The sequence below is a fragment of the Cryobacterium shii genome, from assembly GCF_004402595.1.
Taxonomy (GTDB): Bacteria; Actinomycetota; Actinomycetes; order Actinomycetales; family Microbacteriaceae; genus Cryobacterium; species Cryobacterium shii.
On record NZ_SOFY01000010.1, the window covers coordinates 1 to 56988 of the forward strand.

Annotated in this window: 55 protein-coding genes and 2 pseudogenes (1 of these 57 only partly in view); 42 read left to right on the top strand and 15 right to left on the bottom strand. The window is 68.9% G+C overall.

The window, feature by feature from the left end:
- The 6 genes from E3O49_RS17280 to smc all read left to right on the top strand — a co-directional run.
- Positions 1-370: hypothetical protein (locus E3O49_RS17280; protein WP_198417460.1), on the top strand; the 370-nt coding region annotated here is incomplete at its 5' end.
- Between the two features lie 11 nt (positions 371-381).
- On the top strand, positions 382-954 hold the full coding sequence (locus E3O49_RS17285; protein ID WP_134365141.1) for a YceD family protein: 573 nt from the start codon (positions 382-384) through the stop codon (positions 952-954).
- Positions 955-956: 2 nt separating this feature from the next.
- Positions 957-1160 carry a 50S ribosomal protein L32 gene (rpmF, locus tag E3O49_RS17290; RefSeq protein WP_066596228.1) on the top strand — a complete coding sequence of 68 codons (204 nt, stop codon included), beginning with the start codon at positions 957-959 and terminating at the stop codon, positions 1158-1160.
- 123 nt (positions 1161-1283) lie between these two features.
- Positions 1284-1952: a ribonuclease III gene (rnc, locus tag E3O49_RS17295; protein WP_134365142.1), complete on the top strand. Its 669-nt coding sequence runs from the start codon at positions 1284-1286 to the stop codon at positions 1950-1952.
- Positions 1953-1975: 23 nt separating this feature from the next.
- Entirely contained in the window at positions 1976-2881 is a 906-nt protein-coding gene (mutM, locus tag E3O49_RS17300; protein ID WP_134365140.1) for a bifunctional DNA-formamidopyrimidine glycosylase/DNA-(apurinic or apyrimidinic site) lyase, read from the top strand.
- 506 nt (positions 2882-3387) lie between these two features.
- Positions 3388-7020: a chromosome segregation protein SMC gene (smc, locus tag E3O49_RS17305; protein WP_134450890.1), complete on the top strand. Its 3633-nt coding sequence runs from the start codon at positions 3388-3390 to the stop codon at positions 7018-7020.
- A gap of 78 nt (positions 7021-7098) precedes the next feature.
- On the opposite strand, the gene E3O49_RS17310 is transcribed toward smc, so the two are convergent.
- The 4 genes and pseudogenes from E3O49_RS17310 to E3O49_RS17325 form a co-directional block, all read right to left on the bottom strand.
- A complete protein-coding gene (locus E3O49_RS17310) occupies positions 7099-7479 on the bottom strand; it encodes a four-helix bundle copper-binding protein (protein WP_134368280.1) in 381 nt (126 codons plus the stop codon).
- Positions 7480-7537: 58 nt separating this feature from the next.
- A pseudogene (locus tag E3O49_RS17315) lies at positions 7538-8753 on the bottom strand (IS110 family RNA-guided transposase).
- 529 nt (positions 8754-9282) lie between these two features.
- On the bottom strand, positions 9283-9726 hold the full coding sequence (locus E3O49_RS17320; RefSeq protein WP_241975780.1) for a sirohydrochlorin chelatase: 444 nt from the start codon (positions 9724-9726) through the stop codon (positions 9283-9285).
- Positions 9723-10007, bottom strand: coding sequence for a sirohydrochlorin chelatase (locus tag E3O49_RS17325; protein WP_241975781.1), 285 nt, complete (start codon positions 10005-10007; stop codon positions 9723-9725). The genes E3O49_RS17320 and E3O49_RS17325 overlap by 4 nt, the downstream gene beginning before the upstream one ends.
- 87 nt (positions 10008-10094) lie before the next feature.
- Between E3O49_RS17325 and cyoE the strand changes: the two genes are divergently transcribed.
- Positions 10095-11045 carry a heme o synthase gene (gene cyoE, locus E3O49_RS17330; RefSeq protein ID WP_160140999.1) on the top strand — a complete coding sequence of 317 codons (951 nt, stop codon included), beginning with the start codon at positions 10095-10097 and terminating at the stop codon, positions 11043-11045.
- A 37-nt stretch (positions 11046-11082) separates the two neighbouring features.
- Here the strand turns inward: cyoE and E3O49_RS17335 are convergent, their stop codons facing one another.
- The gene (locus E3O49_RS17335; protein ID WP_134368278.1) at positions 11083-11217 is read right to left on the bottom strand and encodes an FAD-binding oxidoreductase; all 135 of its coding nucleotides are present in this window, start codon (positions 11215-11217) and stop codon (positions 11083-11085) included.
- Between the two features lie 803 nt (positions 11218-12020).
- A pseudogene (locus tag E3O49_RS18990) lies at positions 12021-12320 on the bottom strand (FAD-binding protein); the annotation flags it as partial.
- 284 nt (positions 12321-12604) lie between these two features.
- On the opposite strand from E3O49_RS18990, the gene ftsY reads away from it, so the two are divergent.
- From ftsY to E3O49_RS17360, 4 genes are all read left to right on the top strand, one after another.
- Positions 12605-13480, top strand: coding sequence for a signal recognition particle-docking protein FtsY (ftsY, locus tag E3O49_RS17345; RefSeq protein WP_134368277.1), 876 nt, complete (start codon positions 12605-12607; stop codon positions 13478-13480).
- Positions 13481-13487: 7 nt separating this feature from the next.
- Positions 13488-13991 carry a DUF2004 domain-containing protein gene (locus tag E3O49_RS17350; protein WP_134368276.1) on the top strand — a complete coding sequence of 168 codons (504 nt, stop codon included), beginning with the start codon at positions 13488-13490 and terminating at the stop codon, positions 13989-13991.
- 56 nt (positions 13992-14047) lie between these two features.
- On the top strand, positions 14048-15637 hold the full coding sequence (gene ffh, locus E3O49_RS17355; protein WP_134368275.1) for a signal recognition particle protein: 1590 nt from the start codon (positions 14048-14050) through the stop codon (positions 15635-15637).
- Between the two features lie 75 nt (positions 15638-15712).
- Complete coding sequence (locus E3O49_RS17360) at positions 15713-16525, top strand: LLM class F420-dependent oxidoreductase (RefSeq protein WP_134368274.1); 813 nt, start codon at positions 15713-15715, stop codon at positions 16523-16525.
- A 593-nt stretch (positions 16526-17118) separates the two neighbouring features.
- On the opposite strand, the gene E3O49_RS17365 is transcribed toward E3O49_RS17360, so the two are convergent.
- Positions 17119-18261, bottom strand: a complete 1143-nt coding sequence (locus E3O49_RS17365) for a glutamate--cysteine ligase (protein WP_134368273.1) — start codon at positions 18259-18261, stop codon at positions 17119-17121.
- A 274-nt stretch (positions 18262-18535) separates the two neighbouring features.
- Between E3O49_RS17365 and rpsP the strand changes: the two genes are divergently transcribed.
- The 11 genes from rpsP to E3O49_RS17420 all read left to right on the top strand — a co-directional run bounded on the left by rpsP (position 18536) and on the right by E3O49_RS17420 (position 26050).
- Positions 18536-18961 carry a 30S ribosomal protein S16 gene (gene rpsP, locus E3O49_RS17370; protein ID WP_134368272.1) on the top strand — a complete coding sequence of 142 codons (426 nt, stop codon included), beginning with the start codon at positions 18536-18538 and terminating at the stop codon, positions 18959-18961.
- A gap of 2 nt (positions 18962-18963) precedes the next feature.
- Positions 18964-19200 (top strand): RNA-binding protein, encoded by a 237-nt coding sequence (locus tag E3O49_RS17375; RefSeq protein ID WP_134368271.1) that lies wholly within the window; start codon positions 18964-18966, stop codon positions 19198-19200.
- Between the two features lie 22 nt (positions 19201-19222).
- Positions 19223-19894, top strand: a complete 672-nt coding sequence (rimM, locus tag E3O49_RS17380; RefSeq protein ID WP_134368270.1) for a ribosome maturation factor RimM — start codon at positions 19223-19225, stop codon at positions 19892-19894.
- 96 nt (positions 19895-19990) lie between these two features.
- Positions 19991-20833, top strand: a complete 843-nt coding sequence (locus E3O49_RS17385) for a formate/nitrite transporter family protein (protein ID WP_134368269.1) — start codon at positions 19991-19993, stop codon at positions 20831-20833.
- Positions 20834-20842: 9 nt separating this feature from the next.
- On the top strand, positions 20843-21541 hold the full coding sequence (gene trmD, locus E3O49_RS17390; protein WP_134368268.1) for a tRNA (guanosine(37)-N1)-methyltransferase TrmD: 699 nt from the start codon (positions 20843-20845) through the stop codon (positions 21539-21541).
- Between the two features lie 36 nt (positions 21542-21577).
- Positions 21578-22066: an MFS transporter gene (locus E3O49_RS17395; protein ID WP_134368267.1), complete on the top strand. Its 489-nt coding sequence runs from the start codon at positions 21578-21580 to the stop codon at positions 22064-22066.
- Positions 22067-22266: 200 nt separating this feature from the next.
- The gene (gene rplS / locus E3O49_RS17400; protein WP_134368266.1) at positions 22267-22611 is read left to right on the top strand and encodes a 50S ribosomal protein L19; all 345 of its coding nucleotides are present in this window, start codon (positions 22267-22269) and stop codon (positions 22609-22611) included.
- 82 nt (positions 22612-22693) lie between these two features.
- Entirely contained in the window at positions 22694-23440 is a 747-nt protein-coding gene (lepB, locus tag E3O49_RS17405) for a signal peptidase I (protein ID WP_134368265.1), read from the top strand.
- Between the two features lie 9 nt (positions 23441-23449).
- The gene (locus tag E3O49_RS17410) at positions 23450-24085 is read left to right on the top strand and encodes a ribonuclease HII (RefSeq protein ID WP_338144963.1); all 636 of its coding nucleotides are present in this window, start codon (positions 23450-23452) and stop codon (positions 24083-24085) included.
- 12 nt (positions 24086-24097) lie between these two features.
- Complete coding sequence (locus E3O49_RS17415) at positions 24098-24421, top strand: DUF2469 family protein (RefSeq protein WP_130176401.1); 324 nt, start codon at positions 24098-24100, stop codon at positions 24419-24421.
- A gap of 156 nt (positions 24422-24577) precedes the next feature.
- The gene (locus E3O49_RS17420) at positions 24578-26050 is read left to right on the top strand and encodes a glyceraldehyde-3-phosphate dehydrogenase (RefSeq protein WP_134368263.1); all 1473 of its coding nucleotides are present in this window, start codon (positions 24578-24580) and stop codon (positions 26048-26050) included.
- A gap of 27 nt (positions 26051-26077) precedes the next feature.
- Here the strand turns inward: E3O49_RS17420 and E3O49_RS17425 are convergent, their stop codons facing one another.
- Both E3O49_RS17425 and E3O49_RS17430 read right to left on the bottom strand, forming a co-directional pair.
- Positions 26078-26524 (bottom strand): nitroreductase family deazaflavin-dependent oxidoreductase, encoded by a 447-nt coding sequence (locus E3O49_RS17425; protein ID WP_134368262.1) that lies wholly within the window; start codon positions 26522-26524, stop codon positions 26078-26080.
- Positions 26525-26715: 191 nt separating this feature from the next.
- Positions 26716-27528, bottom strand: coding sequence for a metal-dependent hydrolase (locus E3O49_RS17430; protein WP_134368261.1), 813 nt, complete (start codon positions 27526-27528; stop codon positions 26716-26718).
- A gap of 145 nt (positions 27529-27673) precedes the next feature.
- Here E3O49_RS17430 and E3O49_RS17435 point away from each other — a divergent pair, with 145 nt between their 5' ends.
- From E3O49_RS17435 to E3O49_RS17470, 8 genes are all read left to right on the top strand, one after another.
- Positions 27674-28801, top strand: a complete 1128-nt coding sequence (locus E3O49_RS17435) for a dipeptidase (protein ID WP_134402391.1) — start codon at positions 27674-27676, stop codon at positions 28799-28801.
- Positions 28802-28859: 58 nt separating this feature from the next.
- A complete protein-coding gene (locus E3O49_RS17440; RefSeq protein ID WP_241975783.1) occupies positions 28860-29570 on the top strand; it encodes an SGNH/GDSL hydrolase family protein in 711 nt (236 codons plus the stop codon).
- 125 nt (positions 29571-29695) lie between these two features.
- A complete protein-coding gene (locus E3O49_RS17445) occupies positions 29696-30052 on the top strand; it encodes a YraN family protein (protein ID WP_134368260.1) in 357 nt (118 codons plus the stop codon).
- Complete coding sequence (locus E3O49_RS17450; protein ID WP_134368259.1) at positions 30052-31587, top strand: YifB family Mg chelatase-like AAA ATPase; 1536 nt, start codon at positions 30052-30054, stop codon at positions 31585-31587. Before E3O49_RS17445 ends, E3O49_RS17450 begins: the two co-directional genes overlap by 1 nt.
- Positions 31584-32945 (top strand): DNA-processing protein DprA, encoded by a 1362-nt coding sequence (locus tag E3O49_RS17455; RefSeq protein ID WP_241975784.1) that lies wholly within the window; start codon positions 31584-31586, stop codon positions 32943-32945. Before E3O49_RS17450 ends, E3O49_RS17455 begins: the two co-directional genes overlap by 4 nt.
- Positions 32946-32981: 36 nt before the next feature.
- The gene (locus E3O49_RS17460) at positions 32982-34130 is read left to right on the top strand and encodes an alcohol dehydrogenase catalytic domain-containing protein (protein WP_370261508.1); all 1149 of its coding nucleotides are present in this window, start codon (positions 32982-32984) and stop codon (positions 34128-34130) included.
- A gap of 44 nt (positions 34131-34174) precedes the next feature.
- Positions 34175-35083, top strand: coding sequence for a phosphodiesterase (locus E3O49_RS17465; protein ID WP_134450892.1), 909 nt, complete (start codon positions 34175-34177; stop codon positions 35081-35083).
- Complete coding sequence (locus E3O49_RS17470; protein ID WP_134402392.1) at positions 35074-36033, top strand: tyrosine recombinase XerC; 960 nt, start codon at positions 35074-35076, stop codon at positions 36031-36033. The genes E3O49_RS17465 and E3O49_RS17470 overlap by 10 nt, the downstream gene beginning before the upstream one ends.
- Positions 36034-36043: 10 nt before the next feature.
- Here the strand turns inward: E3O49_RS17470 and E3O49_RS17475 are convergent, their stop codons facing one another.
- Positions 36044-36553: a murein hydrolase activator EnvC family protein gene (locus E3O49_RS17475; protein ID WP_134434337.1), complete on the bottom strand. Its 510-nt coding sequence runs from the start codon at positions 36551-36553 to the stop codon at positions 36044-36046.
- Between the two features lie 330 nt (positions 36554-36883).
- Here E3O49_RS17475 and rpsB point away from each other — a divergent pair, with 330 nt between their 5' ends.
- The 9 genes from rpsB to E3O49_RS17520 all read left to right on the top strand — a co-directional run bounded on the left by rpsB (position 36884) and on the right by E3O49_RS17520 (position 43521).
- Positions 36884-37798 (top strand): 30S ribosomal protein S2, encoded by a 915-nt coding sequence (gene rpsB, locus E3O49_RS17480; RefSeq protein ID WP_134368256.1) that lies wholly within the window; start codon positions 36884-36886, stop codon positions 37796-37798.
- A gap of 11 nt (positions 37799-37809) precedes the next feature.
- Positions 37810-38637 carry a translation elongation factor Ts gene (tsf, locus tag E3O49_RS17485; protein ID WP_134402393.1) on the top strand — a complete coding sequence of 276 codons (828 nt, stop codon included), beginning with the start codon at positions 37810-37812 and terminating at the stop codon, positions 38635-38637.
- A 121-nt stretch (positions 38638-38758) separates the two neighbouring features.
- On the top strand, positions 38759-39475 hold the full coding sequence (pyrH, locus tag E3O49_RS17490) for a UMP kinase (protein ID WP_134402394.1): 717 nt from the start codon (positions 38759-38761) through the stop codon (positions 39473-39475).
- 31 nt (positions 39476-39506) lie between these two features.
- The gene (gene frr, locus E3O49_RS17495) at positions 39507-40061 is read left to right on the top strand and encodes a ribosome recycling factor (protein ID WP_134368253.1); all 555 of its coding nucleotides are present in this window, start codon (positions 39507-39509) and stop codon (positions 40059-40061) included.
- A 13-nt stretch (positions 40062-40074) separates the two neighbouring features.
- Positions 40075-41055 carry a phosphatidate cytidylyltransferase gene (locus tag E3O49_RS17500; RefSeq protein ID WP_174235663.1) on the top strand — a complete coding sequence of 327 codons (981 nt, stop codon included), beginning with the start codon at positions 40075-40077 and terminating at the stop codon, positions 41053-41055.
- A gap of 47 nt (positions 41056-41102) precedes the next feature.
- The gene (locus E3O49_RS17505) at positions 41103-41660 is read left to right on the top strand and encodes a DivIVA domain-containing protein (protein WP_134402395.1); all 558 of its coding nucleotides are present in this window, start codon (positions 41103-41105) and stop codon (positions 41658-41660) included.
- A gap of 66 nt (positions 41661-41726) precedes the next feature.
- On the top strand, positions 41727-42389 hold the full coding sequence (locus E3O49_RS17510) for an aggregation-promoting factor C-terminal-like domain-containing protein (protein ID WP_134368251.1): 663 nt from the start codon (positions 41727-41729) through the stop codon (positions 42387-42389).
- Between the two features lie 63 nt (positions 42390-42452).
- Positions 42453-42752, top strand: coding sequence for a hypothetical protein (locus E3O49_RS17515; RefSeq protein WP_134368250.1), 300 nt, complete (start codon positions 42453-42455; stop codon positions 42750-42752).
- A gap of 34 nt (positions 42753-42786) precedes the next feature.
- On the top strand, positions 42787-43521 hold the full coding sequence (locus E3O49_RS17520) for an alpha/beta hydrolase (RefSeq protein ID WP_134368249.1): 735 nt from the start codon (positions 42787-42789) through the stop codon (positions 43519-43521).
- 13 nt (positions 43522-43534) lie between these two features.
- Here E3O49_RS17520 and E3O49_RS17525 read toward each other — a convergent pair whose 3' ends face one another.
- Positions 43535-44584: an AI-2E family transporter gene (locus tag E3O49_RS17525; RefSeq protein ID WP_134368248.1), complete on the bottom strand. Its 1050-nt coding sequence runs from the start codon at positions 44582-44584 to the stop codon at positions 43535-43537.
- Positions 44585-44648: 64 nt separating this feature from the next.
- Positions 44649-46259, bottom strand: a complete 1611-nt coding sequence (locus E3O49_RS17530; protein ID WP_134450894.1) for a coiled-coil domain-containing protein — start codon at positions 46257-46259, stop codon at positions 44649-44651.
- A 251-nt stretch (positions 46260-46510) separates the two neighbouring features.
- Here E3O49_RS17530 and E3O49_RS17535 point away from each other — a divergent pair, with 251 nt between their 5' ends.
- Complete coding sequence (locus E3O49_RS17535) at positions 46511-48301, top strand: DUF8094 domain-containing protein (protein WP_134368246.1); 1791 nt, start codon at positions 46511-46513, stop codon at positions 48299-48301.
- Positions 48298-49266, top strand: a complete 969-nt coding sequence (locus E3O49_RS17540) for a tetratricopeptide repeat protein (protein WP_134368245.1) — start codon at positions 48298-48300, stop codon at positions 49264-49266. The genes E3O49_RS17535 and E3O49_RS17540 overlap by 4 nt, the downstream gene beginning before the upstream one ends.
- Positions 49267-49490: 224 nt before the next feature.
- Here E3O49_RS17540 and glgB read toward each other — a convergent pair whose 3' ends face one another.
- Both glgB and E3O49_RS17550 read right to left on the bottom strand, forming a co-directional pair.
- Positions 49491-51713 carry a 1,4-alpha-glucan branching protein GlgB gene (gene glgB / locus E3O49_RS17545; RefSeq protein WP_134406024.1) on the bottom strand — a complete coding sequence of 741 codons (2223 nt, stop codon included), beginning with the start codon at positions 51711-51713 and terminating at the stop codon, positions 49491-49493.
- Positions 51710-53707: a maltotransferase domain-containing protein gene (locus E3O49_RS17550; protein WP_134450896.1), complete on the bottom strand. Its 1998-nt coding sequence runs from the start codon at positions 53705-53707 to the stop codon at positions 51710-51712. Before E3O49_RS17550 ends, glgB begins: the two co-directional genes overlap by 4 nt.
- A 198-nt stretch (positions 53708-53905) precedes the next feature.
- On the opposite strand from E3O49_RS17550, the gene glgP reads away from it, so the two are divergent.
- Entirely contained in the window at positions 53906-56470 is a 2565-nt protein-coding gene (glgP, locus tag E3O49_RS17555; RefSeq protein WP_134368242.1) for an alpha-glucan family phosphorylase, read from the top strand.
- A 156-nt stretch (positions 56471-56626) separates the two neighbouring features.
- Here glgP and ybaK read toward each other — a convergent pair whose 3' ends face one another.
- Positions 56627-56988, bottom strand: partial view of a Cys-tRNA(Pro) deacylase gene (gene ybaK / locus E3O49_RS17560; protein WP_134368241.1) — the 3' portion only. The gene runs 133 nt beyond the window's last position; the window shows 362 of its 495 coding nt (coding positions 134-495); the start codon falls outside the window, past its right edge; its stop codon occupies positions 56627-56629.

The following is a 56988-nucleotide window of genomic DNA, read 5'->3' on the forward strand; positions in this document are numbered from 1 at the left end:
GGGGGAGCGACCGGGGGAGCCGTCGGGGGAGCCGCAGCGCGCGCCGCCCGGCGCGCCCGGCCCCGGGGCCGCCGCGGCCCTCGACCGGCTTCTCCTCGCCACGGAACGGGACCGGTTCTCGCGGGCGGGCACTGCCCCTCGCACTGAACCTCGCCCTGAACTTCGCACCGGCACCGGTGCGGGCGATGACCAGGCCGCGGAACGGGCAGCCACGCAGGCATCGGCGCTGGTCGGGGACCTCGACCTGGTCGGGCGCGCCGTCCACGAAGGGTCGGCCCGGGGCATCCGTCTGAGGTCGCGGCTGCTGCCCGCGTCGCTGTGGCGGCCCGCAGCCGGGCGACAACGCGAACACCCAGCCGCGAACGCGTAGAATGATTCCCCGTGACTAAGTTCAAGAAGACCCCGTACAAGGTCGATGTGCGAGACCTGATCAACCGCCCGGGAACCATGCACGAGCGCCACCTCGAAATCGCCGTCCCGGAAGACCTCGGCGAAAGCCTCGTGGCCGTGAAAGCCGGCTCGACCCTCGTCGCCAATCTGCGTCTCGAGACCCTGCACGAAGGCATTCTCGTCTCCGCCCAGGTGTCCGGAATCGCCGCCGGAGAGTGCGGCCGATGCCTGATCGACGTCGAGTTGCCGGTCCAAGTCGAGTTTCACGAGCTTTTCGCGTACTCTCTAGACGAAGCTTATGAAAGTGAAGTTCAAGATGACCACGTGGATCTTGAACCTCTGATCAGGGATGCGGTGGTTTTGTCACTGCCGTTCCAGCCGGTTTGCCGGCCGGATTGCCCAGGTCTCGACCCCGAGACCGGTGAACGGCTTGCCGAGGCCCCTGAATTCGTACCCGAAGAAAAGCGCGATCCCCGGTGGGCCGCGCTGATGGAATTCCAAGCTTCCGAAAGCAGCGGCACGGATGAAGACATCCAGGCTGAAACGGATAGAGAAGAGAAGTAGTCATGGCAGTCCCGAAGCGCAAGCAATCACGCTCCAACACCCGCTCACGTCGTTCCTGCTGGAAGGCCGAGGCTCCCACCCTGGTCAAGACCATGGAAAACGGCAAAGTCGTCTACAGCCTGCCGCACCGCGCCAAGGTCGTCACCGACGCCGCCGGCACGGCGCTGTTCATGGAATACAAGGGCCGCAAGGTCGCCGACGTTTAAGTCGGTTGTGCTCGATTCTCTGATGCCGCGCCGACGGATGCCGGGGGACCCCATTGCGGGTTCCGGCCCGTGGAGTCGCGGCATCAGTGTTCTCGGCGGTCACTCGTGAGCGTCGCTCCCGAGATGTCGGCCCTGCTGGCGACGCTCGGCGTGCAGATCGATCCGGAACTGCTGGAGCTGGCCCTGACCCACCGCTCGTACGCGTACGAGCACGGCGGCGTGCCCACGAACGAGCGCCTGGAATTCCTCGGCGACTCGATCCTGGGGCAGGCCGTGACGGTCATGCTCTACCGGGCGTACCCGCGGCTCGACGAGGGTGACCTCGCCAAGCGCCGGGCCAGCCTAGTGTCGAGCGTCGCCCTCGCGGGCATCGCGCGCGGGATCGGGCTGGGCGGCTACGTGCGGCTCGGCCGCGGCGAGATCCTCACCGGCGGCCGCGACAAGTCGTCGATCCTCGCCGACACCGTCGAGGCGCTGATCGGGGCGGTCTACCTCGATTCCGGCGGTGAGGTCGCGACCGCGTTCGTGCTGCGCCTGATCGAGCCGCTCCTGAACGACCCGGGACACTTCGGCGTCTCCATGGACCCGAAAACGAGCCTGCAGGAGGCCGCGGCGCGGCTGGGCTCCGGGGCTCCGGTCTACCTCATCTCCGAGAGCGGCCCGGACCACTCCAAGGTCTTCATCGCCACGGTCACCGTGGGCATCGTCACCGCCACCGGCGAAGGCACGAGCAAGAAGCACGCCGAGATGGCTGCCGCGCTCGACGCCTGGACCCGGCTCAGCACCCCCTGACGCCGGCCGGCTGAACCGCGCGCATGCCCGAACTGCCCGAGGTCGAGGTCGTCCGCGCCGGCGTCGAACCGGCCGTCACCGGAGCGGTGATCGCCGGCGTCGAGGTCTTCGAGGACCGCTCGCTGCGCCGTCACGACCGCGCCCTGGGCCCCTTCGGCGAGCTGCTGCAGGGCCACCGTGTCCTCGCCGCCGTGCGCCGGGGCAAGTTCCTCTGGCTGCCGCTGGATACCGGGCGGGCACTGGTCGTGCACCTGGGCATGAGCGGCCAGGTGCTGCTGCGCAGCCCGGGCACGGATGCCGACGCGCAGCTTCGCATCCGTCTCGCCCTCGATCACCCGGACCACGGCGAGATCTGGCTCAACTTCGTCGACCAGCGCATCTTCGGGAGCATGGCCGTCGACACCATGGCGCCCACCAGGGACGGACTGCCCGCCGGCTTCTCCGGCCGGGCCGGCGGAGCGTGGTCGGGGCTGATCCCCTCGCAGGTCGCGCACATCGCCCGCGACCCGCTCGACGTCTCCTTCTCCGCTTCGTCGTTCCTGGCGGCCCTGGCCCGTAAGAAGACGGGCATCAAGCGAGCGCTGCTCGACCAGACCCTGATCAGCGGGATCGGCAACATCTACGCTGACGAGGCCCTCTTCGCCGCCCGCCTCCACTACGAGCAGCCGGCCGCGTCGCTCTCGCCGGCGAAGGCCCGCGTTTTGCTGGCCGCCGTGCGCAGCATCCTGAACCGCGCCCTCGCCGAGGGCGGCACCAGCTTCGACGCTCAGTACGTGAACGTGAACGGCCAGTCCGGGTACTTCTCGCACAGCCTGTCCGTCTACGGCCGGCAGGGAAAACCCTGCCCGGTCTGTGGCACCCCGCTCGTGCGCGAGCAGTTCATGAACCGCTCGTCGCACCTCTGCCCCCGCTGCCAGCGCCTGCGCTAAAGCCCGCCGCCCTAGAACTCTCCGCCCTAGACCCCGCTGCCCTAGAACCAATTCGACGGAGATTTTGCTCCCCACATGCCCAAAACGCCCGTTTCAGCCCAGATCGGGCAGAATCTCCGTCGAATTCGTTAGGGGCGGGGCCGCGCGTGACCGGGCGTCCCGGCGCCAGTCTCCCCAGCGACCACTGGCACGAAGCCGATCGCCTCGTTGACCGTGAGCAAGTGCCGGCTCTCCCCGGCCCTCTGAACCAATTCGACGGAGATTTTGCTCCAACGGGGCCCAAAACATCCGTTTCAGCCCAGATCGGGCAAAATCTCCGTCGAATTCGTTAGGGACCGCGCCTAACGGGGCGGGCGGGGTGAGTCCGGTACCGTGGGACAGGGCGGCGGTCGCGGTTGGCAAAGCGGGCGGAGCCTGTGGCTGGCAGAGCTCGCTGCAGTTGGCCGAGAAGGCCGCGGCCGGCAGCACGCGCAACGGAGCCTCGAGCGAAACGGAAAGGGTGGGCCGTGTATCTGAAGAGCCTCACCCTCAAGGGGTTCAAGTCCTTCGCCCACCCGACCACGTTCGCGTTCGAACCGGGCGTGACCTGCGTGGTCGGCCCCAACGGCTCCGGCAAGTCCAACGTCGTCGACGCGCTCGCCTGGGTGATGGGCGAGCAGGGCGCGAAAACGCTCCGCGGCGGCAAGATGGAAGACGTGATCTTCGCCGGCACGTCCACCAAGGGTCCGCTCGGGCGGGCGGCCGTGACGCTGACCATCGACAACACGGATGGTGCGCTGCCGATCGATTACACCGAGGTCACCATCTCCCGCACCCTGTTCCGCAACGGGGCCAGCGAGTACGCGATCAACGGGCAGACCTGCCGGCTGCTCGACGTGCAGGAACTGCTCAGCGACTCCGGCCTCGGCCGCGAGATGCACGTGATCGTCGGGCAGGGCCAGCTGGACGCCGTGCTGCGCGCCAGCCCGGAGGACCGGCGCGGGTTCATCGAGGAGGCCGCCGGCATCCTCAAACACCGTCGGCGCAAGGAGAAAACCCTCCGCAAGCTCGACGCCATGCAGGCCAACCTCACCCGGCTGAGCGACCTGGCCGGGGAGATCCGCCGTCAGCTCAAACCCCTCGGCCGGCAGGCCGAGATCGCCCGGGAGGCGCAGACGATCGCGTCCGTCGCCCGCGATGCGCGGGCCCGGCTACTCGCCGACGACGTCGTCGCCCTCCGCACGGCCCTGGACGCCCACGGGCGCACCGAGAGCGAACGGCACGCCGAACGACTGGTGCTGACCGAGCAGCTCGAGCAGAAACAACTGCGTCTGGAACGGCTCGAACAGGCGCAGATCGGCGACGCCGTCGACCAGGCCCGGCGCACCGGCTTCGGCCTCGAATCCGTGCAGGAGCGCCTGCGGGGGCTGTACACCCTGGCCAACCAGCGCCTCGCCCTGCTGGGCGCCCAGGCCGAACCCGCTGACGCCGGCCCGAGCGTGTCCGCGACCATGCTGACGGATGCCGCCGCCGAGGTTGCGGCCCTCGGCGACCGCATCACAGAGGCAGAGGCCGCCTGGGCGGCGGCGCGTGCGTCGACCGCCGCGGCCCGCAGCGAGCTCGACGCCCTCGACGAGGAGATCTCCGCCCAGGCGGTGCTGGTCTCAAGGCACGACCTCCGGATCTCCGAGCTGACCGGCCAGGCGGAGACGGCGGCGTCCCGGCTGGCTTCCGTGCGCGGTGAGGTGCTGCGCCAGCAGAACTCCCTCGACGCAGCCACCGGCCGGGTCACCGCCGCCGAGGCGCAGCTCGCCGCGCTGCAGGGGGCTGCTGAAGAAGCCGACGCCGACCTCGGCGAGGGCGCGCCGGCCGACACCCTCGAGCAATGCCGGGCCGCCGTCGTCGACGCGGAGGGCGAGGTCGAACGCGGCCGCGACGAGCTGCACCTGCTCGAGCGGGAACGGGACGCGCTCGCGGCCCGCGCGGGGGCGTTGTCCCTCGCCCTGGACCAGAAGGACGGCTCGTCGGCGTTGGTCGCCGCGGCGCTGACGGGCATCCGTGGGCTGGTGGCCGATCACGTGCGGGTGCACCCGGGCTACGAGGCCGCGATCGCCGCCGCCCTCGGGTCGCTCGCCGACGCCGTGCTCGCCGAGACCCTCGATGCGGCCTTCGATGCCGTGCTGCGCGCCCGGGCCGACGACCTCGGCCGGGTGGAGCTCGTCGTGGCCGACGCGGGTACCGAGCCGGGCGCCGGGCCGGCTGCCGAGACGATTGCCGAGGCGGGTGCCGGTCCGGTCGCCGGGCGTGGCGCGGAGCCGCAGGACCTCCCTGACGGCCTGGTCTGGGCCTGCTCGGTGATTGATGCGCCCGCCGGCGTGCGTGGCCTGCTCGAACACACCGTGATCGCGGACGACCTCGACGCCGCACGAGCCGCGGCCCGAGCAACAGCCACAGCCACAGCCGCCGCCGGGACCATCGGCGGCCTAAACCGCGAGGCCGCGGGCCCACCGCTCACCATCATCACCCGAACGGGAGACGTGCTCAGCGAGTACGTGCTGCGCGGCGGCTCCGGCGCCAAACGCAGCAAGCTCGAGCTGGTCGCCGACCGCGATGCCGCAGCCGCAGCCCTCGGCGAGGTGACGTCCCGCATTGAGGTGGTCGGCCAGGACCTCGGCGACGCGCGAGCCCTGCTCCGCACCGGCAAGGAACAGGCCCAGGGCGCCCTCGCCCGGCTCCGCGCCTACGATTCCCGCCTGGCCGCCCAGGCCGACAAGACCAACCGTGCCACCGTGCAGGTCGAGGCGGCCACCGCCGAACGCAACCGGCTCTCCGCCGCCCTCCGCCTAGCCGGCGAGGCCGTGGCCGGAGCCGAGGCGGCGAGCGAGGCGGCCCGGACCGAACTCGATTCGATGCGGGCCCGGCCGCGCCCGGTCCTCGACTCGGGTTCCCGCGACCTGCTCTACGCCGCGCTCGAGGCCGCCCGCGAGACCGAGGTCGAGTCCCGGCTGCAGGTGGAGACGGCCCGCGAACGGGTGCGGGCCGCCCAGGCCCGGGCGGACGCCCTCGCCCGCCGGCGCGAGACCGAGCGGGCCGCGGCCGAGGAGGCAGCTCGCCGCGCCGTCATCCGTCGCCGGCAGGTGGCCGCGGCCACGGATGTCGCCCAGGCGCTGCCCCGGGTGCTCGCCGCCGTTGATGCCTCGGTGGCCGAGGCCCGGGTGCGTCTGGCGGGCGCCGAGCACGAGCGCAGCAGCCAGAACGAGGAGCTGGCGGCGCTGCGCCGGGACGACAACGCGCTGCGCACCCGCCTGCAGTCGGTCACCGAGACGGTGCACGGGCTCGAACTGGCGATCTACGAGAAGAAACTGCACCTCTCCGGACTGCTGGAACGCGCCGGCAGCGAGCTCGGCCTGGTGGAAGAGGTGCTCGTCGCCGAGTACGGCCCCGACCAGCCAGTCCCGGCGGACGACCCCAACGGAGAGGCCTCGAGCTTCGACCGTGAGGAACAACAGCGGCGCCTCGCCGTGGCCGAACGCAGGTTCGCCCAGCTCGGCCGCATCAACCCGCTCGCTCTGGAGGAGTTCGCGGCGCTGGAACAGCGGCACCGGTTCCTGACCGAGCAACTCACCGACCTCACCAACACCCGGCGGGACCTGCTCACGATCATCGAGGAGATCGACGAGAAGATGGGCGCCATCTTCGGCGCCGCCTTCGAGGACACCCAGGCGGCGTTCGCCGAGGTCTTCCCGGTGCTGTTTCCGGGCGGAAGCGGCAGCATCCGTCTGGCCGACCCCGATAACCTGCTCACGACCGGCATCGAGGTCTCCGTCAAACCGGCCGGCAAAAAGATCGAACGCCTGTCGCTGTTGTCCGGCGGCGAGCGCTCGCTGGCGGCCGTGGCCCTGCTGATCGCGATCTTCAAGGCCCGCCCGAGCCCGTTCTACATCATGGACGAGGTCGAGGCCGCGCTCGACGACGCCAACCTCGGCCGTCTCCTGACCATCTTCGAGGACCTGCGCGCCGCCAGCCAGCTCATCATCATCACCCACCAGAAGCGCACGATGGAGATCGCGGATGCCCTCTACGGCGTTTCGATGCGGCAGGACGGGGTCTCGGCCGTCGTCGGTCAGCGCGTGGTGAAGGACGAGGCGCAGCTCGTCTGACCGGCGACGGCCGCGGCGCGGCGCGGGCTACACCGCGGCGCGGACTACACCGCGGCCAGGGTCACACCGCCTCCCGGGCTAGAGCGCGGCGAGCAGCGTGCCGCAGGCGTCCATGACGCGCCGGCAGGCCATGGTGCAGGTGAGCCACGACGGGTACAGCTCCGCCATCCGCTCGCAGGCCTCGACCGAGGCCGAGCAGGACTCGCGGCACGTCTCCAGCATGGCGATCGCGGTCGCTCCGTCGCTGTGCACATGCCAGGACAGCAGCCGGCTGGTCGCGGAGCACACCTCGATGCAGTCAAGGTCGGCCAGGAAGCAGTGGGTGATCTCACCGTTGCCCTCGAGGGCGAGGCAGGCGGCGGCGCAGTCCTCGCTCACCTGCACGAGCGCGACACAGGCCTCGACGCACCGGTTGATCCCGGTGCGCACGGACTCCTCCGGCCATGTGCTCGTCACCATGCCAACACAGTAGACCCGGGCCCCGCGCTTGTCGGGGGGGGGTGCCCCTATGTTTTTGTCAAGCGGCGAGTTGATGGTCGGTTTGATAGAGGGTGCCGTCGCGGAGCATGGCGTAGAGGACGTCGCAGCGTCGTCGGGCGAGGGCGATGNTCGGGCGAGGGCGATGAGGGCTTGGTTGTGGCGCTTGCCTTGGGCGATCTTGCGGTCGTAGTAGGCCCGTGAGACCGGGTCGCGAGGGCGGCGAAGGCCGAGAGGAATAGCGCCCGTTTGAGGATCTTGTTGCCTCGCCGGGAGGGATGTTCACCGCGGATGGAGCTGCCGGAGCGCCTGGTCACGGGGGCCAGGCCAGCGTAGGCGGCGAGGTGGCCGGCGGAGGCGAAGTCCTTGCCGGAGACTTCGGTGAGGAGTCTGGCTGCGGTCCTGATCCCGACTCCGGGCATGCTGATCAGGACGGGGTGAAGAGGGTGAGCCTCCACGAGCCGCTCGACTTCGACGGCGATCTCGTCCCGTTGCCGGCGGAGCGCGGCGAGCTGTTCGGCAAGCTTGGGGAGCACGATGCTGGTCGCGTTCGTGCCGGTGACCACGACGGTCTGCTCGGCCAGCGCCTGGGTAATCTCGTCCGCGAGGCGCCGGCCCATTCGCGGTGCCAACTTCAGCAGCCGGTTACCGAGTCGGGTTGGGCCAGCGGCCTTCATCGTCGCTGGCGTTGGGTAGCGCTGCAGCAGATCCAGCACCGCCGGATGGTCCAGGTGCGGGCCCAGGACCCGCTCCAACGCAGGGTGGATCTGGGTGAGCAGGCCCCGGATACGGTTGCTCGTGGCCGTGATCTGGCCGACGACATCGTCGTCGAAACCGCAAAGCATCGAGAGCTCAGCGACCTGCTCATCGGCCAGTTGCAGTGACCGCAGCGCGTGCGGGAGGCTCCTCGCGGCTTGGGCGATGATCGCGGCATCGCGGGCGTCGGTCTTGGCTTCGCCCGCGTGCAGGTCCGCGATGCGCCTCATTGCCAGCCCCGGCAGGTAGCCCACGAGCACGTCTTCGGCCTGGGCGACGGCGATCGGCAGGGCGCCGATGGTCGCGGGCTGATCGACGACGAACAAGACCTGGCCGTGTCGTTTCAGCTGCCCGATCAGCTCGCGGAGCTTCGCTTCGTCATTGGGCAGTGCCTTGTCGAAGAGTTGTTTGCCGGTCCGGTCGAGGGCGACCGCGTGGTGTTCTCCTTTGCCGACGTCCACGCCGATGAAGACGTCGACGCTGTCGTAGTTCTCGATCATGAATCCTCCGTCTCAGGTTCCAAAAGTCGGCCTGAACCGCGGCATCAAGTCTCGGCATCCACGTTACGAACGGCCTGGGACGAGTCCCGGTCCAGCCCCTATCAGCGATCACCTGATGCCAGTCAGGCCCGGTGACAACACCCCCCGGATCATGGGCGACTGGGGGCAAGAACCATGCCGGGCCTGACAGGCCAACACCCTCACATAACTACACGATCAAGGGCTACGAAGAAAGTAACGGGGCGTGCCGTCGACCTTCCATTGGCCGTTCGGCCGGGAGGAGGGGCGGGGGCGACGCACGGGTTGTGCCGTCTCGGTCTGGCTCGGTGACACGATGGTTTCCTCCTCTGGGACGCGACGTGCGGCGAAAACGGATGCGCCGGGTGCGTGGGAGAAAACGTACCGAGGATGGGGGGTGGGCGACACCGGAGCCGTAACGGCCGGTCACGCGCCGTAGCGGTGCGTCACACAGTCGCGGACGAGGTCGCCGGGGGCTACGGTGCCCGGCGCCTTCCGGGGCGGATCGGCCTCAGAGCGCGCTGCGGTAGCGGCCGGTCACGAGCTCGACGAGCAGCCCGGGGGCCGGCTCGTTCGGCACCAGGAGCGGGCGCGTCACGACATCCGCCCCCGCCCGCTCGACCAGCCCCTGGAAGTATCCCGGCGCGAGCAGGTAGCTGCTCACGACGATGCGGCGACCCGGGTTCTCGATCCGCGCCGTCGTGACCGCGCAGGCCAGCCGCGGGGTGGCGGCGGAGAGGAAACCGAGGGTGACCTCCCGACCGGATGCCGCGGTGAGCCCCGCGGCGACGACCCGGCAGGCCGAGACCGCGCGGGGGTCGCTGGAGCCGGCGACCGCGAGCACCGCCACGTCCTCCTCCGCCACGTCCTCCTCCGCCAGGCCCGCTTCCTCGAGCCGGTGCCGGAGCAGGGCGATCAGCCGGTCGTCGGGGCCGAGCGCCGGTCCGAGCGTCACCTGACGCTCGGACCGGCGTCGACGGCCTCCGTGAGGTCCACGTGCACGTGGTACCCGGCCGACAGCAGCAGCGGGACCACGACGGCGGGCAGGCCGGCCGGCAGCGCGGCCAGGGTTTCCGGCGTGTCCGGATGCTGCACGTCGACGAAGCCGAGGGTGACGGTCAGGTCGGGATGCGCCTTGGCGACCGCGCGCATCAACCCGGCGACCGCGGCCTGGCCCGCGGGGGACGAGGTGCCGTGGGCGATGCCGACGAGGGCGGGGGAGCGTTGGATCGTCACCCCACCATTCTGCCGGTTCGTCCTTCTCCTGTGACCCCGGCGCTTATGATTGAGGTATACCGCCTACCCGATGGGAACACCTTCCGTATGACCGCGCGAGCCCCGTTTTCAGCACGTGACCGGGTCGACGGCACCGATGGGGCCCTCGCCGCCCGCGGAAGCGGAACGTCCTTCCGCGACACGCTCACCAGCTACTACTCGCTGACCAAGCCCGGCGTGCTCTACGGCAATGCGCTCACCGCCGCCGCCGGCTTCCTCCTCGCCGCCCGGGGCCAGGTCGACCTGTTCCTGTTCGTGGTGCTCTGCGTCGGCACCACGCTCGTGATCGCCTCCGCGACCGTGCTCAACAACGTGCTCGACCGCGACATCGACATGGTGATGGAACGCACGAAGAAGCGGGCCACCGTCACGGGGCGCGTGGGGGTGCGGAACGCGGTCATCTTCTCGATCCTGCTCTTCGTCTTCGGCATGGGCATGCTCGCCGCCTGGACGAACTGGCTCGTCGTCGTCGTCGGCCTGGCCGGCTTCCTCGTCTACGTCGTGCTCTACGGGATGCTGTCCAAGCGCCTGTCGATCCACGGCACCCTGGTCGGCAGCGTGTCCGGTGCCGCACCGATCCTGGCCGGCTACGTCGCCGTCTCCGGGGCCATCGACATCGGTGCGGTCCTCGCCTTCCTGGCGGTCTTCCTCTGGCAGATGCCGGAGTTCTACTCGATCGCCATCTACCGCCACGACGAGTACGCCAGCGCCGGCGTGCCGGTCATCTCGGTGGTGCGGGGCATCCGCAACACCACGATCCAGATCTTCGTGTACACGGTCGCCTTCGTCGTGTCGACGCTGCTGCTGCCGGTGTTCGGCTACGTGGGGTACGTGTACACGACCGTGATGGGCGTGCTCGGCGCCTACTGGATCTGGCTCGGCATCGTGGGCCTGCGCACCGGCGACCCCGCGCCGTGGGCACGCCGCATGTTCCGTTTCTCGCTGGTGATCATCCTGGCGCTGTGCCTGATGGTCTCGGTGGGCCCGGTCCTTCCCTAGCCGCGGTCCTTCCCCAGCCGGACAGGGCCTACTGGTTTCAGCTCGGGAGCTGCCGGTTGCTGCGGAACAGGCCGTCCGGGTCGACGGCGAGCTTGATCCGCCCCAGCCGGGCGAGGCTCTCCGGCGGCAACGCCGCGGACAGGTCCTGCCCGGGGACGAGGAACGTCGGCACAATGCGGGGTCCGCGATCTCCCGGACCGCGATCTCCCGGACCGCGTTCTCGAAGGGCCCGAAGACACTGCCCCGATCGATTCGGCGACTCGGGTCCAGCAGGACCGCTCCCGCGTAGACGAGGTACTGCGATTCGAGATGCCCGACGATGCCCGTGGCATCCGGGGCCGGATCGGAAATCGCGCCCCCGAGCGGCCGCAGCTCGAGCATGCTGATGCCGGCGGGGGTCGTTGCGGTGAACGCCTCGATCAGCGGGCCGAACCCGTCGTCGCCGAGTTCGCTGATGGCCGCGGTCCAGTCGAGGAACGGGAGAGGGTCGCCTGGTTCGGCCGAAACCTCGCCGAGGTGCCCGATTTCGAACGGTGCGGTCATGTCGGCGATGACGGGCGCCGTGGCCAGCAGCGGGGCGATCAGCGTGCGGGCGGCGTCGGCGTCGCCGACGAAGACGACATCCATGGTCGCGAAACCGTGGCCGCGCATGAGCTCCGGCACCACCTCCAGATCGGGCATGTTGATCAGCCCGGCGAAGATGGTCAGCTCGTCGGGTGCCGTCGCCATGATCGCGGCGAACCGCTCGAACACGACTCCCGCTGCCTCGAGCGGGAACACGATCTTGCCTCCGAAGAGCGCGGGGGCGGGGTAGAGGTCGATCTCGATGGCCGTCACGATGCCGAGCAGACCGGCCGCGCCGCGCAGCCCCCAGAGCAGCTCGGCGTCGCCCTCGGCAGTGCTGTCCGCGACCACGCGTCGCTGCCGACCGTGCGCGTCGACAAGCTCGACCGCGCGGATGGAGTGGGCGGCGAGCCCCTTACACCGGCTGAACCAGGAGTGCCCGCCCGAGAGCAGGTACCCGGCGCAGGTCACGTCCGGGTTGGTACCGGCCAGGGCGATGAGGCCGGTTCCCTCGAGGCGGGGGAGCACGGCGCCCCATTTGGCGCCGGAGCCGATCCGGGTGAAGCGCTCTTCGACCTTGATGGTCACCTCGTCAAAGGCGGAAGTACGCACCAGGATGCAGTTGCGCAGGTCACTGTTCGCCCCGTGTCCGTTCGGCTGCACCGCGATTTCGTAGCCACCGGCACGGGCGGCGTCGATAATGAGTCGCACATCGTCGGCGCCTGCGGGAATGGCGACCGCGGCGGGACGTTGTTCGACGGCCCGGTTCCAGGGTGACCTCGCCTGGTCCTAGTCGGCGTCGCCCGGAAGGACCAGCCGCCCGTCCAGTGCCGCGGCGAGGGTGCGAAGGTGGGGATCCAACTCGTTGGTGTGTGGCACTGGCGTTCCTTTCTCCGTAAGAAACCGACTGCGGCTCGGTGCGTGCCCACCGATTATCGACCGAGGCACGCCGGAGACCAACCCCTGGGGCATCGGGCGCGCCGTAGGCTAGGCGTATGGCTGAACGCACCCCCTGGTCTCTCTCCGGCGCACTGCGCGGCATGTTCGCGAAGAAGCTCATCGACGATGAAACGTGGGACGACCTCGAAGACGCGCTCATCCAGGCCGATTTCGGTCCGAGCATCACGGAGGAGATCGTGGCCGACCTGCGGGCCAAGGTCGCCCGGTACAACACGACCGACCCGACCGACCTGCATCGGATGCTGCGCGAAGGCCTCGAGGAACGACTCTCCAAGCTCGATTCCACCCTCAACCTCAGCGCCCGGCCGGCCGTCGTGCTCGTCGTCGGGGTGAACGGCGTCGGCAAGACCACCACGATCGGCAAGTTCGCGAAGTTCCTCCGCACCTACGACCGCAGCGTGCTGATCGGTGCGGCGGACACGTTCCGCGCCGCGGCCGTTGAGCAGCTGGCCACCTGGGCCGAGCGGGCCGGCGCCGAGATCGTGCGGCCGCAGGCGCACGGCCAGGACCCGGCATCCGTCGCATTCCAGACCGTGCAGCGGGCCCTCGAAACGGGCACCGAGATCGTGATCATCGACACCGCCGGCCGGTTGCAGACCAAGGGCGGCCTGATGGACGAACTGACCAAGATTCGCAAGGTGGTCGAGAAGCAGACTCCCATCGCGGAGGTCCTGCTCGTGCTCGACGCGACGACGGGCCAGAACGGGCTCACTCAGGCCGAGGCCTTCATCGAGCACGCCGGCGTGACCGGCCTCGTGCTCACCAAGCTCGACGGCTCCGCGAAGGGCGGATTCGTCCTGGCCGTTCAGGAGAAGACCGGCATCCCCATCAAACTCGTGGGTCAGGGCGAGGGCATCAACGACCTCACCGGTTTCACGCCTCACGTATTCGCGCAAAAGCTCGTCGGATAGGACAGTCATGACCATCGAACACGATTTCTTCGGCATTCTCGGCAGCGACGACGAGGGTGAGGTGTACTGGTCGGACTTCGCCGAATTGGGCGACGAGGACGTGCAGATCGACCTCAGCTCGCCGGACGAGGCCTCGGTCTCGGCGGAGGCGCTCGACATCGCCGCGGCCATGGTGAACGCGCTCGAGGACCTCGACTCCGAGGCCCGCGAGTCGCTCGTGGCCGACCTCAGCAAGGAGGCCTCGGTGACCAGCGCCTACATCGAATCCGAACTGGAGGAGATGGATCCCGAGGCCCTCGAGGACGCCCTGATCTGGGATTCCGGTGACAAGCAGATCGACTTCCTGCGATCCATCCAGCTGCAGCGGGTGGGCTTCCACCCCCACCACCACCGCAGCGAGGAGCACTTCGCCGTGCTCGAGTATTCGATCAGCCCGGATGAGACCGACGCGCTGCTCGTGGTCACGATCGACGTGCACGGCGACCCCGTGCTCATCGCGGTCGAGCAGTAGGGCAAACGCGACCTCGGCACGCGACAGGCCTGCGGACCGGTTAAACTAAACGCATAATGGCTACTTTTGGAAACCTCTCAGATCGCCTGGCCGAGACGTTCAAGAATCTCCGCACCAAGGGCAAGCTCAGTGCGGCGGATGTCGACGGCACCGTCCGCGAGATCCGGCGCGCCCTCCTCGACGCCGACGTCGCCCTCGAGGTCGTCAAGGACTTCACCGGCAAGGTGCGTGAGCGCGCCCTCGGGGACGAGGTCAGCAAGGCGCTGAACCCGGCCCAGCAGGTCGTGAAGATCGTCAACGAGGAACTCGTCGAGATCCTCGGCGGGCAGCAGCGCCGGCTCGAGTTCGCCAAGAAGCCGCCGACCATCATCATGCTCGCGGGTCTCCAGGGTGCCGGCAAGACCACGCTCGCCGGCAAGCTCGCGAAGTGGCTCGCCAAAGACGGCCACACCCCGATCCTCGTCGCCGCCGACCTGCAGCGCCCCAACGCCGTCACGCAGCTCGAGGTCGTCGGGGCCCAGGCCGGCGTGCCCGTGTACGCGCCGCAGCCGGGCAACGGCGTCGGGAACCCGGTCACGGTCGCCCGCGACGGCGTGAAGTACGCCCAGCAGAAGATGCACGACGTGGTCATCGTCGACACCGCCGGACGCCTCGGCGTCGACGCCGAGATGATGAAGCAGGCCGCGGACATCCGTAAGGCCATCGACCCGGACGAGGTCCTCTTCGTCATCGACGCCATGATCGGCCAGGACGCCGTGGCCACCGCCAGGGCCTTCCAGGACGGCGTCGACTTCACCGGCGTCGTACTCTCCAAGCTCGACGGCGACGCGCGCGGTGGTGCGGCCCTGTCCGTGGCCTCGATCACGGGCCGGCCGATCATGTTCGCGTCGACCGGTGAGAGCCTCGACGACTTCGAGCCGTTCCACCCCGACCGGATGGCGTCCCGCATCCTGGACCTCGGTGACATCCTCACCCTGATCGAGCAGGCGCAGGGCGCGTTCGACGAAGACGAAGCGCGCAAGATGGCGGAGAAGTTCTCCACCGACAGCTTCACGCTGGACGACTTCCTCGGCCAGATGCAGCAGCTGCGCAACATGGGCTCGATCAAGAAGATGATGAGCATGCTCCCCGGCGCCGGCGCCATGAAGGCGCAGCTCGACAACTTCGACGAGCGCGAGATCGTGCGCACCGAGGCCATCATCCAGTCGATGACCAAGGCCGAGCGCACCACCCCGAAACTGCTCAACGGCTCCCGCCGGCTGCGCATCGCCCGCGGTGCCGGCTCGACCGTGACCGAGGTGAACCAGCTCGTGCAGCGATTCGAGCAGGCCTCGAAGATGATGAAGACGGTCGCCAAGGGCGGCATGCCCAACATCCCCGGCATGGGGCCGGTCCCCGGTGGAATGGGCGGCGGCGGCGGGCGCGGCAAGCCGCAGCCCAAGAAGAAGGGGTCCAAGTCGGGCAACCCGGCCAAACGCGCGGCGGAGAACCTGGCGATCGCGTCCGGCGAGAAGCCGGCCCTCGGCGCCGGCGTGAGCGGCGGCACGGGCTTCGGCCTCGGTGCCGGCGCGAGCGGGGGCTCGAAGAAGGCCGGCGGCCCCACCGAAGACGAGATGGCCGCTTTGCAGAAGATGCTCGGCCGGTAGCGCCCACGGCAGCGCCGCCGGTGACACCTTCGGCAGCGCCGCCGGGCGCCCCGGTGGCCGGTTTAGGATGAGCCCATGACCTCCTCCACGCCGTCCCCCCTGCCCTCGTCCACGGCCGGCCGGGTGCGCATCGGCGCGCAAATCGCGCCCCAGCACGCCACCTACGCGAAGATCCGGGAGACGGTGGCCGAGGTCGAGGCCCTGGGCACGGACGTGGCCTTCAACTGGGACCACTTCTTCCCGCTCTCCGGCGACAAAGACGGCCTGCACTTCGAATCCTGGACCATCCTCGCGGCCTGGGCCGAGCAGACCAGCACGATCGAACTGGGCGCCCTGGTCAATTGCAACAGCTACCGCAACCCCGACCTCCAGGCCGACATGGCGCGCACCATCGACCACATCAGCGGCGGCCGGTTCATCTTCGGCACCGGCTCCGGCTGGTTCGAGCGCGACTATGACGAGTACGGCTTCGAGTTCGGCACCGTCGGCGGCCGCCTGGACGCCCTCGAAGCGGACCTGCCGCGGATCGAGGCCCGTTGGGCGAAACTCAACCCGCCGCCCGTGCGCGACATCCCGGTGCTGATCGGCGGCGGCGGGGAAAAGAAGACCCTGCGGATCGTGGCCAGGCACGCCGACATCTGGCACTCGTTCTCCACCCCCGCGGTGCTCGAGCACAAGCTCGGGGTGCTGGCGGGCTGGTGCGACACGGTCGGCCGCGACCTGGCCGAGATCGAGATCTCCACCGAGCTGCGCGCCCGCACGGTCGAGGAGGCCGACCAGCTCTACGACCTCGGCGCGCGCCTGTTCACCCTCGGGCTCTCCGGCCCCCGCTACGACCTGGCCCCGCTCACCGACTGGCTGGCCTGGCGCGACAGCAAAAACGCGTAACAGCCCTTCCGCCGAGCCGTGAGTTTAGACCCTCTTTTTCGTCTGCGGAGGGTCGCAACTCACGGCTCGGCGCCGTTCCGGGCCCGCGCATTCGACGCGTCGCCAGCCATTGAGTGCCACGAGCAACGACCACAGCATCGAGACGTCGGGGTGGCTGATCCGCATGGTGCGGGGCAAACCCGAGGTGATGGCACCGGTCTGCCATGACGCGGCCCGGGGTTGGGTGCCGGGTCAGGACCACCTCGCACAGCGGGCCAGCGGTGCCGGCCGCGCCCGCGCCACGAAAACCCGAACCGCAGCCCGCGGGCATCCGCGAGTCACGGGTTCAGCGGAATAGTCGTGCCAAAGGCGGTCAGACGGCCAGGCCCAGGCCCGGGGCCGCGACCCGTAACCGACTGGCTAGCCTGGCGCGAATGCAAAAACGCGCTTCAGACATCCGCCGAGCCGTGAGTTCCGCCCCTCTTTCTCGCCCGGAAAGGGTCGCAACTCACGGTTCGGCGAGGTCTCGGCGAGGTCCGGGCCGGATCGCGGCCGCGATGCCTGTGCGCACGGTGAAGCAGCGGGTCTGCGCTGGCGGGGTACCGCGAGACGGGTCAGCGATCGCCGGACAGGCCGGTGCGCAGTTCCCGGCTGAGCGCCTTGACGACGGCTGGCAGGTCGCCGTCGTTGTCGTCGGCGATCCGGAGCTGGCGCTGGTAACTCGCGCCCCCGGAGATGATCCGGCCCAGCCCCAGCAGCTCGTCCAGGCAGCCCAGGCGCTCGGCGACGGGGGAGAGGGCGCCGATCAGCCGGTGCACGTCGTCGACGACCGGGCATTCCTGCCCGGCGGCATCCATGATGATCTGGGCGTCCAGTCCGTAGCGGGCTGCCCGCCACTTGTTCTCGCGCACGAACCAGGGCTGCATCGACGGCACCTCCTCGCCGTCGTCGAGCCGGGTGGACATCCACTCGACCAGGCACTGGATGAACGCGGCTATGGCCCCGAGCTCCTCGGTCGTGGACACGCCGTCGCAGGCGCGCACCTCGATCGTTCCCCAGCGCGGCGACGGGCGGATGTCCCAGCGCACCTCGGTCACGTCCTCGATCACGCCGGTGGCGGTCATGTCCTCCACATAGTGTTCCCAGGCCTCCCAGTCCTCCAGGATCCAGGGCAGGCCGGCGGTGGGCAGCTGCTGGAACATCAGCGCCCGGTTGGAGGCGTAGCCGGTGTTCACCCCGGCCCAGTACGGGCTCGACGCGGACAGGGCCTGCAGGTGCGGCAGGTAGCCGAGGAGGCCGTTCAGGATGGGGATGACCTTGGCCTTGTCCTCGATCCCTACGTGCACGTGGATGCCCCAGATCATCATGTTGCGGCCCCACCACTGGGTGCGCTCGATCAGGCGGTGGTAGCGGGCCTTGTCGGTGACCTCCTGGTCGAACCACTGGCCGAACGGATGCGATCCGCTGCAGATCAGGTCGACGCCCCGTGGATCCGTGATCGCCCGCACCTCCTCGACCTGCGCCGCCACGTCCGCGACCGCGCCGCCCACCGTGTGGTGCACCCCGGACACCAGCTCGACCGTGTTGAGCAGCAACTCGCCGGTGATGTGCAGGTGCGGCGCGCCGTCGGTCCCACGCAGCGCGGCGAGCACCTCGTCGGCCAGGCAGACCAGGTCTCCCGACTCCCGGTCGACGAGCGCGAGCTCCCACTCGATGCCGATGGTCGACCGCGATGAGCGGGCAAATTCGATTCCCACGTCCGGTCCTCCCGGTCTGGCGCACCCGAACGGGTGTGTTCAGACCCAATCCTGACAGCTATTCGCGCGTCGGTGCCACGGGCGGGGCTCGGGGCCGGTGGCATCGGCATCCGATTATCACAAAGAGGGTGATGTCTGACAGAATGGTTAGTCGAGTTCTCTTGCGTCCGACCCTCTACTCAGGCGCAGGAAGAAACCTTATTTGAGCTTGTGCCGAGTGTGCCCCCACGCTCACGGCCGTCAGTTCGCCAAAAATCAAATACACAGGAGAATTGTGGCTGTCAAAATTCGTTTGAAGCGCATGGGCAAGATCCGTGCACCGTACTACCGCATCGTTGTCGCCGACTCGCGCACCAAGCGCGACGGTCGCGTCATCGAAGAGATCGGCATCTATCACCCCACGCAGGAGCCCTCCGTCATCGAGGTCAAGTCCGAGCGTGCGCAGTACTGGCTGAGCGTTGGCGCACAGCCGACCGAGCAGGTTGAGGCTCTCCTCAAGCTGACCGGCGACTGGGGCATCTTCAAGGGCGACAAGAACGCCGTCAGCACCGTGAAGTTCAAGGAGCCGAAGGTTCCCTTCGTCGCCGACGAGAAGAAGAAGCCGGTTCTGAAGCCGAAGGCTGACAAGCCCGTCGTCAAGGAAGAAGCGCCCAAGGAATCCGAAGCTGCCGCCGAGGCAACCGAAGAGGACAAGGCGTAATTTTGCTTGCTCCCGCGCTTGAGCACCTCGTCAAGGGAATCGTTGATCACCCGGACGACGTGCACGTTGCAGCCCAGACTTCCCCTCGCGGCGAGGTTCTCGAGGTTCGTGTGAACCCCGAAGACCTCGGTCGCGTGATCGGTCGCTCCGGGCGCACCGCCAAGGCACTGCGCACCCTCGTGGCCGCGCTGGCCGACGGCAAGCGCGTACGCGTTGACGTCGTCGACACCGATTTCTGAACTGGTAAATGAGTAGTTGGATATGAGTTCGGTGAACGACAGCACGACTCCGCGCAGCCAGTTGAGGGTGGGGCGCCTGACCAAGGCGCACGGCCTCAAAGGCGCGATCAAGCTCGAGCTGTTCACGGATGACCCGGGACGTCGTTTCGTCCCGGGCGCCGTGTTCACCCTGCAGGTGCCCACGGGTTCGCCCTGGCACGGCAAAAAGATCGAACTCGTCGAACTGCGCTGGTACAACCAGCACGCCGTCGGTTTCTTCAAGGACGTGCCCGACCGCGAAGCGGCCGAGGCCCTGGCGAAGGCCATCCTCTGGATCGACCAGGATGACGCGGAGCAGTCCGACGAAGAAGACGCCTGGTACGACCACCAGCTGATCGGCCTGGCCGTCGTGCGCGACGACGTGCAGATCGGCACCATCTCCCGGCTCGAGCACCTTCCCGCCCAGGACCTCCTGATCGTGAAGACCCCGGCCGGCGACGTGATGATCCCGTTCGTGAAGGCCATCGTGCCCTCCGTGGACATCAAGCGGGGCATCGTCACGATCACCCCGCCCCCCGGCCTTCTCGAGGAACTCCCCGAGGAACCCGAGGAATCCGACGAGGCCCTCGCGGCCGACGAGGCCCCCGCAGCGGACGAGGAAGCGGCCGAGAAGCCCTCCGACGTGCCCGCACCCACCGACACCGACGGCGCATAGACGCGACCCGTCCACCCCCAGGGGAGAGGCGCGCCGCGCCCGTCCGACTTCCCGGCTCGTTACGACGCGGCAGATCCGTTCTAGGAGTAACCGCGCATGTCGTACGTCAAACCCGACCAACTCATCGATGACATCATCCACTCGGGTGAACATAAATCGAACCTGACCACTAAGCAGATGTTCGTGCGCGGCACCCTTTCGGGTGCCATCCTCGGTGCGGCGACGACCGTGGCCCTCACCGCGGCGGCCCAGACCGGGCTCCCGATCGTGGGGGCGGTCCTCTTCCCCGTCGGCTTCGCCATTATTCTGCTGCTCGGCCTGGAACTCGTCACGGGAAGCTTCGCCCTTATTCCGCTCGCCGTCCTGGAAGGCCGGACGACCATCCGGAAGTGCGTCAAGAACTTCGTAGTCGTCATCCTCGCGCACCTCCTCGGGGCCGGACTGTACGCAGCCCTGTACACGTTCGCGATCACCTACGCCGGCACCGACTCGAGCGACCCCATGGTGCAGGCGATCATCCACCTGGCCGAGCACAAGGTGCTGCCCTACCAGGCCGCCGGTGCCGGCGGCATCCTCGTCGCCATCGTCAAGGCGATGCTCTGTAACTGGATGGTGGCCATTGGAACGATCATGTTCTACACCTCGAAGTCGACCGGCGGGAAGATCCTGGCGATGTGGCTCCCGGTCACGATCTTCTTCAGCCTCGGCCTCGAGCACGCGATCGTCAACATGTTCGTGATCCCCGCCGGAATGATGCTCGGCGCCGACATCAGCATGGGCGAGTGGTGGCTCTGGAACCAGGCCCCCGTGCTCCTCGGCAACCTCCTCGGCGCCATCGCCTTCACCGCGCTGCCGGTCTACTTCTCCCATCGCACACGGGGGAACCGGGCCGTGACCCTGGACGCCGCATCCGCTTCACCCGTACTCGTTCGCTCGTAGACTTCTCCCGTGCGCATCGACATCATCACGATCTTCCCGGAGTTCTTCTCCGTCCTCGACGTCTCCCTGGTCGGCAAGGCCCGGCAGTCCGGCCTGATCGACCTGCGCGTGCACAACCTGCGGGACCACACCCACGACCGGCACCGAACCGTCGACGACACTCCGTACGGCGGTGGTGCCGGAATGGTGATGAAGCCGGAGCCGTGGGGCGAGGCCATCGACGAGATCCTCGGCGACGTGGCCGACGACGGGCCGGTGCTGATTTTCCCGTCACCGGCCGGTGAGCTCTTCACCCAGGCGATGGCCCGGGAATTGGCCCAGGAGCGCAACCTGATCTTCGGCTGCGGCCGTTACGAGGGCATCGACCAGCGAGTCTTCGACCACTTCGCCCGCACGGGCCGGGTGCGGCTGGTCAGCCTCGGCGACTACGTGCTCAACGGGGGAGAGGTGGCCGTCATGGCCATGATCGAGGCGGTCGGGCGTCTCATCCCCGGGGTGGTCGGCAACCCGGAGAGCCTCGTCGAAGAGTCCCACGAGGACGGCCTGCTCGAGTACCCGAGCTACACCAAGCCGGCCGCCTGGCGGGAACTCGAGGTGCCGCCCGTGCTGCTCAGCGGCAACCACGGCGCCATCGCCGCGTGGCGACGCGAGCAGCAGCTGGAACGTACGGCCCGAGTGCGCCCTGACCTTCTGCCTCCAGCGAACTGAGGGCACACGCCCGAACCGCCCGGGTAGTCTGATTGCGTGTTCGTACGCAGGGTCTTCTTCTACTGGCAGTTCATCGCCGTGCTCGCGCTACCGGCGTGGCTGATGATCGGTGCTTCGATCTACGGGACCGGCGGCTGGGACGTCGTCGGCAGCTTCTTCAGCGGCCTCTTCATCGGGCTCGGCCTGCTGGCCGTGAGCCTGCTCTTCTACGCCCGCAAAGAGGTGCGCACGACCCGCGCCGTGTCCTGGGCGGATGTCGGATTCCTCACCCTCTGGCACGGCCTGATCGTGGCCATGGGGTTCTCCTACACCTGGGCTCCGGGGCTGGCCGCGCTGGTCATCCTGGTCGGAATCGGCGTTTTCTGGTTCGCCATCTGGGAGCTCGTCGCCGCTGCCCGCAAGAGCGTGCAGGCCATGATGATCCTCGTCGACGAGACGGCGCGTGGGGGCCTCGTCCCCGGCGATCTGCCGCCCACCGAGTTGCCGCCCGTGATCATCGTGCGGGAGAAGCCGCCGGAATCCTGACCGCCGGCTCGGCCTCTTCTTTGTGGGAGTCCGCGGTTTCGTGACATACTCAATGCTTGTGCCGTGGCAAGCCTCTGCCACAGGGGAGCTGCAACGTATCGGCACGAAACACACTCATTCATTTGCTGACCCGAACACGTTCGCGTGCGGGCCCGCATAAGCCGTAGTCGTCCTGTGGCGGATACAGAGAGCGAACCAATATGCATATTCTCGACCAGGTGGATGCACCATCCCTCCGCAAGGACATCCCGGCGTTCCGCGCCGGCGATACCGTCAAGGTCCACGTCAACATCGTTGAGGGCGCCCGCTCTCGTGTGCAGGTCTTCCAGGGAGTCGTCATCGGCCGCTCCGGCGAAGGCGTGCGCGAAACGTTCTGCGTTCGCAAGGTCAGCTTCCAGGTCGGCGTCGAGCGTACCTTCCCGGTGCACTCCCCGGTGATCGACCACATCGAGGTCGTCACCCGTGGTGACGTGCGTCGCGCGAAGCTGTACTACCTGCGCGACCTGCGTGGCAAGAAGGCCAAGATCAAAGAGAAGCGCGACTAACGGTTACGACCGACTCGCAGCTGCTGCTGGATTGACCCTGAGCTCCTCACCCGTACACTGGGTCAGGAGCTCAGGTGGTTTAATGACGGACAATTCTCTGCCCACGCGGTCTCATCGCCTGGATTCAGAAACGAAGCGCACGAAGCGCGGCGTTGCACTCTTTTTTCGTGACCTCCTGGTCATCTTCGTGGTGGCCCTGCTCATCTCGTTCCTGATCAAGACGTTCCTGATCCGGTCCTTCTACATCCCCTCCGGGTCGATGGAGACCACGTTGCTGGTCAACGACCGCATCATCGTCAACCAGCTCGAGCCGAAACTGATGCCGATCGAGCGTGGCGACGTCGTCGTCTTCCGGGATCCGGGCGGCTGGCTCCTGCCGCAGGCGCCGATCGAGCAGAATCCCATCGTCGCCGGGGCGGAGTGGGTCCTCTCCGTCGTGGGCCTGTCCGCGCCGGACAGCAACGACCACCTGATCAAGCGCGTCATCGGGCTGCCGGGCGACCACGTCGTCTGCTGCAACGCCCTCGGACAGATGAGCGTCAACGACGTCCCCCTCGACGAACCGTACGTGACGCTGCCGGTCGGGGAGACCCGGGTGTCCAAGGACGACTTTGACATCGTGGTGCCGGACGGTTCGCTCTGGGTGATGGGCGACAACCGGTACAACTCCAAGGACTCCCGCTACAACGGCGACACTCCGGGCAAGGGGTACGTGCCCGAGGACAACGTCGTCGGCCGCGCCCTCGTGATCAGCTGGCCGCTGGCCCGTTGGTCCTGGCTCGACGACTACCCGGAGGTTTTCCGAGGAATCCCCTCGGGGACCGACTAGGTGGCTGTCATGGATCCGACCCTGGATGTCGAGCTGGCCCTGCTGGCAGCCGGAGCGACCTGCGTGATCGGCTGTGACGAGGTGGGCCGCGGCGCCCTGGCCGGCCCCGTCGGCGTCGGCGTCGCCGTCGTCGACGCCTCCGCCACGCCGTTCCCGGCCGGCTTACGCGACTCCAAGATGCTCAGCCAGCCGCGGCGCGAGCTCCTCGCCCCGCTGGCCGTCGCCTGGGCCCTGCACTCGGCCGTCGGGCTCGCCTCGGCGCAGGAGGTCGACGAGCTGGGCATCATCGCCGCCCTCGGCCTCGCCGGCAAGAGGGCCCTCTCGCGGCTCCACGCGGCCGGGGTCGACATCACCGGCGGCGTCGTGCTCCTGGACGGCAACGACGACTGGCTGAACAAGGCACTGGTCACCCCGCTCAACGTCGTCACGCGCATCCGGGCCGACCAGGACTGCGCGTCGGTGGCGGCGGCATCCGTGATCGCCAAGGTGCACCGGGACGCTCTCATGATCGAAGCGGATGCCGTTACCCCCGGTTATGAGTGGGCCGGGAACAAGGGTTACGGCAGTGCCGCCCACATGGGCGCGATCGCGCTGCTCGGCCCGACCGTGCTGCACCGCAGATCCTGGCTCAAAATCACAGCGTAAGATTGAGTCACCATGGAAGAAGAAGAGTTCGAGGACTACGACCGCGAGGTCGAGTTGGCCCTGTACCGAGAGTATCGAGACGTCGTTGGGCAGTTCCAATACGTGGTCGAGACCGAGCGACGCTTCTATCTCGCGAACGAGGTGGAGTTGGTTCGCCGGGACACGGAGCACGACTTCTACTTCGAACTGACGATGAAAGACGTCTGGGTGTGGGACGTGTACCGGTCTGACCGGTTCGTGAAGTCGGTTCGGGTGCTCACGTTCAAGGACGTCAACGTGGAAGAGCTCGCATCCAAGGAGTTCGAGCTGCCCAAGGAGCTCGCGCTCGACGAGTGACACCGCTCAGCCGGACCGCGTGAGCGGTCCGAGTTCGTGAGTTCTACCGTGGGGGATTCTCCTCCGTCAGGCCACCGTCGGCCGGATGGGGGCTCAGGCTGCACCAGCCTGCACAACTCGGCGCAACGATGCGGTCGAGAGAGAAGGGTATTTCTTTTGCTTCAGGAATCGGACCTCGCACGCGCCACGTGGATCGACCGGGAGGCCCTCGCTGAGGCGATGATCCCGCTGATCGGCCGGCTGTACCGCGAAAACAACGTCGTGACGAGCGTGCACGGGCGCGGGCTGGTCAACCAGTCCGTGGTCGGGCTGCTGAAGGCGCACCGTTTCGCCCGCCACATCGACGACGCCGAGCTGCCCCTCGGGGAGACCCTGCCGCTGCTGCAGGCGCTGAGCACCCTGCGGCTCGGGGCCGCCTCCATCGACGTGGCCCGCCTCGCCATGGCCTACAAGCTGGAGGGCGCGGGGCAGAGCCTCGACGGCTTCCTCCGCGAACAGCTCGCGGACGTCGTGGAGCGTCAGGGCATCGACGAGCAGACCGGCACGGATGTCGTGCTCTACGGCTTCGGCCGGATCGGGCGCCTGCTCGCCCGCATCCTGATCTCGCACGCCGGCGGCGGCCAGGGACTGCGCCTGCGCGCCGTCGTGGTGCGTCGCGGCTCGGAGAACGACCTGATCAAGCGGGCCAGCCTGCTGCGCCGCGACTCGGTGCACGGTCCCTTCGAGGGCACCATCACCGTCGACACGGTCAACAACACGATCCTGGCCAACGGCACGCTCATCCAGGTGATCTACTCCTCCGACCCGGCCTCCGTCGACTACACGAAGTTCGGCATCCACGACGCCATCGTGGTCGACAACACGGGCCGCTGGCGCGACGCCGAGGGGCTGTCCCAGCACCTGGCCTGCCCGGGCGTGTCCCGGGTGCTGCTCACCGCGCCGGGGAAGGGTGCGCTGAAGAACATCGTGCACGGCATCAACCACGCCGACATCGACCTGAGCGACACCATCGTCACCGCGGCATCCTGCACCACCAACGCGATCACGCCGGTGCTCAAGGCCGTGAACGACCGCTTCGGCATCGTGGACGGCCACGTCGAAACGGTGCACTCGTTCACGAACGACCAGAACCTGATCGACAACTTCCACTCCGGGGACCGCCGCGGGCGCAGCGCCGCCCTGAACATGGTGCTGACCGAGACCGGTGCGGCGAAGGCTGTCGCCAAGGCCCTGCCGGAGCTGGCCGGCAAGCTCACCGGCAACGCCATCCGTGTTCCCACGCCGGACGTGTCGATGGCGATCCTCAACCTCACCCTGGCGAACGGCACCACCCGGGACGAGCTCAACACCTACCTGCGCACCATGTCGCTGCACTCGGAACTGCACAAGCAGATCGACTACATCGACTCGCCCGAGGTCGTGTCCAGCGACTTCCTCGGGTCGCGGCGCGCCGGGATCGTCGACGGCCTCGCGACCATCTGCACGGACAACAAGGCCGTGCTCTACGTCTGGTACGACAACGAGTTCGGCTACAGCTGCCAGGTCATCCGGGTGTTGGAGGAGATGGCCGGGGTCCACCCGCCCGTCTTCCCGAAGGTGCGCAACGCGGAACCGGTCGCCGCGTTCTGAGTCGCGTTGTGAGTGCGCGAGTCCCGGTCAGCGCGACCGGGGCTCGCAGATGACGACCGGGATGTCCCGCGACGTCTTCTGCTGGTAGCCGTCGTAACCGCGGTAGGCGGCGACGATCTGCGGCCACAGCTCCGCTTTCTCCTCGGTCGTGGCGGTGCGCGCGCGCAACTTCAGGGTGCTGCCGTGCACCGTCAACTCCACGTCCGGGTTCGCGACGAGGTTGAGGTACCACTGCGGATGCCGGTCGTCGCCGCCCTTGGATGCGATCAGCACGAACCGCTGGTGCCCGTGCACGGGGGCCGTGAGCATGGTCGTGCGGCGTTTGCCGCTCGAACGGCCGATCGTGTGCAGTTCGACCGCGGGCATCGATCCGATCGAGGAGAGAACCCGCCCGCCGGTGGCCCGCAGCACCGCCAGGTGCAGCGCGCTCATCGTCTTCATTTGCAGATCCACCAGCCGGTTGCGCATTCCCATAACTCCAGCCTAGGAGGCGGCGGCGCCTCGCCCGGCGTCGAACCAATTCGACGGAGATTAATTTGCAAGAGGCCGGTTTCGGGCCGTTTCGGGCCCGTTTGGGCCCGATACGGCCAAAACTTCCGTCGAATTCGTTCGCGGCGGGGTGGGTAGGGCGGGGTCGGCGGGGCAGCGGGGCGCGGAGCAGCGAGTCAGAGGGGCAGTGCGGCGGCGATCGCGAGCAGCACCGATTGCAGGTTGACCCCGGCCAGTTCGAGCAGGGCGAACGCGACGCCGTAACCGGCGTAAAGGGTGACGGGGATGAGCAGGAGCCACTCCCGCAGCGACCCCGCATTGCCGAGCAGGGGCAGGGCCAGGTAGCCGCCCGACGACCAGAGGCTCTCGAGCAGCGGCACCCGGCGCCACCATCTCGGCGGTTTCGGGATCCACGGCCAGAAAATCGGCATGCCGCCCGTGGTGAGCAGGTCGCCGAGCAGGTGCACGCCGTAACCGAGGGTGAAGCACACGACGAACCAGGACTGCTGCTCCGGGGCGAAGAGGGCGATGAACGCCGCCACGGCGAACCCGATCAACCAGGCCAGCCACCACGAGTCGCGGGCCAGGCCCAGGGCCTTCGCCGCGAAGGCGATCGCAGCGGCACTCATCAGGGCCGGGCCGATGCTCACGGGCTGGCCCGCGCCGGGCGGCTGCCAGAGCACGAAGCCGATGCTGCTGGCGAGCAGCCAGGCGCAGACCAGAGCCAGCAGGCTGTGCAGGCCGTGCCGGTGACCGCCGGAGGCGCGGGAGATCCCCGTGGTGACGAGCCGGCCCAGCACCGGCACCGACTGGGAGATCGTGGCCGCATTGTGGTCCGCGTCGGCCAGCAGGGCAGCCCCGGCGCAGAGCAGCGCACCGGCGATCGTGCCGACCGGCGTGACCGGGAAGAGGCCGAGACCGTGCCCGGCGGTCGCCGTGACGGCGATCCAGGCGGCGGCGCCGGTCATGGCATGGTGTCCACCCATCATGAGAGTGCGTCCTAACTGGTGCTGGCGGACCGGGCCGCGCAAGCCGGCGCAGAGCCGGGTGACGGATGCCGGCGGGAGCGTGGGTGAGGCTCCGGGCCGTTCCAATCGTAGGCGAGTTCCGATCCCCGCTGGCTAGCGTGGAGGCATGAGCGCGCACGCCACCAGTGACCCGTCCCTTCGGCCCGACGACGTCGCCACGGTCGTGGATCAGGCCATCCAGTTGGCGCCGCTGATCGACGGTCACAACGACTGGGCCTGGGAGTGCCGGTTGAACCGGGACTACTCGGTCGAAGGACTCGAGCGCGGCCTCTCCACCGACACCGACATTGCGCGGCTGCGGGCAGGCCGGGTCGGGGGACAGTTCTGGTCGGTCTACGTCAGTGACGACCACCTGGGCGCGGACGCCGTGCAGGGGACACTCGAGCAGATCGACTGGGTCTACCGCCTCGCGGCCCGTTATCCGTCGGACTTCGGCATCGCACGCAGCGCGGCCGACGTGGAGGCCGCCCGCGCCGCCGGGCGCATCGCGTCCCTCCTCGGCGCGGAGGGCGCCCACTGCCTCAACGATTCCCCGGCCGTGCTGCGCATGTTCGCCCGGTTGGGCGTTCGCTACCTCACCCTCACCCACGTGCACAACACCGAGTGGGCCGATTCGGGCACCGACGATCCCGTGCACGGCGGCCTCAGCGCGCGCGGCGTCGAGTACATCCGGGAGCTGAACCGGCTTGGCATGCTGGTCGACCTCTCCCATGTCTCCCCGGCCACGGCTCACGCGGCGCTGGACGCGTCCGACTCGCCCGTCATCTTCAGCCACAGCTCCTGCCGCGCGCTCAGCGACCACCCGCGCAACGTGCCCGACGACGTGCTGCGCCGCCTCGCGGTCAACGGCGGGGTGCTGATGCTCACCTTCGTGCCGCAATTCCTGTCCGCGGACTACTCCACGTGGTTCGAGGGCGGTCAGGCCGGGCCGGGCCCGACGGTGACGCTGACGGATGTCGCCGACCACGTCGAGCACGCCCGTGACGTCGCCGGCATCCGTCACATCGGCCTCGGCGGCGACTACGACGGCACCGACGAGTTCCCCGTCGGCCTCGAGGGCGTCGACGGCTACCCCGCGCTGCTGGCCGAGCTGGCCCGGCGCGGCTGGCCTGCCGCCGACCTGGCCGCACTGGCCGGGGCCAACGTGCTGCGGGTGCTCCGCGAGACGGATGCCGCGTTCGCGGCGGCCGGGGACGCGGCATCCGGTGGCTCGGTGCCCCGGCTCGTGCGTTGATGACGCGGGCCGCACCTACGCGACCAAGCCGCACGGGGTGCCGCTCCGAACGGGTGTCATGAGCACACGACGACGAACCACCTTCCGGATTGTGTCCGGGCTTCTTTCTGTGGTCGCCATCACCAGCGCCATCGCCGTCGTCGCGGTGCTCATGAGTCGCGGCGCCGGGGACACCGGTTCCGGCCCGGTGGACGGAACGCGCGCGGGCGAGACCGTCGTCGCCTTCTACGGGGACTCGTACACCCGCGGCACCATGGCGTCGGCGCCGGACAAGCGGTGGTCGAGCATCATCTCGGCCGAGCGCGGCTGGACCGAGTTCAACCCGAGTCGGAACGGCCTCGGCTTCGTGAACAACCGGGGCGCGATGGGCGGGGCGGACCTGGTCGACCAGGTGATCGCCGACCACCCCGACATCGTGATCAGCACCATGGGCCTCAACGACAACTTCTCGATGCCCGCCCGCGCCGACGAGATCAAGGCCGCGATCACCCGCGACTTCACGAAGCTGAAGGCAGCCCTGCCGGAGGCCCTCTTCATCATCGTGGAGCCGTTCTGGTACACCGAGGAGCGACCGGAATCGGTGGACCGGATCAACGGCTGGGTCCAGGCTGCGGCGGCCGGGATCGGCGCCGACTACATCCCCGGCGCGTCGCACTGGCTCGACGGGCACCCGGAGTGGATGGCCGTCGACGGCCTCCACCCCAACGACGAGGGCTATCAGGCGATCGCCAACCGGATGGACGCCGCGCTGGCCACCCTCGGCCTGTAACCGCCGGATGCCGTCGGCTCGCCGGCCCGTTCCTCCCCAACGGCAGGCGCGCCGCGCAGCACACAGCTTCCGAGCCGCACCGGCGTCTGCCACGCCTGCCCGGCAGGCTGGCGGCGGAGGTGCTCGTGGCACGCAAAGACGAACTGGGCAGGCAGGGCGAGGACTGCGCCGCGATCTTCCTGGCGGCGGCGGGCTACCGGCTGGTGGCCCGCAACTGGCGCTGCGATCAGGGCGAGGTCGACCTGATCGTCGAGAACGGGGGAGAGGTCGCCTTTGTCGAGGTGAAGACGCGTTCGGGCACGCGGTTCGGGCATCCGTTCGAAGCCATCACGGTCGCCAAGCTCGCCCGCCTGCGCCGTCTCGCCGCGGCCTGGTGCGACCAGTCGACGCTCCGGCCCCGGTGCATCCGCATCGACGCCATCGCCGTGATCATCCGTCCCGGCGCCGACCCGGTGATCGAGCATCTGCCGGGGGTGTTCTGATGGGGCTGGCCCGCACCCACGCGGTGGCCCTGATCGGGCTGACCGGGGCGCTCGTGGAGGTCGAGGCCGACATCTCCGGCCAGCTGCCGGGCATCATCCTGATCGGGCTGCCCGACGCTGCGCTCTCGGAGGCGACCGAGCGGGTGCGGGCGGCGGCCAAGAACTCCGGCTGCCCCCTGACCCGCAACAAGCTCACGATCAACCTCTCCCCGGCATCGCTGCCCAAGCACGGATCGGGGTTCGACCTGGCCATCGCCCTGGCGTGCCTCGGCGCCGACCGGCTGGTTTCGGCCGACTCGGTCGGCCGGGTGTTGCACATCGGCGAGCTCGCCCTCGACGGCCGGCTGCGGCCGACGCCCGGCATGCTGCCGGCGGTGATCGCCGCCTCCCGGCTCGGCCACGACACGGTCATGGTGCCCGCCGGCAACGTCGACGAGGCCTCCCTCGTGCCCGGGGTGAGGGTGATCGGCGTGGCCTCCCTGCGGGACGCCGCGATCTGGCATGGGGCCGAACTCGAGCCGATCCCGGTCACCCCCATCCTCTTGCCCGTCGACGCCGGGCCGCAGGCCGCCGAGCCGGACCTGGCGGACGTCATCGGCAACGACGACGCGATCCTGGCGCTGCAGATCGCGGCGGCCGGCGGGCACCACGTGTTCATGGTGGGGCCGCCCGGCGCCGGCAAGACCATGCTCGCGGCCCGGCTGCCCGGGCTGCTGCCTGATCTCGATGCCGCAGCCTCGCTCGAGGTCAGCTCCATGCGCTCGCTCAGCGGCCGCGGCGTCGGGCGGTCCCTGATCACCCGTCCGCCCCTCGAAGCGCCACATCACACGGCCACGGCCGCGGCGATGGTGGGCGGGGGCAGCGGCCAGATCCGACCGGGCGCGGCAGCCCGGGCCTCCCACGGGGTCCTCTTCCTCGACGAGGCGCCCGAGTTCGCGTCGGCGGTGCTCGACGCGCTCCGGCAGCCGCTGGAATCGGGGGTGATCATCATCCACCGCGCCAATGTGGTCGCCCATTTTCCGGCCCGGTTCCAGCTCGTGATGGCCGCGAATCCGTGTGCCTGCGGCCAATACGGAGCCCCCGACCTGGACTGCGCCTGCCCGCCGAACGCCCGGCGCCGGTACCTGGCGCGCATCTCCGGGCCGCTGCTGGATCGCATCGACATCCAGCTGAAGGTGCAGCGCGTCACCGCCACCCAGCTGCGTCTGGCCGCGGACACGCCGCGCCTGGTGAGCGCCGTCGCCCGAGAGCGGGTCGTCGCGGCACGTTCCGCGGCAGCCGCCCGGCTCTCGGGCACCCCGTGGTCGGTGAACTCCGACGTGCCCGGGCCCTGGCTGCGCGGCCCCCAGGCCCGGCTAGACCGCAGCGCCACGGCCGGCCTCGACCGTGCGCTCGAACGCGGCGGAATCACCATGCGCGGATACGACCGGGTGCTTCGGGTGGCCTGGTCCATCTCGGATCTCGAGGGCGTTTCCAGGCCGGGCATCGAACAGGTCGGGCAGGCGCTCTACCTGCGGAAAGGAATCTCATCATGACGATTTTCGGGCTGGCGGAGGCCACGGTCATCGAGCTGGCGGGCGCGGTGCGTTCCTCCCCGATGTCCTGGCCGACTGCCGCGACGGATGCGCCAACGGATGCCGCAGCGCACGTTCCGGAGGATGGCGCAGCGCAGGCGGCCGCAGCACACGCCGTCGCGGATGCGACCGAGGCCGCCGACGTCTTCGCCCGCGCCGCCTGGACCGGCATCGCCGAGCCCGGCGACGGAGCGGCGGGGCTGCTGGTGCAGGCGCTCGGCGCCGCGCCCGCGCTCACGGCCGTGCTCGACCTGTGGACCCCGGCCCGTCTGGCGGCGGTCGTCGCGGAGTCCGGGGCCGTCGACGAGGCCCGAGCAGAGGGTGCCGACGACCTCGCAGCCCTGCTGGATCAGGGTCTGCAACGGTGGCGGCCCCGGTTGTCTTCCGGCGAGGTGATCCGCTCCCTGCACCAGGCCGCGCGCGCATCCACCCGGCTCCTCCTGCCCGGTGACGTGCTCTGGCCGGTCGGAGTGGACGACCTGGGGCTTCACGCCCCGCTGGCCCTGTGGTGGCGAGGCATCCCCGGAGCGCTGCTGGCCCTGTCGAACTCGATCGCCCTGGTCGGCGCCCGGGCCGCATCCGGTTACGGCGAGCATGTGGCCATGGAGGCGTCGGCGGGCCTGGTGGACCGCGGTTTCGCCATCGTCTCCGGCGCCGCGTACGGCATCGACGGCATGGCCCACCGGGCCGCGCTGGCCAGTTCGGGGGTGACGGTGGCCTTCCTGGCCGGGGGAGCCGACCGGTACTACCCGAGCGGCCACGACGAACTGCTCGGCCGGATCGCGACCCAGGGAGCCGTCATCTCCGAGCTCCCGTGCGGTTCGGCACCGACGAAATGGCGTTTCCTCCAGCGCAACCGGTTGATCGCCGCCTCGAGCGCGGCCACCGTGGTGCTGGAGGCCGGATGGCGGTCCGGCTCGCTCAACACCGCCGGCCACGCCTCGGCATTGGGCCGGCCGCTCGGCGCCGTCCCCGGACCGGTCACCTCGCCCACGTCCGCCGGCTGTCACCGGCTGATCCGCGAATACGACGCCGTCTGCGTGACCAACGCCGCCGAGATGGCCGAACTCGTGGGCGAACGGATGCTGCAGCTCACCCTCGACCTTCCGGCGGACGAGGGTGGCACGGCCGGGTTCGGGGGCCGCACCAGCGAGCAGATCCGGGTGTTCGACGCCCTCAGTTCCCGGTCGCCGCGCACCGTGAACGACATCGCCCGCCGCGCGGGCCTGTCGGCGGCGGCCGTGCAGGGCTCCCTCGGGGCCCTCGATCTGGAGGGGGCGGTGCGCGAGCGGGAAACCGGGTGGGTGCGCGCGGGCTAGCGGGCGGTGCCGCCCGCCCGGGCTAGGTTGAGAGCCATGCAGCCCGCAACGATGCCCGCCACGATGCTCAGTTCGATCCTCCGTGAGTCCGGGGCGTCCCGCCCGTACTCGGTCAGCGCGCCGCTGGTGCAGGAAGAGCTGGCCGTTCCCCGGCCGCGAGCCGGCGAGGTCCTGGTGAAGATCGAACGGGCCAGCCTGTGCTACTCCGACCTGTCCGTGATCAACGGGTCAAGGGTGCGGCCGCTCCCCATGGCCCTCGGCCACGAGGCGGCCGGCATTGTGGCCGCGCTCGGCTCCGGCGTCACGGATGTCCGGGTCGGCGACCGGGTCGTGCTCGTCTTCGTGCCCAGTTGCGGCCGGTGCCGTGCCTGCACGGCGGGGCGCCCGGCGCTCTGCCACCGCGGCGCCGCGGCCAACGGCACCGGCGATCTCCTGCACGGCGACGCCGTCCTCGCCTCGGCCGACGGTGAACGCATCAACCACCACCTGGGTGTCTCCGCCTTCTCGGAGTTCGCGCTCGTCGCCCGGGAGTCCGTCGTCGTCATCGACGACGACGTTCCGTTCGACGTGGCCGCCATGTTCGGCTGCGCCGCCCTGACCGGGATCGGCGCCGTGCTCAACACGGCCCGGCTGGTACCCGGCCAGTCCATCATCGTGTTCGGGTTGGGAGCGGTGGGGCTGATGTCCGTCATGGCGGCCGCGCAGGTCGCCGGAACCACCGTGATCGCCATCGATCCGCTGCCGGAGAAGCAGGCGCTGGCCCTCAAATGCGGCGCGGATGTCGCCGGGTCCCCCGAGCAGGCTGCCGCCCTGGTGGCCGAGCACACCGGGGACGGCGTGGACGTCGCCATCGAAGCGGTCGGTAGCGCCCGGGTGATGGAGGCTTGCCTGGGTCTGCTGACACGGGGAGGCGCCCTGGTCTCGGTCGGCTTGCCGAACCCGGAGCAGCAGCTCTCCGTGCAGGCCCTGCAGTTCGCCGGCACCGGCGTTCGACTGCTGGGCTCCTACATGGGCGACTCCGTCCCGACCCGGGACATCGCCGCATACCTGCAGCTCTGGCGCGATGGCCGGCTGCCGGTCGAGTTGCTGCACACGGACACCAGGCCGATCGCCGAACTCAACGAGGGTCTGGACGCGCTCGCCGACGGTCAGGTGGTGCGCCGCCTGTTCCGAATGACACCATGATCGGAGGCAGGCCGTAGTCTGGGCGGCACCGAGAAAGGTGAGTCATGTCAGCCGTGCAACTGGGCCAGTACCCGCCCGCGTCCCACCTGATCGCGCACATCAGTGACACCCATTTCCTCGGCGGCAGCCGGGCACTCTATGGTGCGGTCGACACCGACACCACGGTGTACCAGGCGATGGCGCAGCTGGAGCGGTCCGGCCTCCGGCCGGACGCGCTCGTGTTCACCGGCGACATCGCCGACCGGGGTGAGGCCGATGCGTATCGCCGGGTGCGCGACATCGTCGAGGCCGCGGCCGAACGGATGGGCGCCCCCGTCATCTGGGTGATGGGCAACCACGGCAAGCGGGAGGCTTTCCGCACCGAGTTGCTGCGCGAGGCCGGGTCGATGGCACCCGTCGACCGGGTGCACGACATTGGGGGAGTGCGCATCATCGCCCTGGACACGAGTGTCCCGGGCTATCACCACGGCGACCTGTCCGAGGCGCAGCTGGCCTGGCTGACGGACGTGCTGCGCGAGCCGGCTCCCCACGGCAGTCTTCTGACGCTGCACCATCCGCCCGTGCCGACGATGCTGCCCCTGATGGCCATCCTTGAGCTGCGGGGGCAGGCGAGACTGGCCGAGGTGGTTGCCGGCAGCGACATCCGGGCGATCCTGGGCGGGCACCTGCACTACGCGACGACCGGACTCTTCGCCGGAATCCCCGTGTCGGTCGCCGCCGCGACCTGCTACACCATCGATCCGACCGCGCCGCGCGGCGAACTCAGCGGCCTGCAGGGCGGCCAGTCGATCAACCTCGTGCACGTCTACTTCGACCAGATCGTGCACTCCCACGTGGCCCTCGGGGAGTTCGAGGCGGCAACCGGCTTCGATGCCTCCTTCCTCGCCCGGATGGAGGCGCTCACTCCCGAACAGCGCACCGAGGCCTTCTCCAGGCAGGTCGAATCAGGGTGACGGCTGCGCCCGCACGCCTCCTCGCTGCCCATGTCGACGACTTCGTCATCTACCTTGCGGCCGAGCGTGGCTTCTCCGTGCACACCGTCCGGGCCTACCGCACCGATCTGGCCGGGCTCGTCGCCTATGCGGAGACTCGCGGCGTCACCGACACGGAAGGGTTGAGCCTCGACCTGCTCCGCGACTGGCTCTGGGTCGCCACCCAGGCGGGGCTCGCGCGGGCGACGATCGCGAGGCGTTCGGCATCCGCCCGCAGCTTCACGGCCTGGCTGGCCCGCACCGGCGGCAGTTCCGCCGACCCCGCGGTAAGGCTGCGCTCACCGAAGCCCGGCCGCCCGCTCCCGCGCGTGATCAACCGGGCGCAGATGCAGGACCTGCTCACTCACCTCGAACTCCGCGCCCGCACGAATGACCCGGCAGCGCTCCGCGAACTCGCGATCGTCGAACTGCTCTACGCGTCGGGCCTGCGGGTCTCCGAACTCGTCGGCCTCGACGTGGCCGACGTCGACCTGCACCGGTTGACGGTTCGGGTCACGGGCAAGGGCGCGAAGGAGCGGGTGGTGCCGTTCGGCGTTCCCGCCCAGACCGCGATCCTCGCCTACCTCGGCCGGGCCAGGCCCGTGCTGGCGGCGGGCGGGGTGCAGGAAACGGGGGTGCAGAAAGCGGCGGTGCAGAACGCGCTGTTCCTGGGAGCCCGGCGGCAGCGGCTGGGCGTGCGGGCCGTGTACCGGCTCGTCGCCACCCTGCTGGCCGGCATCCCGGGAAACGAACCGGCGGGCCCGCACGCGCTGCGCCACACCGCAGCGACCCACCTGCTCGACGGAGGCGCCGACCTGCGCGCCGTGCAGGAACTCCTCGGCCACGCCAGCCTGGGCACCACCCAGATCTACACGCACGTCTCCGCGGAACGGCTCCAGCAGAGCTACCGGAGCGCGCACCCCCGCGCCTGACTCGGCACGGCTACCGCGCCGTCAGCAGGACCGCCCGTGGGACCCCGCCCAGGTAGAGCAGGGGAGAGACGTAACGGCCGTGCTGCCTCAGCCCGAGGTGGAGGCAGCGGTCGGCGCAGTGGCCCCCGGCGGCAACGTGCCCGAGGAGCTGCCCCGCAGCGACGCGCTCGCCCGCGCCCACGATGGCCGCCACCGGTTCCACCGTCGACACCACGTCGCCCGCGTGAGCGAGCGACAGCACAGGGCGATCCACCACCACGCCGGCGAAGGAGACGACACCGTCGTACGGTGCGAACACGGCCGTGCCGGGGATCGCCTGCAGGTCCAGGCCGCGATGACCGTCCGCATACTCGCTGGCAGGGGCTCTGAATCCCTCGACCACCGGATGCGGCGGCACCAGTGGCCAGGACCAGGTCCCCGCCACACTCGTCGCAGTCGATGGCGTGCCGGGCGGCGCCGGCAGCAGCACGCCGGCCAGCGGCACCAGCAGTGCCGCGGAGAGTAAACGGGAGAGGTTCATGCGACCACCGTGCCTCAGGGGCGATGCGGCCGGCCGGTATCCGCGGCATCCGTGCTGCGCACCCCGGGGGGTCTGGCTGTGGAGGAGCCGGGGGAAGGGCGCGGGCGGGGTGCGGTGCACCAGACGCGGTGCCGGTGGGTGCTAAACTCGTCCAAGCAGCGCTTCGTGCGCTGACTACGCGTGCCCATTCGGCCTCCACGTCCACTCGGTCCTTGCTTCTCGAAGCGGGGCGGATGTGTGCCGGGCACCAGGAGTAGTGATCATCCGATCACGACACAAACCGATTGGCGTTTTGCTGCCTCGCAGCGCGCCAGATAAGGAGAACGGCTCATGGCCGTCGTAACCATTCGCCAGCTGCTCGACAGCGGCGTGCACTTCGGGCACCAGACCCGCCGTTGGAACCCGAAAATGAAGCGTTTCATCTTCACCGAGCGCTCCGGCATCTACATCATCGACCTGCAGCAGTCGCTCGGGTTCGTTGACAAGGCCTATGACTTCGTCAAGGAGACGGTTGCCCACGGCGGCACCATCCTCTTCGTCGGAACGAAGAAGCAGGCGCAGGAATCGATCGCCGAACAGGCGATCCGCGTGGGCCAGCCCTACGTCAACCAGCGCTGGCTCGGTGGCCTCCTCACCAACTTCCAGACCGTTTCCAAGCGTCTGGCCCGCATGAAGGAGCTCGAAGAGCTCGACTTCGAGGACACCGCCAAGAGCGGTTTCACGAAGAAGGAAATGCTCATCAAGAAGCGCGAGCTCGTCAAGCTTCACAAGAGCCTCGGCGGAATCCGCAACCTCACGAAGACGCCGTCGGCGCTGTGGGTTGTGGACACCAACAAGGAGCACCTCGCCATTGACGAAGCCCGCAAGCTCGGCATCCCCGTCATCGCGATCCTCGACACGAACTGCGACCCGGACGACGTCCAGTACCCGATCCCGGGCAACGACGACGCCATCCGTTCCGTCGGCCTGCTGACCCGCATCATCGCGGACGCTGCAGCCGAGGGCCTCATTCAGCGCCACGCCAAGCCGGAGGCCGAAATCGAGCCCCTCGCCGCGTGGGAAGCCGAACTGCTGGCCGCTCCGGCCGAGACCACCCCGGTTGCTGACGAGACTGTCGCCACCGAGGCCGTCGTCGCCGAGCCGGTTGCCACCGAAGAGGTTGCCGCCGCCCCCGCGGAAGAAGCCGCAGCTGACGAAGCCGTAGCAGCCGCCGCGGTCGACGCTCCCGCCGAAGAAACCAAGTAAGGGGTCCCGGTATGGCAAGCATCAGCCTCGCAGACGTCAAGGCTCTGCGCGAGCGCCTCGGCACTGGCATGGTCGACACCAAGAACGCCCTCGTTGAAGCCGACGGCGACATGGAAAAGGCCGTCGAACTCCTCCGGATGAAGGGTGCCAAGGGCAACGCCAAGCGCGCCGACCGCTCCACTTCGGAGGGACTCGTCGCGGCCAAGGAAATCGGCAACACCGCCACCATGATCGAACTCGCCTGCGAGACCGACTTCGTCGCCAAGGGCGTCAAGTTCGTCGCACTGGCCGAGAAGGTCCTGGACGCGGTCGCCGCTGCCGGCGCCACCACCGTCGAGGAAGGCCTGGCCGCTCCGGTCGACGCCCAGACCGTCGGCCAGCTCATCGACGGCGAAGCCGCGATCATCGGCGAGAAGTTCGAACTGCGCCGCGTCGCATCCGTCACGGGTGAGAAGTTCGCGATCTACCTGCACAAGACCAGCAAGGACCTGCCCCCGCAGGTCGGTGTTGTTCTCGGCTACTCCGGAGACGACGCAGAGACCGCGCGCAGCGTGGCCCAGCACATCTCCTTCGCGAATCCCGAGTACCTCGCGCGCGAAGACGTTCCCGTCGACGCCGTCGAGGCCGAGCGCCGCATTGTGACCGAGATCTCGAAGAACGAGGGCAAGCCCGAAGCGGCTCTGCCCAAGATCGTCGAGGGTCGCGTCACGGCTTACTTCAAGCAGGTCGCACTCCTCGAGCAGGACTACGCCAAGGACAACAAGTTGTCCGTCAGCAAGGTTCTCGCGGACGCCGGACTGACCGTCTCGGGCTTCGCCCGGTTCAAGGTCGGCGCGTAACGAGAAATTGAGTAACGATGGAGACCGGGTTGCATTCGCAATCCGGTCTCCTTCTCTGTGTGCGCGCCCAGTAGCTCACCCAGTAGTTTTAAGACAGGTACAACGGAAGGACGCGCACAGCATGTCAGATTCGGTCAAAAAGCGCAGGGTCCTCCTCAAGCTTTCTGGGGAAGCATTCGGGGCGGGAAGCCTCGGCGTGAACCCCGACGTCATCAGCGCCCTCGCCCGCGAGATCGCCGAAGCGGCCAAGCAGGTCGAAATCGCGATCGTCGTCGGCGGCGGCAACTTCTTCCGTGGAGCCGAGTTGTCACAGCGCGGCATGGACCGTGGCCGGGCCGACTACATGGGGATGCTCGGCACCGTCATGAACGCGCTGGCGCTGCAGGACTTCCTGGAGCAGGCGGGCGCTGAGACCCGGGTCCAGTCCGCCATCGCGATGACCCAGGTGGCCGAGCCGTACATCCCCCGCCGCGCGGAGCGCCACCTGGAAAAGGGCCGCGTCGTCATTTTCGGCGCCGGTGCCGGACTGCCCTACTTCTCGACCGACACCGTCGCGGCGCAGCGTGCCCTCGAGATCGACGCCGAGATCGTGCTCGTCGCCAAGAACGGCGTGGACGGCGTCTACTCCGATGACCCGCGCACCAACCCGGACGCGCACAAGATCGACCGCATCACCTATCAGGAGGCCCTGCAGCGCGGGCTCAAGGTCGTCGACTCGACCGCGTTCAGCCTCTGCATGGACAACGGCATGCCCATGCAGGTCTTCGGGATGGCTCCGCACGGCAACGTGACGGCCGCCATTCTCGGGGCCGATCTGGGAACCCTCGTCTCCAACTAAGCTTGTCAACGCCACCGAAGAAGGAGTCACCGTGATCACGGATGTTCTGTCCGATGCCACCGCACGCATGCACAAGGCTGTCGAAGCCGCGAAGGACGATTTCGCGACCGTGCGAACCGGCCGCGCGAACCCGCAGATGTTCGCGAAGATCCTGGTCAATTACTACGGCACGGCGACGCCGCTGGAGCAGATCGCCTCCCTCCAGAACCAGGAAGCCCGCACGCTGTTGATCGGCCCGTATGACAAGGGCGCCCTGCGCGATATCGAGCAGGCCATCCGCGACACCCCGAACCTCGGGGCGAACCTGGGCAATGACGGCAACGTCATCCGCGCCACTCTGCCCGAGCTGACGGCGGACCGCCGCAAGGAGTACGTCAAGATCGTCCGCACCAAGGCCGAGGACGCGAAGGTGTCCGTGCGCAACCTCCGGCGCAAGGCCAAGGACGAACTCGAGGCCCTCAAGACCGAGGTCGGTGACGACGACGTGGCCCGCGGTGAGAAGGAACTGGAACAGATCACCAAGGCCCACGTCGATGCCATCGACGATGCCCTCAAGCGCAAAGAAGCCGAACTCCTCGAGATCTAGGGAGTTCAGCACCATGACGGACGATTCGAAAAAAGACCTGCCGCCCAAGCGCGCGCATGGCGTCAGCCGTGCCGAGTTCCGGGCCCAGGTCCAGTCCACCAGGGCTGACATCGAACGTCAGATGCAGGCCACCCGGGCGCAGCTGGACGCGACGCAGGTGCGTATCCAGGCTCGCACGGGCCGCAACCTGATCCTCGCCACCCTGATCGGGCTGGCGCTGGGACTGTTCATGCTGTTCAGCCTCATCGTGGTCAAGGACCTGTTCATGGTCTGCGCGGCCGCGTTCGTCGGCCTCACCGCCTTCGAGCTGGCCCAGGCGCTTCGCCACTCCGGGCGGAACGTGCCCCGCATCCCGGTCGTACTGGCTGCCGTGTCCGTGGTGCCGGCCGCGTTCTACTTCGGAGCGACCGGCCAGTGGCTGGCCACGCTCGGCGGCATCCTGCTGATCGGTCTCTGGCGGGTCGTTCTGCTCGCCTGGAAGAGCCACCGCGCCGATGCGAGCAGCGTGCTGGCGGATGTCGGTGGCGGCCTGCTGATCCAGTCCTACGTCGTCTTCCTGGGCAGTTTCTCCGTGCTTCTGGTGGCGCTGCCCGAGGGGCAGTGGTGGACGCTCGCGTTCCTGCTGATCGTCATCTCGGCGGACACCGCCGCCTACGCCACGGGGCTCAGCTTCGGCAAGCACAAGATGGTGCCCAGCATCAGCCCCAAGAAGACCTGGGAAGGTTTCGCGGGTGCCGGTGCCGCCTGCCTGGGGATCGGCGTGCTCCTGTCCGTCCTGATGCTCCACGAGCCCTGGTGGTTCGGCCTCATCTTTGGGGTCGTCATCCTGCTCAGCGCGACCTTCGGCGACCTGGCGGAGTCACTGATCAAGCGGGACCTCGGGATCAAGGACATGAGCTCCTGGCTGCCGGGCCACGGCGGATTCCTCGACCGGCTGGACTCGATCCTTCCGTCGGCCGCAGCCGCGTACGCCCTGTACCTGATCTTCGCCTAACAGTTGACGCTCGAAACAGAGGAGATGCTGTGAGGCAGCATGACGCAGTGACCACGACCTTCCCGCGCACCCCCAAAAAGACGCTGGGTTACAACACGGCGCAGGTCGAGTCATTCCTCGCAGCGGCTCGGAAGGCGTACGACGCCACCGATGACGGAGGCGAGGGCGCTCCGCTCACGGCCGAAACCATCCGTCACACCGCGTTCAGCCTGCACAAGGGCGGCTATTCTCCCGCCCACGTGGACGCGGCCCTCGAACGGCTCGAGGATGCCTTCGCCACCCGCGACCGTGACCGGGCCACGCGTGCACAGGGCAAGGAGGCCTGGCTGGAAGAGGCACACGATCTGGCCCAGGTCCTGGTCAACCGGCTCGGTCGCGCCGACCACCACCGTTTCTCCCGCGTCAGCATCCTTACGGTCGGCTACAGCCGGGTAGACGTCGACCGGTTCGCGTCCCGGCTGGTGCGGTACTTCGAAGACGGCTTCCCGGTCACGATCGAGGACGTGCGGTGCGCGGTATTCCGGCCCCAGCGCGGCGGCTATCGCGAAGCCCAGGTCGACGTCGTCCTGGACGGCGTGATCGACGTGATGCTGGCGGTTCGCTAACACGCACGCCGTTATCTCGCTGTTATGCGTGATCTGGGTTAGGCTCAGGACATCGTGGGTAGACATATGAGCATCATCGAGTCCGAGCACGCCGCCATACCCGTCAGGCCCGCAATGAGAAGGCCCCGGTCCAGAGGTCAGGCGTCGCTCTTCCTTTTCGCCTTCACGGCTGCTGCGGCCTTCGTGCTGGTCACCGTCGTGGACCCGTATTCCGGCGCCACCGCGTCACCGTACTTCCAGGTCGTCGGCGTGAGCCGGCCGTCTGGTCCCGCCCAGGAGATCCAGGTCGCCGCCGGCTACGCGAACACCGTGACCCGAGACAGCTTCACCGTGAACGAGAAGCCCATTCCCGTTCCGGTGCCCGTCGCGGCCCCCGTAGCGTCGAAGTCATCGTCGTCTACGGCGCCGACGGCCGCCGTTCCCGATCCCGGCTCCGCCCAGGCCATCGCGTCCGGGATGGTGGCTGACCGCGGCTGGGGCGACGACCAGTTCAACTGCCTCGTCTCGCTGTGGAAGAAGGAGTCCGGCTGGCGCGTCAACGCCGAGAACTCCTCGAGCGGCGCGTACGGCATCCCTCAGGCGCTGCCGGGCTCCAAGATGGCCACCTCCGGCGACGACTGGCAGACCAACGCCGCGACGCAGATCGACTGGGGCCTCGGCTATATCAGCGGCCGCTACGGAACGCCGTGCGGTGCCTGGGCGCACTCCGGCGACGTCGGCTGGTACTAACGCGCCGCACGCCCCCACCGGCCCCGTGGCCGCAAGCCGGCCGCCCCGACGTAGACTGTGCCCATGGCCCGCAGCAACCGACCTCGTGGCCGCAAGCCGGCCGGGTCGGGCGAGCCGGATGACGGCCTGTCCCGTCTGCGGGCCGGCTGGCGCCGCACGGAATCCGGGCGCGACGGCCTCTGGACCGTTCAACCGGTGACCGGTGCGCAGGCCGTCAAGGCCTATGTCTGCCCGGGCTGCAGCCTGCACATCGCGCCCGGACTCGCCCATGTCGTCGCGTGGCGAAACGACGGCCTGATGGGCGAGGCCGCCGACCTGGCGGCCCGCCGGCACTGGCACACGCACTGCTGGAAGATCAGATAGGGATGCCGCAGCGGGCATCCGAGAAGGAGAAACCGTGAGTTCGAGCGTGGTCGAGATTCGCGGGGGAGTCGAACTGCCGGCGGTGCGCGAGCAGATCGAGTTGCACACCGGCGATGGCCTGACCCTGGTGGGGGAGCTCGCGACACCGGTGGGCCGCCCCCCGGTGGCCACTCTCGTCACCCTGCATCCCTTGCCCACGCACGGCGGCTTCATGGACTCCCACCTCCTCCGCAAGGCAGCCGGCCGGCTGCCGGCCCTCGCCGATCTGGCCGTCCTGCGGTTCAACACCCGCGGTACGACCTCCCCGCGCGGCACCAGCGGGGGCAGTTTCGACGGCGGGGACGCCGAGCGCGAGGACCTCGCGGCGGCCATGGCCTTCGTCGCCCAACGGGGCCTGCCGAACCCCTGGCTGGTCGGCTGGTCCTTCGGCACCGAACTGGCGATCAAGTACGGTCTCGAGCACCCGATCCGGGGCGCCATCCTGCTGTCGCCACCCCTGCACCGGGCGTCGGATGCGGATCTGGCCAGGTGGGCGGGGAATGAGCGGGCCCTCGTCGCCATCATCCCGGAGCACGACGACTACCTGCGGCCGGAGGAGGCCCGTCAGCGCTTCAGCAGCGTGCCGGGCACCCGGTTCATCGCCGTGGACGGCGGGAAGCACCTGTGGGTCGGGGAGAGCCAGACGCGCCGGGTCCTGGACGAGATCGTCGCCGTGGTCAACCCGGCGGCCGCACCCCTGCCGACGGAGTGGACCGGCCCGCTCGCCTAGCCGAACCGATTCGTCAGAGTTCGTTCTGCCTCGGCACGACGACCTGCTTGATGATCATGATGGCGGCCGCGGCGACGGGGATGGCGATCAGGGCGCCGAGGATGCCGAGCAGGCTTCCGCCGGCGAGGGCGGCCACGACGACGAGCGCCCCTGGTACGGCGACGGCGCGGTTCATGATGTTCGGGCTGAGCAGGTACGCCTCGACCTGCATGTAGATGAGGTAGTAGATCGCTGCGACCAGGGCCGTGAACGGCGAACTGCCGATCCCGGGGATCAGGCAGGTCAGCACGATGATGATCGAACCGGTGATGGTCCCGATCAGGGGAACGAGCGAGAACAGGAAGGCGATCAGTGCCAGCAAGGCCGGGAAGGGGGCCCCGATGATGGACAGGAAGATGAAACTGAGCACGCCGTTGCACAGGGCCAGGGCACCCTGCCCGATCACGAAACGGCCGACGGCGGTCGTGATCTGCTCGCTGAGGTCGGCGAACCGCTCCCGCTTGGACGCCGGCACCAGCTGGTACATCGCGTGCTTCATGCCGTTCAGGGAGGCCGTGAAATAGAGCGTGAGAATGAGGATGATCAAAGCGCCGAACAGGCCGCTCACCACGGCGATGCCGGACTGGATCACCGTGGACGTGATCGAGGTCAGGTTCTTGCCGAGGAAGTCAGTCACCGAGGTGACGATCTTGGAGACCTCCAGGCCGGGGAACTGGTTCTGCAGGTCGGTGAGGAACGTCGAGGAGTTGACCGACTTCACCAGGTCGGGGATGGCTTTGGAGAGCTTGGACACCTGGTCGACGATGATCGGGGCGACGGCGAAGACCATGCCGGTGAGGACGCTGAGTACGACGGCCAGAACCGTCAGGATCGCCCACCGGCGCGGGAACTTTTTCTTCTCCAGCCAGGACACGGCCGGGTCGAGTCCGAGCGAGAGGAAGAGCGCGGCCCCGATGTAGGTGATGATCGTCTGCAGCGTGACAACGGAGGAGATGATCAGTAGTCCGACGCCGACGCCGAGGGTTCCGATCAGGCCGACTCGGAATGCATTTTGAATCTTCACGTGCTCCCCCATTGGCGACGACTCGGCGTCGGTTCTCATCGTCGGTGCTGCTGCTGCTGGTGGACTACTCGTCCGAGGTGACTCTCTCCGCCTGGGTGAGCAGGCCGCGCAGGCTCTCGAAGTAGCCGGCCACCGCGTCGCGCTCAATCCTAATCTGGGACAGGCGCTCCTCCGCGTCCTCAACGAGAACGCGTGTGCGCGATTCCGCCTCCGTCACCAGAGCGCTCGCGCGGGCCTCGGCCTCCCGCACCGTGCGTTCCGCGGATTCCTCCGCGGTCTTCTTCACTGCTCGGGCCTCGTCTCGGGCGTCAGCGTCCAGCTGGTCGTTCAGGGCGCGAAGTTCGGCCGTGCGCTGGGTGGTCTCGGTGAGCTGCCGGGTCGCGTCGGAAATGAACTTCTGCGTCTGGGCGACGGCCTCCTGGTGACGGGTCAGGTGCCCCTGCTCTGCTTCGTCCCGGCGGGCCTTCAGCTCCATGTCCAGGTCGGCCCTGGTCTGGTCGATCTCCCGCTTCAGTTTCGCGGCCTCGTGTTCGCCGCGCTTGCGAGCGGCCGTCAGGTGATTCTCGAGGTCGATGCGCAGCTGCTCGCTGTCCGCGGCAAAATCGGCCCTGGCCTGTTCGTGTTCGCGCCCGAGATCTGCCCGGGCCTGCTCGGTCTCGGCAGCCAGGTCGGCGCGCGCCTTGTGGGTCTCGTGCTCCAGGTCCGCCCGCCTGCGATCGAGGTCCCTGGCCAGGTCGGTCTGGGCCTGGTCGGCCGCGATCGCCTGGTCGGCGTGGGCCTGCTCAAGTTCCCTGTCGAGGTCGGTGCGGGCCTGCTCGATCTCGGCCGCGAGGTCGGTGCGCGTGGCCTCGGTCTCGTGGGCGAGGTCGATTCTGGCCTGCTCGGTCTCCCGGGCAAGGTCGACGCGCGCCTGCTCGGTCTCGGCCGCGAGGTCGATTCTGGCCTGCTCGGTTTCGCGGGCGAGGTCGGCGCGCTGCTGGTCGAGTTCGTGGGCGACCTCGGCCCGGGTCAGCTCCGTCTCCGTCGTCAGGCCGGCCGCGATCTCCTGCGCCTCGGTCGCTTCCCGCTGGGCGACCACGCGCACCTCGGCGGCCTCACGCTCGGCTTCGGAGCGGATCGCGGCGACCTCCCGCTTCACCGTGGACCGCAGCTCGGCCGCTTCGGTGGCCACGGCGCCGCGGATGGCGGCCGCGTCGTGCATGGCGTCCTGGGTCAGCGTCGTGGAGTCGTCGTGGGCGCGGGCCAGGAGGTCGTCGGCCTCGGCGATGGCGTCGTCCATGATGCGGCCGGCCTTCACGCCGGCATCCGAAAGAACGCGGTCGGCGTGGTCTTTCGCCTCACGGCGCAGGGTCTGCACTTCGCTGGCAGCGGATGCGCGCAGCCGCTCGGCGTCGATGTCGGCCTGGGCGATGACGCGGGTCGACTGTTCCTCCGCGACGCGGAGGGTGTTCTCCAGCTTGGTGCCGAGTCCGGAGAAGGTGGGGCTGCCCACTTCCTCGATTTCGGCGTTCAGGTCCTCGATGTGGGCGGTGAGGCGTTTGATCTCCTTGTTCGCTTCGGTGCCCTGGCTGTTGGCCCGAATAAGGTCGCGACGGAGACCCTGGATGGCCTTGTCGACTTCTTCCCGGTCGTATCCACGGAAAACCTGGGTGAAATCAGCTTCGTCGAGTGCCACGCTATCTCCTCAAAATGGGACTCGGACCCCCGACCACGGTGCATCGGGGGGAGTCTCGTCAATTTTAGTATGTTGGGGAGGGGGGGGCCGGTCCCAGTTGAAGGACTATTAGGCAGCTCTCAGGGGCAACCAGTATCGTGAAATGTCCTGTCTGCTGCTCCCCGGGCCCAAAACCGGGCAGTGCCCGCCCCAAGCGTGTGGTGAGCGGCGGGCAACACAGGAGGGTTTACGTGCGTTTTCTTATTGCCATTGTGGCATTCGTCCTTGCGGCCGGGATGATCGTTCTCGGCATCGCCCAGCGGACGGTCTTTCTCGAACCGGCATCCACCAGCCTCAGCGCGACCATCGCGGACGAGGCCCGGTACGCGGTGATCGAGTCCAGTGCGCTGACCGCGTTCGACGGCAGCCAGACCGTCACCGTCACCGGTGCCGACACCGTCTTCCTGGCTTACGGGCGTTCCAGCGACGTGAAGGCCTGGCTCGGGGACTCCCCGTATGCGGACATCCGCCAGGCCAGGAACGCTCCCCGGCTCAGCAGCAAAATCGTCGAGGCCCCCGCGGCCGAAGCGGCCGACGCGGCATCATCGGAGACTGCTGCGCCCGTGGCCGAGACGATCACCAACCCGGCGGGGTCTGACATGTGGCTCCAGGAATTCACCGCCAAGAAGACCCTGACCACCACTGTCCACGTTCCGGAGGGCATCTCCCTGATCGTCGCGTCCGACGGCACCGCGCCCGCACCGACGACGGTCACCCTGTCCTGGCCCGTCGACAACTCCACCCCGTGGGCCGGCCCGCTGATCGCGGGCGGCGGGATCGTCGCCCTCCTCGGCTTGGTCATGTATCTGCTGGCCCTGCTGCACCTGCGCCGTTCGCATGGCCCGCGCCGCAACCTGCCCCGCGGCCCGCGGATGCCCCGGCTCCCGCGGGTGCCCCGTCCCAAGGCGATCAAGGCCAGCGAGATCACCGGCTCGCGTCGGTCGGTCACCCGCTCCATGGTCAGGGTTGTCCCCGTGGTCCTGGTGTCCGGCCTCCTGCTGAGCGGGTGTTCGGCCGACTTCTGGCCGAGCGCGCCGTCCGCCCCGAAGGCGTCGGTCACCGCGACTCCCGGAGCCACCGACCTCCCCGCGGCCGAGGACGTGCCGCCGCCCGCCGTCTCGGTGCCACAACTGGAGCGAATTGTTTCCGACATTTCCAGACTCTCCACCGACGCCGACGCGAAGCTGGATGCGGAGGCCATCGCGACCCGGTTCACCGGTCCTGCCCTCGCGGAACGGCTGGCCAACTACAAGGTGCGCGCCGTGGACCCCGCGCTGAAGGCCGTGCCGGCCCTTCCGGCCGCACCGCTCACGCTGAAGCTGCCGCAGCAGTCCTCGAACTGGCCGCGGGTTGTCCTGACCGTGATCCAGGACAAGGCCGCGCCCACCGTGGCCCCGCTGGCGCTGGTGCTCCGGCAGGAGAGCCCGCGGGCCGACTACCTGGTCGAGTACGCGATGCAGCTGGAACCGGCCGCGAAGGTTCCCGACGTGGCGCCGGCGAGCATCGGCGCGCCCATCATCGCGCCCGACTCCAAACTCCTGGCCCTGCCGCCGGGTGAGGTCGCCGCGGCCTACGCCGACATCCTGATGCAGGGGGAGGCCAGCCCCTCCTTCGGTCTCTTCGAGGCGGAGGGGGACACCTTCCGCACCCAGGTGGCCACCCTCAGGGCCGACCGGATCGGCAAGCTCTCCAAGACGGCGTCCCTCGAGTTCGCGACCGCCGTCGGGAAGGGGTCGACGGTGGCCCTGGCCACCAACGACTCCGGCAGCATCGTCGCGGTGAGTCTGACCGAGACGGAGACGGCTAAGATCCTCGATGGCGGCGCCACGGTGCAGACCGAAGGGGCCAGCAAGGCGCTTTCGGGAGTGGAAAAAACCGCCAAGGGCATCCAGAGCGTCTACGGTGACCAGCTCCTCTTCCACGTTCCGGCAGCCGGTTCGAAAGAAAAAATCGTCCTCCTTGGCATCGCCCAGGGCCTCATCTCATCCTCGGAGATTCCATGACCACTGTCCCCCCGTCCGGAATGAACATGCGCGGCGCCGTCGACCTGTCGTCCCTGGTGAACCGCCCGGCCGCTCCGGTCCCCGGTGCGCCGGCCGCACCTGCGGGGGCGCCCGTGCCGGTGCCGAGCCTGATTCTTGACGGCACCGACGCGAACTTCGGAGAGGTGCTGGAACTGTCCATGACGGTGCCGGTCATCGTCGACCTCTGGGCCGAGTGGTGCGAGCCGTGCAAGCAGCTCTCGCCCGTGCTCGAGAGGCTCGTCGCCGAGTACGCCGGCAGGTTCGTGCTGGCCAAGGTGGATGTCGACACCAACCCCCAGCTCACGCAGGCGTTCCAGGCGCAGTCGATCCCGACCGTGGCCGCCGTCATCGGCGGCCAGCCGGTGGCGTTGTTCAACGGGGCGCTGCCCGAGGCCCAGGTGCGCGAGGTCTTCGAGCGTGTGCTCGAGCTCGCGTCGGAGCACGGAGTCACCGGGACCGCCGCCGCGCCCGCAGTCGGTGCGGGAGCCGCCGGAGACGCCTCCGAGGCGCCGGTCCCGGCCGAGCCGGAGCTGCCGCCCCTGCACCGCGAGGCCTACGACGCGATCGAGCGTGGGGACTACGAGGCAGCGATCGCCCTCTACAAGACCGCGCTGGCCCGCGACCCAAGGGACACCATGGCCGTGGCCGGCCTGGCGCAGGTGAGCCTGCTGGCCCGTCTGCACGGCAAGACGATGGCCGAAATCCGTGCGGCCGCCGCTGCCGCTCCCGGGGACCTCGATGCGCAACTCCTGGTGGCGGACCTCGATCTGTCGGGCGGCCACATCGAGGACGCCTTCGATCGGCTGCTCGAGCTCTTCCCCGCGCAGGAGCCGGTCGGCAGGAACAAGATCCGGGAGCGCATCCTCGAACTGTTCGAGGTCGTCGGCCAGGACGACCCGCGGGTGCCGCCCACCCGCTCGCGCCTCACCGCGCTGCTCTACTAACCGACGCCCCGAGCCCATACCCAGAGGCGACGCCGTCGACCCAATTCGACGGAGATTCTGCTCTAAAATCGCCGTTTGGTAGGGTTTGGGGCCGATTCCGGCAGAATCTCCGTCGAATTCGTTCGGGCGGCGACGCTTGGGCGCACGCAGCTGAGGCCGCGAAAAGGCCCCTCGGCATCGTCGAGGGGGCCTTTTCGCGCTTTCGCGGACTGAGCGCGTCGTCGTTAGCGGCGCAGTCGCAACCAGAGGCCCGCGAGGGGCGGCAGGCTGAGAACGACGGATGCCGGGCGGCCCGCCCACGGGGTAGCCGAGGCTTCCACGGCGCCCAGATTTCCGACCCCGGAACCGCCGAACTCCTCGGCATCCGTGTTCAGGATCTCCTCCCACACGCCCGCGAACGGCAGGCCGACCTGGTAACCGATGTGCGGTTGACCGGAGAAGTTGAACAGGCAGGCGACGGGGTTGCCGTCGTTGTCCCAGCGCAGGAACGAGACGACGTTCTGCGCGGCCGCGCCTCCGTCGAGCAGCTCGAACCCGCTCGCGTCGTAGTCGCGCGCCCAGAGGCTCGCGTTGGCCCGGTAGACCCGGTTCAACTGGCCGACCAGGTTGAACAGGCCCCGGTGGGCCGGCTGGTCGAGGGTCCACCAGTCGAGGCCGCGCGCCTCGCTCCACTCGGAGCGCTGCCCGAATTCCTGGCCCATGAACAGGAGCTGCTTGCCGGGGTGCGCCCACATGAAGGACAGATACGCGCGCACGTTCGCGAGCTGCTGCCAGGAGTCGCCGGGCATCCTGGAGACGAGGGAACCCTTGCCGTGCACGACCTCGTCGTGGCTGATCGGCAGCAGGAAGTTCTCGCTGAAGGCGTAGACGAACGAGAAGGTCAGCTCGCTGTGGTGGTGCGCCCGGTACATCGGGTCCACGCTCATGTACTCGAGCGTGTCGTGCATCCAGCCCATGTTCCATTTGATGCCGAAACCGAGGCCGCCGCCCGACGTGGCGGCCGTGACGCCGGGCCAGTTGGTGGACTCCTCGGCGATCATCACCGCGCCGGGATTGCGCTTGTAGGCGGTGGCGTTGATCTCCTGCAGCAGGCTGATCGCCTCGAGGTTCTCGTTGCCGCCGTGGATGTTCGGCTCCCACTGACCGTCCTCGCGGGAGTAGTCCAGGTAGAGCATCGAGGCGACGGCGTCCACGCGCAGGCCGTCGATGTGGAACTCCTCGAGCCAGTACAGTGCGTTCGCGACCAGGAAGTTGCGCACCTGCTTCTGACCGAAGTCGAAGACGTAGGTGCCCCAGTCCATCTGCTCGCCGCGGCGCGGATCGGGGTGCTCGTACAGCGCCTCGCCGTCGAACCGGGCCAGGGCGAAGTCGTCCTTCGGGAAGTGACCGGGGACCCAGTCCATGATCACGCCGATGCCGGCCTGGTGCAGCCGGTCGATCAGGTAGCGCAGGTCGTCCGGGGGGCCGAAACGACTCGTCGGCGCGTAGTAACCGGTGACCTGGTAACCCCAGGAACCGCCGTACGGATGCTCGCTGAGCGGCATGAATTCGACGTGCGTATAGGCCAGCTCGTCCAGGTACGCGATCAGCTCGTCGGCCAGGTCCCGGTAGCCGAGGCCCGGCCGCCAGGAGCCGACGTGCATCTCGTAGATGCTCATCGCCCGGTCGTGCGGGTCGGAGGCCGAGCGCTCGGTCAGCCAGCCGGCATCCCCCCACTCGTAGCTGGTCTCGCCGATGACCGACGCGGTCTTCGGCGGGATCTCGGTGTACCGGGCCATCGGGTCGGCCTTGCGCACCCAGTCTCCCGACTGAGCGAGCAGCTCGAACTTGTAGTTGGAGCCGGCGGCCAGCCCGGGCACGAACAGCTCCCAGACGCCGGTGCTGCCCATGTTGCGCATGGAGTGCAGCACGCCGCTCCACTGGTTGAAGTCGCCGATCACCCTGACCGCCTGCGCGTGCGGAGCCCACACAGCGAAGGACGTGCCGGAGCCGGTGCCGAGCGGTCCCACGCGCGGCCGGTAGTGCGCGCCGAGCACGTCCCAGAGACGCTCGTGCCGCCCCTCGCCGATCAGGTGCAGGTCGAGCTCGCCCAGGGTGGGCAGATACCGGTACGGGTCGTCCACGATCCAGGTGGGGGCGTCGCTGTAGCGCGTCTCCAGGACGTAGTCCTGCAGGCCGAGGGTGCTGACACCCTGCCAGATACCGTGGCTCAGGTGTGCCAGCTCCACGTGGGCACCGGTCGACAGCACCGCGATGACCTCGGTGGCCAGCGGCCGCAGGGCACGGATGACGGTGAGCGGGTCGCTGACGCCGGCGGTGGCGAGCAGGTGCTGGCCCAGGACCTCGTGTGGGTTGTAGTAGCTGCCCGCCGCGACGGCTTCCAGGACGTGCTCCGGGATCACCGGCATGTCGGCTCCGTCGGTGGGACGGGGATGGGCGTGCTTCATGTAATCGGTCCCTTCACGTGCAGGATGTGCACCGGTTCGGTGAATGCGTCGAGGCGCACGAAGTTGTCGGCAGACCAGTTCCAGACGGCTCCGGTGACCAGGTCTTCGACCTCGAACGATCCGCCCTGCGGAATGCCGAAGCGGGTGACGTCCAGGTGTACGACGGTCTGGCGCACCGAATGTGGGTCCACGTTGGCCACGATGATCAGCGCGTCGGACCGGCCGGTGCCGGTGAATTCGGCGTCGAGGAACTTGCTGTAGACGAGGATGGCCTCGTCTTCGGTGCCGTGGATGTCGAGGTTGCGCAACTGCCCGAGGGCCGGGTGCTCGGCCCGGATACGGTTGAGCAGGGTGAGGTAGGGAGCCAGGGACGCGCCGCGTGCCTCGGCCGCCGCGAAATCGCGCGGACGGTACTCGTACTTTTCATTGTCGATGTTCTCCTCGGCGCCGGGACGGGCCACGCTCTCGAAGAGGTCGAAACCGCTGTACACGCCCCAGGTCGGCGCCGCCGTGGCCGCGAGGGCGGCCCGGATCTTGAACGCCGCCGGGCCACCGAACTGCAGGTATTCCGACAGGATGTCCGGGGTGTTGACGAACAGGTTCGGCCGCAGAAAGTCGGCGGTCTCATGGGCCAGGCCGTCGAAGAATTCCGACAACTCCTGCTTCGAGTTGCGCCAGGTAAAGTAGGTGTACGACTGCTGGAAACCGACCTTGCCCAGGCCCTGCAGCAGGGCCGGGCGGGTAAACGCCTCGGCGAGGAAGACGACGTCCGGGAACTCGGACGTGATCTCGTGGATCAACCATTCCCAGAAATCGAGCGGCTTGGTGTGCGGGTTGTCGACCCGGAAGATGTTGATGCCGACGCCGATCCAGTACCGCACGATCCGGAGCACCTCCGCGCGGATCCCGGCCGGGTCGTTGTCGAAGTTGATCGGGTAGATGTCCTGGTACTTCTTCGGCGGGTTCTCGGCGTAGGCGATCGACCCGTCGGGAAGCGTGGTGAACCATTCCGGGTGCTCGGTGACCCAGGGGTGGTCGGGGGAGGCCTGCAGGGCCAGGTCGATCGCGATCTCCAGGCCGTTGCCCCGGGCGGCGTCGAGGAACGCGGTGAAGTCGTCCACGGTGCCGAGATCCGGGTGGATGGCGTCGTGTCCGCCCGCGGCCGATCCGATCGCCCAGGGCGATCCGGGATCGTTCGGCCCGGCGTTGAGGGTGTTGTTGGGGCCCTTGCGGAACGACCGGCCGATCGGGTGGATCGGCGGCAGGTAGACGACGTTGAAGCCCATGGCCGCCACTCCGGGGAGACGGCCGGCGGCCGTGCGGAAGGTTCCGCTCTGCCACGTCCCGTCCGCGCGCCTGACCGCGCCCTCGGAACGGGGGAAGAACTCGTACCAGGAGCTGACGCCCGCGCGGGTGCGTTCGACGAGCACGGTGCGGGACTCGGAGAAGGCTTCCAGCCCGGCGAGTGGGCGCGCGGCTGCCGCGGCGTTGATCTTCTCGTTGGAGATCACCGCGAAGCGCGCATCCGGGGACTTGGCCGGATCGACGAGTGTCTTCGCCGCCGCCGTGAACAGACGCCGCTCGGCCAGGGGCCGGGTCTTGTCGGCGGCCGCGCGCTGGAGGAGGTCGGATCCGATCAGGTACATCAGCTCCACGTCGACCCCGGCCGGGATCTTCAGGGACGCGTTGTGCTGCCAGGTGGCCCAGTCGTCGGCGTAGGCCCGCACCCGGTACTGCCACCGGCCCTGGCTGCCGAGGCCCACGGTGGTCTCCCAGCGGTCGGTTCCCGGCACGGTCAGGGACATCGGATGCTGCGACCGGGTGCCGTCGGGCGCGGTCAGCAGGAGCATAACGCCGATCAGGTCGTGGCCCTCACGGAATGCGGTGGCCTTGAACGGCACCGCTTCGCCGACGAAGGCCTTCGCCGGCCACAGATTGTCGTTCACCTGCGGGGAGAGATCGAGGATCGGGATGCGCCCGAACTTCGGCGTCATCGGTACCGTCGTCCGCGACGTCGGCGGAGCCGAAGGGACGTCGGGGACGTCCGGGGTCCGGGCGGGATTTGAAGGAGTTTCAGGAGCCGCGCCTGCGCGTTTTGCTGTCTTAGCCACCCAATGACCGTATCGCTATTTGTCCGCCCAATGCTGTCCTCCTTAACGCAACCGACACATCACGGCTCTAGGCTGGATAGCGTGAAAGCAATCCGCAAATTTACCGTCCGTACCGTGCTGCCCGAGTCCCTTGGCGCTCTTGACGAGCTGGCCGGCAACCTCCGCTGGTCCTGGCACGAGCCGACCCGTCAGCTGTTCGAACACATCGCCCCGGAGTTGTGGCGCGAGACCGGCACCGACCCCGTCGCCCTTCTGGGCGCCGTCGACACCGCGCGGCTCGCCCAGCTCGCCGCGGACAGCGATTACGTCGCCTGGGCGAACTCCACCCGGGACGAGCTGCGTTCCTACCTGCAGGAGCCGCGCTGGTACCAGGGCCTCGAGGGCGAGAAGCCCGCCTCCATCGCTTACTTTTCGCCGGAGTTCGGCATCGCCGCCGCCCTTCCGCAGTACTCGGGTGGCCTCGGCATCCTCGCCGGAGATCACCTGAAGAGCGCGTCCGACCTCGGCGTGCCGCTGGTCGGTGTCGGCCTGTTCTACCGGGCCGGCTACTTCAGCCAGGCCATCTCGCCCGACGGCTGGCAGCTGGAAAGCTACCCGCTGCTCGACCCCGACGGCCTGCCCCTCTCGGTTCTGCGCCGGGCGGACGGCTCCGCCGTGCAGGTCTCCCTCGCACTGCCCGATGACCGCACCCTGCACGCGCGGGTCTGGCAGGCAATGGTCGGGCGCATCCGTCTGCTGATGCTCGACACGGACATCCCCGAGAACGCCGACGACCTGCGTCTGGTCACGGACCGCCTGTACGGCGGCGGAGGCGAACACCGGCTGCTGCAGGAACTGCTGCTCGGCATCGGCGGCGCCCGCGCGGTCAAAATTTGGAGCAACCTCAACGGCCAGGCCGACCCCGAGGTGTTCCACACCAATGAGGGCCACGCCGGATTCCTCGGCCTGGAGCGCATCTCCAGCCTGATCGGCGAGGGCCTCAGCTTTGCCGAGGCGCTGCAGGTGGCGCGTGCCGGTACCGTGTTCACGACCCACACGCCCGTCGCGGCCGGCATCGACCGGTTCGAGCGCAGCCTGGTGCGGCGCTATTTCGAGACCGACCTGCTGCCGGGCGTCGCCGTCGACGACCTGCTCGCCCTTGGTGCAGAGAACTTCCAGGACGGCAACCCCGACGTCTTCAACATGGCCCTGATGGGCCTGCGGCTCGGGCAGCGCGCCAACGGCGTCTCCAAGCTGCACGGCGAGGTCAGCCGGGTGATGTTCAAGGGACTGTGGCCGGGCTTCGACGCCGTCGACGTGCCGATCGCCTCGATCACGAACGGCGTGCACGCACCGACCTGGACCGACCCGGCCCTGATGGCACTGGCGCAGAGCCGCCTGGGCACCAGCGACACCTCCGAAGCCGACTGGGCGTCTCCCGCCGTGTCCGACGAGGACCTCTGGCAGGTGCGGGGCCAGATGCGCCGGCAGTTCGTCGAGGACGCCCGCCGCCGGATCGCCGCCGCCTGGCTGGACCAGAACCCGGGCAGCATCGTGCCGTCCTGGATCGGCAAGGTCTTCGACCCGAACGTGCTCACGATCGGGTTCGCCCGCCGCGTGCCGACGTACAAGCGCCTGACCCTGATGCTGCACGACCCGGAACGGCTGCGTGCGCTCCTGCTGCACGCGGAGCACCCGATCCAGATCGTGATCGCGGGCAAGTCGCACCCGGCCGACGAGGAGGGCAAGCGCCTGATCCAGCGGATCGTGCAGTTCGCCGCCGACCCCGCCCTGCGCACCAAGATCGCGTTCCTGCCCGATTACAACATCGGGATGGCCCAGCTGATGTACCCGGGCACGGACGTCTGGCTGAACAACCCGCTCCGCCCGCTGGAAGCGTGCGGCACCTCGGGCATGAAGGCCGCCCTCAACGGCGCCCTCAACCTCTCGATCCTCGACGGCTGGTGGCCCGAATACTACGACGGCAACAACGGCTGGGCGATCCCCACCGCGGATGCCGCCGGTGACGCGGCCGAACGCGACCGGCTCGAGGCCGACGCGCTCTACGAGCTGATCGAGCACCAGGTCGCCCCGAAGTTCTACGACCGCAACGCCGACGGAGTGCCCGAACGCTGGGTGGGGTCGATCCGGCAGACCCTCGCGAAGCTCTCACCCGAGCTGAACGCCGGCCGGATGGTGCGCCAGTACGTGCAGGAGCTGTACCGGCCCGCCGGGCTCGCTGAGGCGCGCCTCGCCGCGAACAACTACCGCGCGGCCCGGGAACTCGCGGCCTGGAAGGGCCGGATCGTGTCGGCCTGGCCCGGAGTCGCCGTGACGCACGTCGAATCCGGCGGCGTCGCAACGGTGCCCCAGGTCGGCGACGAGCTGCACCTGCGAGCCCATGTGCAGCTGAACGGGCTCACCCCCGAGGACGTGACCGTCGAGGTCGTCTACGGGAAGAGTCTCGCCAACGACGACCTGAGCAACGTCTCCGCCATGCCGCTGGACGCGGACGCCGAAGCCCGGCCGGGTGGCAGCCCGACGCTGTTCACCGGCACGCTCGAACTCGACCGCGGCGGCGCATTCGGCTACACGGTGCGGGTCGTTCCGCGCAACGCGCTGCTGGTCAGCCCGGCCGAGATGGGACTGATCGCCGTCGCCAGCTAGCACTGCTCGGCGAGCGCTGCTCGGCGAGCGCTGCTCGGCGAGCCGCCCCTGCATCCGCGCGGCAGGTTCGCCGAGCCGTGAGTTTCGCCCTCGTTTTTTGAGTTTTTGGGGTCGTTGCTCACGGCTCGGCGGGCCTGGAACGGGCCTGGAACAGGGTTAGGCCCGGGCGATCGCTGCGAACAGCGCCGCCGTGGCCCGGGCCAGGTCGGCCGGCGCCAGCTCGATGTCGAAGCCGCGGCGGCCGCCGGAGACGAACACCGTGTCGAAGGTCAGCGCGCTGTCGTCGACCACGGTGGTGAGCCGGGACTTCTGCCCGACCGGGCTGATGCCGCCCACCACGTAGCCGGTCTTCCGCTCGGCGAGCGACGGGTCGGCCATCACGGCCTTCTTCGCACCCACGGCGGCGGCGAGCGCCTTGAGGTCCAGCTGGCCGGTGACCGGCACGACGCCCACGACAAGCCGGCCGTCGGCATCCGCCAGCAGGGTCTTGAAGACCCGGCCCGGTTCGATGCCGAGTT

Excerpts from the sequence above, each read along its gene's own strand:
- rpmF (WP_066596228.1), top strand. The coding sequence starts at position 957 with ATGGCAGTCCCGAAGCGCAAGCAATCACGCTCCAACACCCGCTCACGT.
- rnc (WP_134365142.1), top strand. The coding sequence starts at position 1,284 with ATGTCGGCCCTGCTGGCGACGCTCGGCGTGCAGATCGATCCGGAACTG.
- mutM (WP_134365140.1), top strand. The coding sequence starts at position 1,976 with ATGCCCGAACTGCCCGAGGTCGAGGTCGTCCGCGCCGGCGTCGAACCG.
- E3O49_RS17310 (WP_134368280.1), bottom strand. The coding sequence starts at position 7,479 with ATGGTGACGAGCACATGGCCGGAGGAGTCCGTGCGCACCGGGATCAAC.
- cyoE (WP_160140999.1), top strand. The coding sequence starts at position 10,095 with ATGACCGCGCGAGCCCCGTTTTCAGCACGTGACCGGGTCGACGGCACC.
- ftsY (WP_134368277.1), top strand. The coding sequence starts at position 12,605 with ATGGCTGAACGCACCCCCTGGTCTCTCTCCGGCGCACTGCGCGGCATG.
- E3O49_RS17350 (WP_134368276.1), top strand. The coding sequence starts at position 13,488 with ATGACCATCGAACACGATTTCTTCGGCATTCTCGGCAGCGACGACGAG.
- ffh (WP_134368275.1), top strand. The coding sequence starts at position 14,048 with ATGGCTACTTTTGGAAACCTCTCAGATCGCCTGGCCGAGACGTTCAAG.
- E3O49_RS17360 (WP_134368274.1), top strand. The coding sequence starts at position 15,713 with ATGACCTCCTCCACGCCGTCCCCCCTGCCCTCGTCCACGGCCGGCCGG.
- rimM (WP_134368270.1), top strand. The coding sequence starts at position 19,223 with ATGAGTTCGGTGAACGACAGCACGACTCCGCGCAGCCAGTTGAGGGTG.
- E3O49_RS17385 (WP_134368269.1), top strand. The coding sequence starts at position 19,991 with ATGTCGTACGTCAAACCCGACCAACTCATCGATGACATCATCCACTCG.
- rplS (WP_134368266.1), top strand. The coding sequence starts at position 22,267 with ATGCATATTCTCGACCAGGTGGATGCACCATCCCTCCGCAAGGACATC.
- lepB (WP_134368265.1), top strand. The coding sequence starts at position 22,694 with ATGACGGACAATTCTCTGCCCACGCGGTCTCATCGCCTGGATTCAGAA.
- E3O49_RS17410 (WP_338144963.1), top strand. The coding sequence starts at position 23,450 with ATGGATCCGACCCTGGATGTCGAGCTGGCCCTGCTGGCAGCCGGAGCG.
- E3O49_RS17415 (WP_130176401.1), top strand. The coding sequence starts at position 24,098 with ATGGAAGAAGAAGAGTTCGAGGACTACGACCGCGAGGTCGAGTTGGCC.
- E3O49_RS17425 (WP_134368262.1), bottom strand. The coding sequence starts at position 26,524 with ATGGGAATGCGCAACCGGCTGGTGGATCTGCAAATGAAGACGATGAGC.
- E3O49_RS17430 (WP_134368261.1), bottom strand. The coding sequence starts at position 27,528 with ATGATGGGTGGACACCATGCCATGACCGGCGCCGCCGCCTGGATCGCC.
- E3O49_RS17435 (WP_134402391.1), top strand. The coding sequence starts at position 27,674 with ATGAGCGCGCACGCCACCAGTGACCCGTCCCTTCGGCCCGACGACGTC.
- E3O49_RS17440 (WP_241975783.1), top strand. The coding sequence starts at position 28,860 with ATGAGCACACGACGACGAACCACCTTCCGGATTGTGTCCGGGCTTCTT.
- E3O49_RS17450 (WP_134368259.1), top strand. The coding sequence starts at position 30,052 with ATGGGGCTGGCCCGCACCCACGCGGTGGCCCTGATCGGGCTGACCGGG.
- E3O49_RS17455 (WP_241975784.1), top strand. The coding sequence starts at position 31,584 with ATGACGATTTTCGGGCTGGCGGAGGCCACGGTCATCGAGCTGGCGGGC.
- E3O49_RS17460 (WP_370261508.1), top strand. The coding sequence starts at position 32,982 with ATGCAGCCCGCAACGATGCCCGCCACGATGCTCAGTTCGATCCTCCGT.
- E3O49_RS17465 (WP_134450892.1), top strand. The coding sequence starts at position 34,175 with ATGTCAGCCGTGCAACTGGGCCAGTACCCGCCCGCGTCCCACCTGATC.
- E3O49_RS17475 (WP_134434337.1), bottom strand. The coding sequence starts at position 36,553 with ATGAACCTCTCCCGTTTACTCTCCGCGGCACTGCTGGTGCCGCTGGCC.
- rpsB (WP_134368256.1), top strand. The coding sequence starts at position 36,884 with ATGGCCGTCGTAACCATTCGCCAGCTGCTCGACAGCGGCGTGCACTTC.
- tsf (WP_134402393.1), top strand. The coding sequence starts at position 37,810 with ATGGCAAGCATCAGCCTCGCAGACGTCAAGGCTCTGCGCGAGCGCCTC.
- pyrH (WP_134402394.1), top strand. The coding sequence starts at position 38,759 with ATGTCAGATTCGGTCAAAAAGCGCAGGGTCCTCCTCAAGCTTTCTGGG.
- E3O49_RS17500 (WP_174235663.1), top strand. The coding sequence starts at position 40,075 with ATGACGGACGATTCGAAAAAAGACCTGCCGCCCAAGCGCGCGCATGGC.
- E3O49_RS17510 (WP_134368251.1), top strand. The coding sequence starts at position 41,727 with ATGAGCATCATCGAGTCCGAGCACGCCGCCATACCCGTCAGGCCCGCA.
- E3O49_RS17515 (WP_134368250.1), top strand. The coding sequence starts at position 42,453 with ATGGCCCGCAGCAACCGACCTCGTGGCCGCAAGCCGGCCGGGTCGGGC.
- E3O49_RS17540 (WP_134368245.1), top strand. The coding sequence starts at position 48,298 with ATGACCACTGTCCCCCCGTCCGGAATGAACATGCGCGGCGCCGTCGAC.
- glgB (WP_134406024.1), bottom strand. The coding sequence starts at position 51,713 with ATGAAGCACGCCCATCCCCGTCCCACCGACGGAGCCGACATGCCGGTG.
- E3O49_RS17550 (WP_134450896.1), bottom strand. The coding sequence starts at position 53,707 with ATGACGCCGAAGTTCGGGCGCATCCCGATCCTCGATCTCTCCCCGCAG.